This is a genomic window from Rhodococcus sp. NPDC127593 (assembly GCF_042671975.1).
Lineage (GTDB): Bacteria > Actinomycetota > Actinomycetes > Mycobacteriales > Mycobacteriaceae > Rhodococcus_F.
Map to the genome: position 1 here is coordinate 1 of NZ_JBHXWI010000062.1, position 55,213 is coordinate 55,213.

Annotated in this window: 40 protein-coding genes and 3 pseudogenes; 21 read left to right on the forward strand and 22 right to left on the reverse strand. The window is 63.8% G+C overall.

All coding sequences use genetic code 11. From position 1 onward, the window contains the following. Positions 1–93: 93 nt before the first annotated feature. The 5 genes from ACFVJ3_RS39730 to ACFVJ3_RS39750 all read right to left on the reverse strand — a co-directional run bounded on the left by ACFVJ3_RS39730 (position 94) and on the right by ACFVJ3_RS39750 (position 6,192). Complete coding sequence (locus tag ACFVJ3_RS39730; protein WP_378457282.1) at positions 94–858, reverse strand: SDR family NAD(P)-dependent oxidoreductase; 765 nt, start codon at positions 856–858, stop codon at positions 94–96. A 38-nt stretch (positions 859–896) separates the two neighbouring features. Continuing rightward, complete coding sequence (locus tag ACFVJ3_RS39735) at positions 897–2,054, reverse strand: saccharopine dehydrogenase family protein (RefSeq protein WP_378457283.1); 1,158 nt, start codon at positions 2,052–2,054, stop codon at positions 897–899. 267 nt (positions 2,055–2,321) lie between these two features. Then, entirely contained in the window at positions 2,322–3,770 is a 1,449-nt protein-coding gene (locus tag ACFVJ3_RS39740) for an MFS transporter (protein ID WP_378457284.1), read from the reverse strand. A gap of 560 nt (positions 3,771–4,330) precedes the next feature. Next, positions 4,331–5,557: an NAD(P)/FAD-dependent oxidoreductase gene (locus tag ACFVJ3_RS39745; RefSeq protein ID WP_378457285.1), complete on the reverse strand. Its 1,227-nt coding sequence runs from the start codon at positions 5,555–5,557 to the stop codon at positions 4,331–4,333. 278 nt (positions 5,558–5,835) lie between these two features. Next, on the reverse strand, positions 5,836–6,192 hold the full coding sequence (locus ACFVJ3_RS39750; protein WP_378457318.1) for an acyl-CoA-binding protein: 357 nt from the start codon (positions 6,190–6,192) through the stop codon (positions 5,836–5,838). 77 nt (positions 6,193–6,269) lie between these two features. On the opposite strand from ACFVJ3_RS39750, the gene ACFVJ3_RS39755 reads away from it, so the two are divergent. Together ACFVJ3_RS39755 and ACFVJ3_RS39760 are read left to right on the forward strand one after the other, a co-directional pair. Then, positions 6,270–6,740 carry a hypothetical protein gene (locus tag ACFVJ3_RS39755; RefSeq protein WP_378457286.1) on the forward strand — a complete coding sequence of 157 codons (471 nt, stop codon included), beginning with the start codon at positions 6,270–6,272 and terminating at the stop codon, positions 6,738–6,740. A gap of 236 nt (positions 6,741–6,976) precedes the next feature. After that, complete coding sequence (locus ACFVJ3_RS39760) at positions 6,977–8,299, forward strand: class I SAM-dependent methyltransferase (protein ID WP_378457287.1); 1,323 nt, start codon at positions 6,977–6,979, stop codon at positions 8,297–8,299. Between the two features lie 73 nt (positions 8,300–8,372). Here ACFVJ3_RS39760 and ACFVJ3_RS39765 read toward each other — a convergent pair whose 3' ends face one another. The 3 genes from ACFVJ3_RS39765 to ACFVJ3_RS39775 all read right to left on the reverse strand — a co-directional run bounded on the left by ACFVJ3_RS39765 (position 8,373) and on the right by ACFVJ3_RS39775 (position 11,916). Further along, positions 8,373–8,723 carry a hypothetical protein gene (locus tag ACFVJ3_RS39765; RefSeq protein ID WP_378457288.1) on the reverse strand — a complete coding sequence of 117 codons (351 nt, stop codon included), beginning with the start codon at positions 8,721–8,723 and terminating at the stop codon, positions 8,373–8,375. Between the two features lie 462 nt (positions 8,724–9,185). Beyond that, a complete protein-coding gene (locus ACFVJ3_RS39770) occupies positions 9,186–11,249 on the reverse strand; it encodes a transglycosylase domain-containing protein (RefSeq protein ID WP_378457289.1) in 2,064 nt (687 codons plus the stop codon). A 235-nt stretch (positions 11,250–11,484) separates the two neighbouring features. Next, positions 11,485–11,916 carry a VOC family protein gene (locus tag ACFVJ3_RS39775; RefSeq protein ID WP_378457290.1) on the reverse strand — a complete coding sequence of 144 codons (432 nt, stop codon included), beginning with the start codon at positions 11,914–11,916 and terminating at the stop codon, positions 11,485–11,487. 59 nt (positions 11,917–11,975) lie between these two features. On the opposite strand from ACFVJ3_RS39775, the gene ACFVJ3_RS39780 reads away from it, so the two are divergent. Then, positions 11,976–12,998, forward strand: a complete 1,023-nt coding sequence (locus tag ACFVJ3_RS39780; RefSeq protein WP_378457291.1) for a helix-turn-helix transcriptional regulator — start codon at positions 11,976–11,978, stop codon at positions 12,996–12,998. A 3,065-nt stretch (positions 12,999–16,063) separates the two neighbouring features. On the opposite strand, the gene ACFVJ3_RS39785 is transcribed toward ACFVJ3_RS39780, so the two are convergent. Continuing rightward, positions 16,064–16,999 (reverse strand): alcohol dehydrogenase catalytic domain-containing protein, encoded by a 936-nt coding sequence (locus ACFVJ3_RS39785; protein ID WP_378457292.1) that lies wholly within the window; start codon positions 16,997–16,999, stop codon positions 16,064–16,066. A gap of 268 nt (positions 17,000–17,267) precedes the next feature. On the opposite strand from ACFVJ3_RS39785, the gene ACFVJ3_RS39790 reads away from it, so the two are divergent. Continuing rightward, on the forward strand, positions 17,268–18,044 hold the full coding sequence (locus ACFVJ3_RS39790; RefSeq protein ID WP_378457293.1) for an SDR family NAD(P)-dependent oxidoreductase: 777 nt from the start codon (positions 17,268–17,270) through the stop codon (positions 18,042–18,044). Positions 18,045–18,092: 48 nt separating this feature from the next. On the opposite strand, the gene ACFVJ3_RS39795 is transcribed toward ACFVJ3_RS39790, so the two are convergent. After that, a complete protein-coding gene (locus ACFVJ3_RS39795) occupies positions 18,093–19,418 on the reverse strand; it encodes an MFS transporter (RefSeq protein WP_378457294.1) in 1,326 nt (441 codons plus the stop codon). Between the two features lie 285 nt (positions 19,419–19,703). Between ACFVJ3_RS39795 and ACFVJ3_RS39800 the strand changes: the two genes are divergently transcribed. After that, positions 19,704–21,662 (forward strand): flavin-containing monooxygenase, encoded by a 1,959-nt coding sequence (locus tag ACFVJ3_RS39800; RefSeq protein WP_378457295.1) that lies wholly within the window; start codon positions 19,704–19,706, stop codon positions 21,660–21,662. A 64-nt stretch (positions 21,663–21,726) separates the two neighbouring features. On the opposite strand, the gene ACFVJ3_RS39805 is transcribed toward ACFVJ3_RS39800, so the two are convergent. Both ACFVJ3_RS39805 and ACFVJ3_RS39810 read right to left on the reverse strand, forming a co-directional pair. Continuing rightward, positions 21,727–24,909 (reverse strand): carboxyl transferase domain-containing protein, encoded by a 3,183-nt coding sequence (locus ACFVJ3_RS39805; RefSeq protein WP_378457296.1) that lies wholly within the window; start codon positions 24,907–24,909, stop codon positions 21,727–21,729. Further along, the gene (locus tag ACFVJ3_RS39810) at positions 24,906–25,487 is read right to left on the reverse strand and encodes a flavin reductase family protein (protein WP_378457297.1); all 582 of its coding nucleotides are present in this window, start codon (positions 25,485–25,487) and stop codon (positions 24,906–24,908) included. Before ACFVJ3_RS39810 ends, ACFVJ3_RS39805 begins: the two co-directional genes overlap by 4 nt. Before the next feature lie 287 nt (positions 25,488–25,774). Here ACFVJ3_RS39810 and ACFVJ3_RS39815 point away from each other — a divergent pair, with 287 nt between their 5' ends. The 5 genes from ACFVJ3_RS39815 (at position 25,775) to ACFVJ3_RS39835 (ending at position 29,488) form a co-directional block, all read left to right on the forward strand. Further along, a complete protein-coding gene (locus tag ACFVJ3_RS39815; protein WP_378457298.1) occupies positions 25,775–26,284 on the forward strand; it encodes a nuclear transport factor 2 family protein in 510 nt (169 codons plus the stop codon). A gap of 128 nt (positions 26,285–26,412) precedes the next feature. After that, entirely contained in the window at positions 26,413–26,895 is a 483-nt protein-coding gene (locus ACFVJ3_RS39820) for a nuclear transport factor 2 family protein (protein WP_378457299.1), read from the forward strand. After that, on the forward strand, positions 26,892–27,755 hold the full coding sequence (locus ACFVJ3_RS39825) for an enoyl-CoA hydratase-related protein (RefSeq protein ID WP_378457300.1): 864 nt from the start codon (positions 26,892–26,894) through the stop codon (positions 27,753–27,755). The genes ACFVJ3_RS39820 and ACFVJ3_RS39825 overlap by 4 nt, the downstream gene beginning before the upstream one ends. 13 nt (positions 27,756–27,768) lie before the next feature. Further along, on the forward strand, positions 27,769–28,545 hold the full coding sequence (locus tag ACFVJ3_RS39830) for an enoyl-CoA hydratase-related protein (protein WP_378457301.1): 777 nt from the start codon (positions 27,769–27,771) through the stop codon (positions 28,543–28,545). 166 nt (positions 28,546–28,711) lie between these two features. Continuing rightward, positions 28,712–29,488 carry an SDR family NAD(P)-dependent oxidoreductase gene (locus ACFVJ3_RS39835; RefSeq protein ID WP_378457302.1) on the forward strand — a complete coding sequence of 259 codons (777 nt, stop codon included), beginning with the start codon at positions 28,712–28,714 and terminating at the stop codon, positions 29,486–29,488. A gap of 142 nt (positions 29,489–29,630) precedes the next feature. Here the strand turns inward: ACFVJ3_RS39835 and ACFVJ3_RS39840 are convergent, their stop codons facing one another. Both ACFVJ3_RS39840 and ACFVJ3_RS39845 read right to left on the reverse strand, forming a co-directional pair. Next, positions 29,631–30,308 carry a TetR/AcrR family transcriptional regulator gene (locus tag ACFVJ3_RS39840; RefSeq protein WP_378457303.1) on the reverse strand — a complete coding sequence of 226 codons (678 nt, stop codon included), beginning with the start codon at positions 30,306–30,308 and terminating at the stop codon, positions 29,631–29,633. Continuing rightward, the gene (locus ACFVJ3_RS39845) at positions 30,275–31,621 is read right to left on the reverse strand and encodes an LLM class flavin-dependent oxidoreductase (RefSeq protein ID WP_378457304.1); all 1,347 of its coding nucleotides are present in this window, start codon (positions 31,619–31,621) and stop codon (positions 30,275–30,277) included. The genes ACFVJ3_RS39840 and ACFVJ3_RS39845 overlap by 34 nt, the downstream gene beginning before the upstream one ends. Before the next feature lie 413 nt (positions 31,622–32,034). Here ACFVJ3_RS39845 and ACFVJ3_RS39850 point away from each other — a divergent pair, with 413 nt between their 5' ends. After that, positions 32,035–33,693: a class I adenylate-forming enzyme family protein gene (locus tag ACFVJ3_RS39850; protein ID WP_378457305.1), complete on the forward strand. Its 1,659-nt coding sequence runs from the start codon at positions 32,035–32,037 to the stop codon at positions 33,691–33,693. 65 nt (positions 33,694–33,758) lie between these two features. Beyond that, complete coding sequence (locus ACFVJ3_RS39855) at positions 33,759–34,358, forward strand: carboxymuconolactone decarboxylase family protein (protein WP_378457306.1); 600 nt, start codon at positions 33,759–33,761, stop codon at positions 34,356–34,358. 60 nt (positions 34,359–34,418) lie between these two features. Here ACFVJ3_RS39855 and ACFVJ3_RS39860 read toward each other — a convergent pair whose 3' ends face one another. Continuing rightward, complete coding sequence (locus tag ACFVJ3_RS39860; protein WP_378457307.1) at positions 34,419–35,864, reverse strand: 3,4-dihydroxy-2-butanone-4-phosphate synthase; 1,446 nt, start codon at positions 35,862–35,864, stop codon at positions 34,419–34,421. A gap of 111 nt (positions 35,865–35,975) precedes the next feature. Then, complete coding sequence (locus tag ACFVJ3_RS39865; RefSeq protein WP_378457308.1) at positions 35,976–38,621, reverse strand: ATP-binding protein; 2,646 nt, start codon at positions 38,619–38,621, stop codon at positions 35,976–35,978. A 258-nt stretch (positions 38,622–38,879) separates the two neighbouring features. On the opposite strand from ACFVJ3_RS39865, the gene ACFVJ3_RS39870 reads away from it, so the two are divergent. The 5 genes and pseudogenes from ACFVJ3_RS39870 to ACFVJ3_RS39890 all read left to right on the forward strand — a co-directional run. Beyond that, positions 38,880–39,281 carry a nuclear transport factor 2 family protein gene (locus tag ACFVJ3_RS39870; RefSeq protein ID WP_378457309.1) on the forward strand — a complete coding sequence of 134 codons (402 nt, stop codon included), beginning with the start codon at positions 38,880–38,882 and terminating at the stop codon, positions 39,279–39,281. Between the two features lie 60 nt (positions 39,282–39,341). Beyond that, positions 39,342–40,457, forward strand: coding sequence for an LLM class flavin-dependent oxidoreductase (locus ACFVJ3_RS39875; protein ID WP_378457310.1), 1,116 nt, complete (start codon positions 39,342–39,344; stop codon positions 40,455–40,457). 25 nt (positions 40,458–40,482) lie between these two features. Then, complete coding sequence (locus tag ACFVJ3_RS39880) at positions 40,483–41,232, forward strand: SDR family NAD(P)-dependent oxidoreductase (RefSeq protein WP_378457311.1); 750 nt, start codon at positions 40,483–40,485, stop codon at positions 41,230–41,232. A gap of 485 nt (positions 41,233–41,717) precedes the next feature. After that, positions 41,718–42,141 (forward strand): annotated as a pseudogene (locus tag ACFVJ3_RS39885) (MmcQ/YjbR family DNA-binding protein). A gap of 353 nt (positions 42,142–42,494) precedes the next feature. Next, a pseudogene (locus ACFVJ3_RS39890) lies at positions 42,495–42,726 on the forward strand (DnaJ C-terminal domain-containing protein); the annotation flags it as partial. Here the strand turns inward: ACFVJ3_RS39890 and ACFVJ3_RS39895 are convergent. Together ACFVJ3_RS39895 and ACFVJ3_RS39900 are read right to left on the reverse strand one after the other, a co-directional pair. Continuing rightward, on the reverse strand, positions 42,665–46,153 hold the full coding sequence (locus ACFVJ3_RS39895; RefSeq protein ID WP_378457312.1) for a protein kinase: 3,489 nt from the start codon (positions 46,151–46,153) through the stop codon (positions 42,665–42,667). The pseudogene ACFVJ3_RS39890 and the gene ACFVJ3_RS39895 sit on opposite strands and share 62 nt — an antisense overlap. A gap of 835 nt (positions 46,154–46,988) precedes the next feature. After that, entirely contained in the window at positions 46,989–47,165 is a 177-nt protein-coding gene (locus ACFVJ3_RS39900) for a hypothetical protein (protein WP_378457313.1), read from the reverse strand. 139 nt (positions 47,166–47,304) lie between these two features. On the opposite strand from ACFVJ3_RS39900, the gene ACFVJ3_RS39905 reads away from it, so the two are divergent. Beyond that, complete coding sequence (locus ACFVJ3_RS39905) at positions 47,305–47,973, forward strand: hypothetical protein (RefSeq protein WP_378457314.1); 669 nt, start codon at positions 47,305–47,307, stop codon at positions 47,971–47,973. A 673-nt stretch (positions 47,974–48,646) separates the two neighbouring features. Beyond that, positions 48,647–49,825 (forward strand): BTAD domain-containing putative transcriptional regulator, encoded by a 1,179-nt coding sequence (locus ACFVJ3_RS39910; protein ID WP_378457315.1) that lies wholly within the window; start codon positions 48,647–48,649, stop codon positions 49,823–49,825. Positions 49,826–50,015: 190 nt separating this feature from the next. Here ACFVJ3_RS39910 and ACFVJ3_RS39915 read toward each other — a convergent pair whose 3' ends face one another. Next, entirely contained in the window at positions 50,016–50,375 is a 360-nt protein-coding gene (locus tag ACFVJ3_RS39915; protein ID WP_378457316.1) for a DUF732 domain-containing protein, read from the reverse strand. 1,083 nt (positions 50,376–51,458) lie between these two features. On the opposite strand from ACFVJ3_RS39915, the pseudogene ACFVJ3_RS39920 reads away from it, so the two are divergent. Then, a pseudogene (locus ACFVJ3_RS39920) lies at positions 51,459–51,959 on the forward strand (DUF6777 domain-containing protein); the annotation flags it as partial. Positions 51,960–51,978: 19 nt separating this feature from the next. Here ACFVJ3_RS39920 and ACFVJ3_RS39925 read toward each other — a convergent pair. Continuing rightward, positions 51,979–52,230, reverse strand: a complete 252-nt coding sequence (locus ACFVJ3_RS39925) for a hypothetical protein (RefSeq protein WP_378457321.1) — start codon at positions 52,228–52,230, stop codon at positions 51,979–51,981. Between ACFVJ3_RS39925 and ACFVJ3_RS39930 the strand changes: the two genes are divergently transcribed. Then, complete coding sequence (locus tag ACFVJ3_RS39930; RefSeq protein ID WP_378457319.1) at positions 52,215–52,535, forward strand: LCCL domain-containing protein; 321 nt, start codon at positions 52,215–52,217, stop codon at positions 52,533–52,535. The genes ACFVJ3_RS39925 and ACFVJ3_RS39930 overlap by 16 nt on opposite strands. Before the next feature lie 25 nt (positions 52,536–52,560). Here the strand turns inward: ACFVJ3_RS39930 and ACFVJ3_RS39935 are convergent, their stop codons facing one another. Beyond that, positions 52,561–54,420 carry a serine/threonine-protein kinase PknD gene (locus ACFVJ3_RS39935; RefSeq protein WP_378457320.1) on the reverse strand — a complete coding sequence of 620 codons (1,860 nt, stop codon included), beginning with the start codon at positions 54,418–54,420 and terminating at the stop codon, positions 52,561–52,563. Positions 54,421–54,811: 391 nt separating this feature from the next. Further along, the coding region (locus tag ACFVJ3_RS39940) for a hypothetical protein (protein WP_378457317.1) at positions 54,812–55,213 on the reverse strand (402 nt) is incomplete at its 5' end.

Below are 55,213 nucleotides of genomic sequence, written 5' to 3' on the forward strand. Positions count from 1 at the left end.
CACGGGAGGTCGGACGATCACCCATGCCCGCACCCCACCTGCTGCCGCACAACCACACTCACGGCGACCCACCAGCTGATCGGTGCATTCGGGCTAAGCAGGTCGGTAGAAGCCTGCCGTTCCTCCGCCATCGATGGCGTACAGCATGCCATTCGTAAACGACGAGTCGGGGCCGAGCAGGTGCGCGACTGCTCTCGCGACCTCGTCGGGCAGTGCGAATCGGCCCATGGGAATGACGTCGCGGTAGAACTCTGCTTCCCCCGGCGCGGTGCTATCGAAAATTCTTGTTGCCATCGGGGTTTCGACGAATGATGGGCACACCACATTGGAGCGCACGCCCTGCACGCCGTGGTCGAGGGCCATGCTCTTGACCAATCCCACCACTGCATGCTTCGCGGCGCAGTACGCCGCGTAGCCCTGGGCGCCCTCGGTGCCGGCATCCGATGCGATCGCGACGAAGGATCCTCGGGAGGTGATGAGGTGCGGCAGGGCACCCTTGGCCAGGTTGAATACTCCAGACGCATTGACTGACAGGCTTCGTTGCCAATCCTCGAAATCGAGATCCAGAACGCCGCCGACGACTTCGATTCCGGCGCAGGCAACTGCGCCGGTGAGGTGACCCCAGTGGGAGACCGTCTCGTCGATGGCGGAAGCCACGGCAGCGGTGTCGGTGACGTCGCCTTCCCAGGCAAGTGCCCTGCCTCCGCGTGAGTTGATTTCGTTCGCGAATTCGGTAACGGCAGCGCCGTTGCGGTCGAACCCTGCTACCGCATAGCCGCGGTCGGCGAGCAGTGTCGCAGTGGCGCGTCCGATCCCGGATCCGGCGCCGGTTACGAAGACCGTTGTGGAGTTACTCATTCGTCTTCCTTCTCCGGTGATTCGTCCCCTCTGGCAAGCTACGCATTGGTTGATTCGACTGCGACAGTCGTGATTTCGATTAGCGGATTCTCGGTTCCGTGGGGTTCGGTGTACAGCGGGTCCAGTTCGGCGAAGAAGAGGTCTGCCGGGATCGCTTCTTCGGGTGTGACCACCCCGTGCACCTTGATCTCGCCCCAGGCCAGTAGGCGCAACGCGACCGCTGCCGGGGTGCCGGTCGATCCAGGCATCTTGCCGGTCGGCCAACGGTTCATACCGCCCACCGCGATGGTGTCGACGCCGTTCTTCTTCCCTGATGCCCATACCCACAACGTGGGTGTGTGGGGCGTAGAAGGGGCATTCGCAGGACGCACCGGCGGCTCGTCCTCCATCAGAATGGCGGCATCCAACGGAGAGAGTCGACCGGCATCAACTTCGGCCATGCGTGCGGCCATCTGGTCGAAGTACCACGCCGGTCCGGCCATCACATTGACACACCGCTGCAGACCGGTAAACGTGCGCGGCAGGGTGATGGCTTCGGGATGGCCGATGGTACGGACCGCAAGGTTTCCGATGCCCGGATAGAACAGGGTCAACTCCTGCATGGGAGGCACGTCGGCCCACCGACCGTCTTCGATGACTCGGATCGTTCCTGTGGTCTGGTGCACGAAGTGCACCATCGCTGCGTCGGGTCGCTTACCCGGGGCGTCCGATCGCGTCCCGGACAGGTTCCACGCGGTGATGAGTTCATGCACCTCGTCGAGTTCGTCGGCAACCTTCGCGGCGAGCACGTTGGTGACACCGGGGCTCTGGCCCACGCCGATCAGTGCCGTGACTCGAGCATCCTTGGCCAGCTGAGTCAATTCCAGCGCCTCGAGAGTCGGCTCCCAGTCGTCATTGATATCTACATAGTGACAGCCGGAGGCGATCGCGGCGCCCATGATCTTGGTACCGAATCGGGTGAACGGACCGAGAGTGCTCAGGACGCCCCACGCGCCGTAGAACAGGGCGCGAGGGTCATCGGTGTTCGCATCGAACTTGACGGCCGAAACTCGCGGTCCAAGTTCCGCTGCAAGCGATTGCGCCGCTTCCAGATTGAAATCGGCAATGACCAATTCGGTGAACTCGTCGAATCCCGCAGCGGTTCGGACTGCCCGGCTGCCCATTGCGCCTGCGCCACCGACAAATACAACGCGCATGATTTCTCCACCTCGCTCGAGTGACCATCTTTTCGCGGCCGTTCCCGGTACAGTAAGGCGAACTTGGGCAAACAGTCAAGACGTTTGGCCCACTTTCGTTTCATGTGAGTTCCTATTTCTGGCGGTGGGCAAGCTGCATTGCATCCGGGATTGCTCTCGCGGCGCATGTTGTGGAAGTGTCGGGGACGAGTTCGATCGAGCGAGTGATCGGTCGGTACTGATGTTATCTGCCGCGGGGAGTCCGTGTGAGCGGAGACGTTGTGACTGTTACGGTTTGACGGCGGCGACAGCACGCTCGTTGTCGGTGACGGCCGCGCGCGGATCGGTTGCGGCGGGGGTTGTGCCTCTGCTCAGTATCGTGGCAGCGGCGAGTGCGACAACGAGGGCTGCGATCCCGAACCAGGCGGCGGCCTCGTAGCCGGTGTCGGTGGGTGTGCCGTCCCCGGCGGGGATGGTCGAGATCAGCAGGGTGGCGCTGAGGGCGCTGCCGGCGGAGTAGCCGATGTAGCGGAGGACTTGGTAGAAGCTGGTGGCGCTGCCGGTTTCCTCGGCGGGCACACCCCGCACGATCTGTGCGGGGTGGACGGCGAAGATGCAGCCGACACCGAATCCGGCCAGTGCCATCGTCACGAGCAGCATGATCAGGTTCGCGCGTGTGGTGAGGAACAGCACCATGGCGGCGATGAGGACGAGGCAGTTGACGGCGACGACGGTTTCGAGCGACATCCGGCGCAGGAGGTGTCGGGTGACTTTGCTGGCGGCGAAGCTGGCGATCGAGTACGGCACGAGCATCAGCCCGGCGACGAGGGTGGAGGCGCCGAATCCGTATCCGGTGCCGGTGGGGGCCTGGACGTAGCGCACCACCAGTGACAGCAACGGGTAGATGCCGAGGCCGACGAGGACGACAGTGATGTCGGCGGCCAGCAGGGAGCGGTGCCGCAGCAGCCGCAGTTCTACGAGGGGGTGGGTTGTCCGTAGCTCCCAGAGGGTCCAGCCGACGAGGACGACCAGTGCCGCGGCGAGCGTGCCGAGCAGGCGGGGAGAGGTCCATCCCCACTCGGGTCCCTGGGAGCACACCAGCAGCAGGGCGGTGACCCATATGCCGAGCAGGACCGCGCCGGTGACGTCGACGCGGCGGCGGGGACGCGCGGAGCTCGAGGGTAGGAGCCATGCGGCCAGCAGGAACGCCACGGCGCTGACGGCTGCTCCGAACCAGAATGCTGCCGCCAGTCCGAGGTATTCGGTGACGAGTCCGGCTGCTGGGTAGCCGACGCCCAGTCCGGCGGCGGTGGTCACGCCGAGCAGGGCGATTCCGGGCCCGACCTTGGGTGCGGGGAGGGCGTCGCGTGCCGCGGTGATCGCCAGCGGAACCAGTCCGAGGCCGACGCCCTGCATCGCGCGTCCGATCATCAGCGACCCGAAGCCGAGGGGTAGAGCGGAGAGCACGCAGCCGATGCACACCACGGCGGTGGCGGACAGGATGACCGGTCGGCGGTGAGGTCCGTCGGCCAGTCGGCCCAACAGGGGTGAGGCGACCGCGCCGATAAGCAGTGAGATGGTCAACGTCCACTGCGACGCAGCCAGCGACACGTCGTCGACGTCGGCGATGGTCACCAGCAATGGGGCGCCGAGGCTGCCGACCGCGGTGGAGACCACACCGAGGAAGACCAGCATGGGCAGAATCAAACCCTCGCGGGTTTCTTTAGCTACGCTCACTAGTTGAGGGTAAGGCGCGTCGCCCGCCGATGTCCATGACAGATACGACACACAGTCTCTGCACCCGCACACATTTGGGTCAGATCCTCACTCGCGCAGGCTGTGTGGATGTTGACATCACAGAACCACAGCCAGAGGTGCCCAGCGGGCCAGCGCAAACCCGACCGCCCCAACATCATGGTCACCAAGAGTCCGGCACAATAGGCGCTTGAGCCTATGGCCACAGCAGGACGCGGATGTCGTCGCACAATCACCGACTGCGATCTATTGTTCATGTCGAACCTTCGGTCTCATGACGACGCATGAAACTCACTGGTCACAGAATGTTTGGGCCGGGGAATAGTTCAAAACCCAGGTGGATGGGGCACCGTCGCGGCGGCTGCGGGCGGGTGGGTGAACTTTGCCGTCGGGGGTGACCGGCCCCGGCCGGCGGGCGGCGTCCGTATTGTCGCGACGACCGAGCCAGCCTAGTGATCGACAAGCGAGACAGCGTGGTCAAACGACCTGGACCGCCGACCTGCGTGCCGCATAGGGCGACGAAGTCCTCGATTTCCTGAGCGTCATTGTCCGGGATCGGGCCGTGCCTGCAGCGCCGGTGCGGCGGCGGCCAGCAGTGCGTCGCGGTCTCGGTTCAACGGGGGATAGATGCGTTGGGTGTTGATGGTGACCTTGGTGGCTTTCGCCTGCGCGCCGCGCGAGACCACCTGGCGATCCCACCCCTCGGTGTACACCGCACCCGCCGGTCCCAGGTCGAGAATCGTGGCGTACCAGGGGATCCGGAGCGGTAGCATCGGCTCCCCGAGCAGATCGCCTATGACGTTGTAGCCCGCGTAGCGGCCCATCGGGCGCCCGTGCTGGCATGACATCACCGACAGGTGGTCGTCGTCCACCCGCGCCGCGGCGACGTCACCAGCGGCGAACACTCCGGGCGAGCCGATCACCCGCAGATAGTCGTCGACCGGCAGGCGACCGAGCCGGTCGCGGTCGGCACCGAGCTGTGCGGTCAGCGGATTCGCCCGCATCCCCGCACACCAGACGACGGTGCCTGCGGCCAGCACCTCTCCGGAGGAGAGCGTCACGCCGTGCTCGTCGACCGCTGCGACGCCGACACCGGTCATCGTTTCGACGCCGTTGTCGGACAGAGCCGCTTCGATCACCGGTCGCGCCGATGCGCCCATGTCGGAACCGACGTAGGGGTTGTGGTCGATCAGCACCACCCGCGGTTCGACGTTGCGTCCGGCGCACACCTTTGCCAGCATTCCGGGCAGCTCGGACGCGGTTTCGATGCCCGTGAGGCCGGCGCCGACCACTACAACGGTCGCCGCGCCCCGGTTCGCTCGGCCGTCGGACAGCGCGGCCAGGTGGCGCTGTAGTTTCGTTGCGCCGTCGTAGGTGTCGACGTCGAAGCCGAATTCCCGCAGACCGAGGATATCGGGTTTCGCGACTCGACTGCCCAGCGCCATGACCAAGCGGTCGTATCTCTGCGTGTCCTGTGTCTCGTGGTCCGAGACGGTGACGGTGCGCGCCGCGGTGTCGATGGCCGTCACCTCGGCGGCGATGTGCTCGACGTTGACCGGGTCGAGTACGTCGCTCAGCGGGATGCGGCAGGCGCTCAGGTCTGCCTCGTAGTTGCGGACCCGGATGTCGTGGTACGGCTGCGCACTGATCATCGTGACTTCGACGGTGCCGGCCGCGTCGAGTTCGTCGAGCCGCCGGGCCGCTCCCAGCGCAGCCCATAAGCCGGCGAATCCCGAGCCGAGGACGAGGACGCGGTTGGAATCGGTCACACCGCCATCGTGCCAGGTCTGCGCCGAGACGACCGCTGGATCACGCGCGATCGTTCATCCAGCCAAGCTGGTTCCTGGCCCTCCGATGGGCGGCCGCAGTCAGCTCGGCAATCAGCGCGTCCGGACGCTCGACCGTCGGCCTGCGGCACCGGGCCGCCGCCAAAGGATTCCGCGTCGCGGTGCGTTCGAAATGCCAGGAACGCATTGACCATCAGGGCCACGACCGACACCGAGGACCACCGCAGCGATTCGTGACTTCACTCGCGGAACCCCTGAACTCAGCCTTGTGTGAGCCGGGCTACCAGGTCGACGTAGCCCTGCTTGGCATCGGCGCTGCTCGTACCCGCCAACTTGGTCCAGGCGTCGTATTTGGCGCGGTTGACCATGTCGAGCCGACCGGGCCGCTTGCCCTCGACATCACCCTTCGACCCCTGCTTGAACAGCGCGTACAGCCGCAGCAGCTCATCGTTGGCCGGCCGCGAGGTGAGTTTCTTGACGTTCTCCTGCGCGTCGGCAAAACGCCTGATCCAGATCCGACATGGGCACCCCTGGCTCTCGGACGGACTCTTCGACGCAATCGTAACGCGGGAGCCGATGGCGCCTGATCCCTTCGCTCGGAGTCGGCGGTGCGCGATCGTGTTTGGGCGGAGCGAGCAGCTGCGGCGGTTTCTGTGGGCCCGAGCACCTCGTCACCCGACAGAGGAGAACGCCCATGCGCACCTTCGTCCATCTGGTCCTGTTCGCATGCGCCATCGCGGTTGCGGTCGGCGCCTTCCTTCCGATCGTCGGCGAAATACGACCGAGCGATGTCGCGCTGGTCGATCTGCGCGACGGCTTCCCTGCCGGGTTCACCTTCGACCAGGTCGAGAATCAGGCCGTGGTGTTCTACATGTCGATGACTGTACTGCTGCTGTCGGCCGCGGTTCTGCTGCTGGTCGCCGCCTTGGTGGGTTCGCGCGCGGCCGGGTGGCCGGGCGTGATCGTGGGGATCGGCACCACCGCGGTGTTCCTGTGGCGGCTCGATGATCGCGTCGGCGACTTCGTCCGCGACAACTACGACAACTTGCTCAGCGGCCACTGGGGGCTGTACCTCGTCGGCGGCGGCCTGATAGTCGCGCTGCTCGCCCTGCTGGTGCCGAAGTTGCAGGCGATCATGATCGACACGCCCGGCTCGTCCGAGTAGACACCCATGATCCGGTGCGGGCGGCCCATTCGAGGGCGAGTCGGCGTTCGAGAAGCGGGGTTACACCGAACTGGAATCGGTGTGATGGTCTGCGGCGAGGGGGGTTCCATCGATATGGTCGACGAGGTGGGATTGCGGGACGTTGGTACGGGTTGACAGACCCTTGCGTCACGGCGAGCGAGGTGAACCGAGCAGCCGCGGTGGGTGGTTGGACTCAGACTTTGACGGAGGTGTGTATGACGGTCTCGGACACGGTGGCGCCGTTGGTTCGCGCGGTGCTGGGTGCGCAGGTCCCGGTAGGGATCAGGTGTTGGGACGGTAGTCGGAGTGGGCCTTCGGACGCGCCGTGGCAGGTGCACATCGTCAATCGGCGTGGTCTGCGGCGGTTGCTGTGGGCGCCCAACGACCTCGGTTTCGCTCGGGCCTACGTGTCCGGCGACATCGACATCGAGGGAGACCTGCTCGCCGGACTGGACGTGTTGGAGCAGGTGTCGGACCCGAGCAGGGGCCCCGGTGTACGGATAGACAGGCAGACGAAGAAGGCGCTGGTGACAGCGGCGCTGCGTCTGGGGATCATCGGCCTGCCACCGAAGCCGCCGGCGGAGGAGATGAAACTGGCGCGCGGGGACCGGCACGACAAGGAGCGTGACGCTGCCGCGATCAGCCACCACTACGACGTCGGCAACGACTTCTATCGACTCGTGCTCGGTGAGTCGATGACCTACTCGTGCGCGTATTGGGCGCAGCCGAGCGGGGATCTGGACGCAGCTCAGTACGCCAAATGCGATCTGGTGGCCCGCAAGCTCGGCCTGGCCGCGGGGATGCGGGTCCTCGACGTCGGCTGTGGGTGGGGGACCTTCGCACTGCACGCGGCACGTCAGTACGGCGTGCACGTCGTCGGTGTCACCCTCTCCCACGAGCAGGCGGACTACGCCGGCAAACGGATGGTCGACGCGGGTGTGGGGGAATTGGTGCAGATCCGAGTCCAGGACTATCGCGACGTCACAGACGGCCCCTACGACGCGATCTCGAGCATCGGCATGGCCGAGCACGTCGGCGCAGCGATGCTGCCGACTTACGCCGCGGACCTGTTCGCGCTGCTACGCCCGCAGGGGCGGTTGCTCAACCACGCGATCTCGCGGCGACCACGCAAACCCGCTGCCAGGTTCTCCAAAACCTCCTTCATCGATCGCTATGTGTTCCCCGACGGAGAAATCGAACCGCTCACGACGATGATCGAGGCGCTCGAAGGGGCCGGTTTCGAGGTGCGTGACGTCGAGTCGCTGCGCGAGCACTACGCGCTGACCCTGCGGGCCTGGGTGGGGAACCTGGAGGCGAACTGGGACGAGGCGGTGGCCTGTAGCAGCGCCGGGCGGGCTCGGGTATGGCGGCTGTACATGGCCGGCGCGGCGTTGGCTTTTGCGGCCAATCGGCTCGGGATCAACCAGGTTCTGGCAGTCAAATCCTCCGAACGGGGTGACAGCGGCATGCCCGGTACCCGTGGCGAACTCTTGCAGTCATCAGTGCCTATACCAACTCCGCCGGCTCGCGAACACTGAAACCGTTGGGAAGCACATAATCCGACCGACGATGGGCGGGCGACGGCGAGTAAATCGTAGTAGTGGTACCCACTCATCGCCGATCCTGCCGGTCGGCATGGACGAAGGGGTCCGCCCGGAAGCCCGAGTCGTCGCCGAGATGGATGAATAGGTGCCCTTCGAGGGTTGCGTCATCCATCAGTACGGCCCAGCCGCGCCCGCTGACCTGGTTGCCTTCGTCGTCGCCTTCCCAGCTGAACTCCACAGTGGTGCGGCCGTCGCGTTCGGTGGTCCGGCAGTCCATCGAGCCGCGGACGGCGATGAAGCCGAACTGGCCGGTCCCGTCGCCGGCGAAGTCGATGAAGCCAGGCTCGACGAGGTCGATGGCGTCGCGGTCCCACAGGTCCATCTCCACGATCCGCCATCGACCGGTCAGGCGCCTCATGGGTCCTCCCATACATGTCGCCGTGTGCGGCGTCAGGCTAGCCACCGCGGGGACCGGTGCCATGCGTCGAGGCTAGGCAAACTCCGCTCGCGCGGCAGCATTTCGACTAAACCTACCAGCGCGAAACTAAGGGCGGGCCGCCGCTTGGCCTCGTGTACGACGTCAGTGGTGTCGGTGTCCAAGCGGGCCATGATGCCTCGCCGACGAGGTGTCCTTCGGTGAACTGGGCGTCGATTCGCGACCCAGCGGTGTTGATCGCTGCTGTTGGGAACCCCCAAGGTCGAGGCGCTGTCCGCACAGACGTCGAGGAGTGGGGCTTCGCTCTCGGGGCGGCAGGGCTGGCCCGCGCAGCATCGGATCCACACTTGCCCTCATCGATCGAACCGACCCGAACGCACTGCTCAGTACGTTCGCGGGAATCCCCGTCCGACAGACCTTTGCCGCCCGCCGCCCGTCGTCCGGTCAGCGGGCGTAGCGCGGGTCGATCGGAGGCAGGGTGGTGGGGCCGAAGTTGTTCGCGATCGGCATCATCGCCTTGAACCAGGTGCGGGCCGGCTCGGTGCCGCCGAACAGGTTGCCGTCCCCGCACGAGCGCAGTGGGCTGGTGCAGATCTGGCCGGGGGTCGGCGAGTCACCGAACACGTAGACGCTACCGGCCAGGTTGTTGGTGTACCCGACGAACGCCGACGACATGTGCGATTCGGTGGTCCCGGTCTTGCCGGACATCGGCAGCTTCCACCCGGCGGCCCCGGCCGCGGCCGACGCCGTGCCACCGGGCAGGTCGTCCTTGCTGAGCGCGTTGGACAGGGTGTCGGCCAGGCCGGGATCGATGACCTGTTCGCACGCCTGCTGGGCGAGCGGGACCGACCGGCCCTGCCGGTCGACGATCGACTCGATCGGCGTCGGCGGGCACCACTTGCCGTGCGAGGCAAGGGTCGCGGCGACATTCGACAGCTCGAGCGGATTGATCCACACCGGGCCGAGGGTGAACGACCCCAGATTCTGGTCTTTCTGCATGTCGGCAAGGCTCTGGTCCCCATATCCGGAGGTGCCCGGCTCGGTATAGGACCGCATGCCGAGGCGCACCGCCATGTCCACCGTCGCGTCCACCCCGGTTTCCTGGAGAAGTTTCACGAACGCGGTGTTCGGTGACTGGGCGAGGGCGTCGGTGACCGACAGTGCCCGGGGATACGGGGCGGCGTTCTGCACGCAGTAGGCCGCCGCCGGGCACCCGGGGGCACCACCGTCGCCCATCCCGCGGGCATCGAACCGGCCGGGCACGTCCAGGATCGCGTTCAGTCGCAGCCCCTTCTCCATGGCCGCTGCGGTGGTGAAGATCTTGAACACCGATCCGGCGCCGTGCCCGGCCAGTGAATAGGGCAACTCCTGAACCGTCTCGGCGGCGGCCGCGTCCAGGCCGTAATTGCGGCTGCCCGCCATGGCCAGGACCCTGTGTTGGTCCTGCCCCGGCTGCACGACGTTCATTACACTCGCGATGTCCGGGAGTCTCGGGTCGGCGTACGTGGATACCGCCGACTTCACCGACCCTTGCACGGCCGGATCGAGGGTGGTGCGGATCAGGTAGCCGCCTTTTTCGAGCTGCTCCCGGGACAGTCCGGCGCTCTGGAGGTACTGCAGCGCGTAGTCGCAGAAGAACCCGCGGTCGCCGGCGGCGATGCATCCGCGGGGTAGGTTGTTCGGTTTCGGGAGCACCCCGAGCGGCGTTTCCTTCAGGGCGCGGATCTCGGCGGCCCGGTCCGGAACATTCACGATCAGGGTGTCCAGGACGACATTGCGGCGCTCGAACACCCCCTCCGGGTTGGTGTAGGGGTTGAGCGCGGAGCTGGACTGCACCATGCCCGCGAGCATCGCCGACTGCGCCAGATTCAGGTCCTTGGCGTCGATGCCGAAGTACGTGCGGGCGGCGTCCTGCACCCCGAAGGAACCGTTGCCGAACGGCACCAGGTTCAGATACCGGGTGAGAATTTCCTCTTTGGAGAGTTCCTGATCGAGGGTCATTGCCATCCGGATCTCCCGGATCTTGCGGACCGGCGTGGTCTCGATCGCGGCACGACGTTCGGCGTCGGTCTTGGCGACCACGTGCAGAAGGTAGTTCTTCACGTACTGCTGATTGATGGTCGAGGCACCCTGTTCGATCTGACCGCTGGTGGTGTTGGTGAAGAACGCCCGCATCGTGCCCTGCCAGTCCACCCCCTGGTGTTCGCCGAACCGCCTGTCCTCGATGGAGAGAATCGCCAGTTTCATCTCGTTGGAGATCTGGTCGCTGGGAACCTCGAATCGGCGCTGATCGTACAGCCAGGCGATCGGGTTCCCGGTGATGTCGGTCATGGTCGTCACCGCCGGCACCACCCCGTCGGCCAGTTCGGCCGAGGAATTACCGACGCTGTCGGCGGCACGGTTGGATGCGTACCCGAGCCCCGCGGCGATCGGGAACATCATCCCGGCCAGCAATACCCCCGCGGCCAGGGTGGCGCCGGTCAGCTTGAGAACAGTCTTGGTATGCAATTCGGCACCTCATTCAACGGTCCACCGGCAACGAATCAACCGGTGCTGGAAAGACTATCGGGCCACGCGGCACGGCCGGGGCGGAAATGACACGCTTGTGGCGCTCCTGCAGGTGGGAGGACGACGTTCGGCTCGGCTACCGCCGGCCGCGCACCGTTGCCGTCGAATACCGGATCACCCCTCTCGACGAGACCCCTCGCCGGCAGGAGGCCGCCGGCCAGGGATCTCGCCGCGGTCACCGTCCAAATCTGGCCTTGGCCTCTGGCGTGACGGGGGTGAAGAAGTTGACGAGATTGCCGTCGGGGTCACGGAACAACAGCGATCGATTGCCCCACGGCATCGTAGTCGGCGTGTTGACGAACTCGGTCGTGACCTGCCTGATCCGCTCGTACTCGGTGTCGACGTCGTCGACGAGGAACTCGATGATCGCGGTGTGGTTGTCTCCTGCACGCGCAGAGTTGGCACCGAACAGCGCGACCGTGCGTGTGCTACCGATCGCCAAGGTGCCCGCGGGCGTCTGCAGTTCGGCGAAGTCGGGCGTTGACCAGCGGACGGGCATGCCGCTGACCTTCTCGTAGAAGTCGACCAAGCGAGCGACGTCGTCGGTGATGACGCGGATCGACACCAGGCTGTGCGGCGGGCTGGGGGCTGAGCTGTCAGTGTTCATGACGAGCACGCTACGGCGAATAGCGGACAGAATCCGCCCGGTATTGCGATACTTTTGTGGTGACCCGTCCCACCACCCGGATACTCGCCCTGCTCGAGATCCTGCAGTCCGGCGGCACCCGCACGGTTGACGACCTGGCGGACCGGCTCGGCGTCGACGAGCGCACCATTCGTCGCTATGCCGTCCACTTGGCCGAGCTGGGGATCCCGGTGCGATCAGTGCGCGGCCGGTACGGCGGTTACCGATTGGCGCCCGGGTTTCGCATGCCTCCCCTCATGCTCACCGATGATGAGGCCCTTGCCGTGCTGTTGGGGCTGGTCGCCGGACGTCGGGCGGGTCTGCTGACCACGTCCGTCGCCGCGGCCGAGAGCGCCGCGGCCAAGGTGCAGCGCGTGCTGCCCGAGGCGCTGGGACGTCGGCTGGATGCGCTGCTGCAGGCCACCGACTTCACCGTCCGCGGCCGCCCCGTGATCGAGTTGGAAACGACCGTCCTGCTCTGGCTCGCCGAGGCCGCGCGGGACCGCACGCCGGTCGCCGTCAGCTATACCTCCCCGAACGGACGGCGCAGCGAGCGGATCGTGCACCCGTACGGCATTGTCGCCCATTCCGGACGCTGGTACGTCACGGGCGCAGACTCTGCGAGCGAGGAGACCCGGACCTTCCGACTGGACCGGATCACGGCGGTCGAGCCGCAAGCGGGAACCTTCGACCTCCCCGACGGATTCGATCCCGCCGAGCGCGTGCTGTCCGGGCTTGCCGAGGCGCCTTGGCGGCACGCAGTCTCAGTACGCGTCCAGGGCACGGCCGAGCAGGTCCGGTCCCGGCTCCCGGCAAACATCGCCACCGTGCACGACATCCCCCATGTCGACGGCTGGGTCCGAGTGCGGCTGCGCGCCGAGCGGTTGGACTGGGTACCCACTCTGCTTGCCGGGTTAGGTCTTCCGTTCGCCGTCGAGCATCCCGACGCGCTTCGCGGTCTCATCCGATCACTGGCAGAACGACTCACCGCCGCTGCCGACGACATCGTTCACCCCGGTGAGTCGTCTCCTGACGGCGAGGCCCTCGATCGCGACCTCGGCTGATACCGGCGGTCGCGGTGTCGCAATCGCATTGGCACCAACACAGATCTGCGCAGATGCTTCGTCGACGAACTGGAGGACGGCGCGCCGCTGCCATTCATCGGGGCGCTCTCCGATGAGAGCCCGTGGCTTTCGAAGCTGCCTCATCGATAGCAGCTACCTCTGGAGAGCCGCCACCTCGTCCTCCACGGCGACCAGGGCGATCGAGTTCCAGTGCAGCACAGCAGAGACTTCGTGAGCGTTTCACGATCGGCGGGCGAAAGGTTGAGTACACCGAGATCGCAGGGGCCGATCACTTCGACGTCATCGACCCGCTCCACAGCGGTTGGGTGCAAGCAAAGAATTGGTTACGCCGAAACGCCCTCAATCGCCGCTGGCGGGTATGATTCTTGACCGGTGTTTCGGCCCCGACACGCTGAATGAATGCCGGAGCACCGCAACGGCACTTCTTCGACAAGTCGATTCCTGTCGTGCGACCCTACATACCATTGCCGATCCCATCGATGTGGTGCGGGCCGCATACCCCGCCGCCGTCGGTATCCCGATGTGGCCGGCGCGCGCTGCAGCCGTACCACATCGGTGATGAGCCGGTCGGACACGTCGTATCATGGCGGTTCACCGGGGGAATTACTACCTCGTACGTTGTGGAACCGCTGTCGAGGATGACGGAGTCGCCATCGGCAACGCGATTGGCCGTGAATTGCGCAAATGGTCAAACTTTTCGGCTGTGCGTCTGGCTACCCCGCGTCGGCGCGGTGCGTGGTGCCGAAGCGGCGTTGGTAGGCAGCCGGGACATCGATAGCTCCCGCACGAAGACTCGTCGTAGCTTCTCGTAGCCGGGGAATCCGGCGAGTGATGCTGCTTGCGTTACGTTGTGTTGTGTCCCTGGCCAGGTAGGGCCCTTGCCATGTCGAATCGGACCAGCTCGACGTACCGGGCCGGTGTGGTGGACAGCTCGGTTCGACAGAGTCGGGTGAGGTGTCGAGGGCTCACGTTGAGGTGTCTGACGAGTTCGGTGAGTGAGTGGTTCGCGGCGGGGTCCGCCGTCACCAGATCCACAATTCGGCGGAGGACTGGAGTTCGCGGCGGTGGGCCTTGGAGTGGGGCAGAGAACTGCGATTGCCCGCCCGCGCGCTGCAAACAGACCACCAGGCGTCGGGCGACGGCGCGCGTCAGGTCGGGGCCGTGGTCGTCTTCGACCAGCGGCCAGCGCTAGGTCGATGCGGGCGCTCACTCCCGCGGACGTGTACGTGGTGCCGTCGCGAATATAGAAGGAGTCAGGTTCGACGAGGGTCGTCGGGTGTCGGTCGGCAAGTTCGTGTGCGATTTCCAGTGCGTGATAGCGCATTTGCCCTCCAAGAGGCCGGCCGCCGCGAGGATGAATGCCCCTGTGCGGATGGAGCCGACCGAGCAGCTCGCGTCGCCAGGGCGCCGATGGCCTCGACGACGTCACGGGTATGGCGGTTCGCGGGTAGGTGTCGCCGCCGGCCACGAGGAAGGTCGGCGGCTGGCTCCGATCCTGCGTTGCCGTCAAAGGATATTTGTATGCCGATAGAGGACGCTGTCGATCGGTGTCACCGCGGATGAGGTGCAACCGACCGACATACGCTCGGAACTGCCCGCTCACAGAGTGCAGGAAGGCCTCACCGTGGAGGTATCAGGCTGAACGAGAAACTGGACCCGGCGATGTTGTGCGCCGGCCGCGATCGAAGCTCATCCATCAGCTTGAAGATCGGCCCGACGGCGTCGCCGGGTGTTCGACGAAAACGGGATCGCGTCGACGGCCCGATACGCTGCGCCGACGCCTTCTCATGCCGAATGCCGGTCATTTCCGGTGCTGATGCGGTGTGGGGGAGTGCCAAAACCACGGCGCAGCCGCGAACGGACGAACAGTGGGCCGCCGTTCTCCTCCGGGCCCAGGCGGAAGGCGAGCGTCATCGACGACAACACCTCACTGGCCGAGCGTGCCGTGCCGGATTGGCAGGCAGCCACACCGGCATGACGTCGGCTTGCGATCGGGCTGCCGTTGAGGGCGATCGAACCCCGGACCACCGCCGCGATCTTCGGGGGGCTGGGTGTACCAATCCCTCACCGAGACGGACGCCCGGATCACCATTCCGCCCGAGACCGGTCGCGGAGGCTCGCGTGTCCATGTGATGGATCAACTATCCGTTGTTAGCCAATTCGTTAATGCGGCTCACTATTTCGCCTTCAGGGGCTGTCACCGCGGTGGCCGCCGCGAGTATTGCACTACGAAGGTTACCTCTCCGGTGGGTAGGCATTCAGGAGTTGTTGCACTATCTGAGGGTCGCAGTCAACACTCTCCGGAATGCACTTCCAGAGGGTGTTGACGAACTTCGCACGCGACATTCCATACTTGACGAAAACGTCTTCATCGGAGGCGCCTCCGAATGGTGCCCACGTCCGCGCGAAGGCAATGAAGTCCTCCACATCCTTACGCGGTCGAGGAAACTGCCTCTCGCCCCGCCGCTGGGCCTTCCTTCGACGGTAGCGTCGTACATCGTCTTCAGTAGCAGCTGAATTTTTCATTGACATTGGTACCTTGTGATGAGGTTCGTGCGTTTGCTGGACTTCCGGTAGGGAGATCGACTGCGAGCGTGTCGCCTTCGAGCAAAGAACAGAGACGTTCGCAGCTGAAGGCCCGCATGCCTGCGCCCTGGATGGGGACGTATGACATGACCACACCTTGCGGATTGAACTGATATCAGTTTGAACTTAGCGAAAGGCAGCATGTGATGTCAATCACTGAACATGGGTCAACCCACTCAACCGACCGCGCAGGATGCGAGAGGCACGTCTTCACGCAGCCCAAGCGCGGCGCTGAGCGGAACCGGTGAATCGAACGACGCGAGGCAGGATCTTGCCCACGATCAGCGTTCCGATTCCGATTCCGATTCCGATTCCGCACAGCTGAAGTGCCGGATTCGACGATCGCCAGCTCGATGTCACTGCGGCCTCGGCGCTCCAACGACTCGAGTGCCGCAACTCGGCCGCCAGATGGATGGGAATCGACTCGCCCCACTGTCGGCAGCAGCGGAGGGGCGGGTCTAGAGAACCGCGATGAGCCGTCCATCGGGTGCGCCCTGCTCGAGGCGGTGCAGGCCTTCGGGAATCTCGCCGAACGAGATCTGCTGGGTCTTCGGCTGTACTGCCCCTTCGGCTATCAGCGCAAGTATCGCGCTCGCTTCGGCTTTGGTGCCGTTCGATGCGCCGACGATATGTACTTCTTTCATCGTGATGCTGGGTATGGAAACGGAGGTGGCCTCGACGCCCAACCCGACCTCGACGATGCGGCCGCCGTGCCGGATGGCGCCGATTGCCGAATCGAGAGTCCCATCCGCGCCTGCGAAGTCGATGATCACATCAAGTTCCTCGGATTCGAAGACACGGATGTCCTTCGAGCACGACTCGACACCTAGATGTCGCGCGAGTGGCCACCGCGCCTCATTGACCTCAGCGACGAACACGGAAGCTCCTGCTGCTTTCGCGATCTGGACGCCGAAGTAGCCGAGACCGCCGAATCCGATGATGCCGACCTTCATTCCGGATTCAATCTTCCCTGCTGTGTGCACTGCCCGGTAAGCAGTGCGACCCGAACACGTTGCCGACGCTGCGTCGCGAAACGACAATCCGTCGGGTAGCGCGACGGGTAGGTGGGACGGAACCCTGACCTTCTCGGCGTAGCCGCCGTCTATCGCGGTCCCCGGGCCATCCGTGGTAGCAGGTATCCCGACGCGGTCTCCGAGGACGAATTCGGAGACCTTCGATCCGACTGCAGAGACGGTGCCGACTATCTCATGGCCGAGTGTGATCGGGACGTGTCCGAGTAGGTGTGTGATGGTTCCGTTCATGAACCCGATGTCGGAGTGGCACAGTCCGACTGCTCCGGTGTCGATGACGATGTCGTCGGGCCCGGGAACCGGCTCGCCGATTTCCACGTGTCGCAATTGTTCGTCGACTGCAGTGAATCGCCATGCCTTCATTGATTCGATCCTTTCGATTTTCCGTCGATGGTGTCGATGAAATCTTCGACACCATCGGCCGGGGTGGAAGTGGTACGGCATGTACTCGCCGTGCAATTCGGTCGTTCGTCAGGTCGTCGGATAGTTGGCATTCGAAAGATGTTGTTGCAGTTAAGCACAGATGCGCCGTTATCATGGACGAAGTGGGCGGCTCGGTCCACGGTCCGCCTCGGGCAGCTTTCGTCACGAAGCTCGCCGAGAAGCCGAATTCAATCCGAAAGAAGTCATCATGCAACTCGAGGGAAAACGCATCCTGGTCACCGGTGGTGCGCAGGGTATCGGTGCTGCCATCGTAAAGGCGTACGCCGTGGAGGGTGCGACCGTGCGTTCGTACGACCTGAACGAGGAAGGCGGTCGAGCGGTCGCGAAAGAAGCGGGCGACGTCGGGCCCGGAACAGTCGAGTTCGCGCGTCTCGATATCACCGACGGTGATGCCACGGAGTCGTTGTTCCGCACTGCTGCAGAAGAACTGGGTGGTATCGATGTGCTTGTGAACATCGCCGGCCTGCAGCGCTCCGCGATGGCCGAGGAGATCACCGATGACTTGTTCGAGAGCATCTATCGTGTGAACGTGCTGGGAACGATTCATACCAATCAATCCGCGTACCGGATCATGAAGTCGGCGGGTACGGGGGCGATCGTCAACTTCGGGTCGATGTCCGGATTCACCGGAGAATTGGCCAACGCAACCTACGGCTCGTCCAAGGGGGCCGTACACACGTGGACCAGGACTGTCGCTCGTGAGTGGGGCCCATCAGGTATCCGCGTCAATGCTGTTCTGCCCTATGTGAACACGCCGATGTTCGACAAGTACACCAGCTCGCTGGGGCCGGAGGAGCTCGCCGCCTACCGGGAACAGCTCCGCAAAGACATCCCGCTCGGTGGAACGTTCGGCAGCGCCGAACGCGATCTGGCTCCGGTGCTCGTATTCCTGGCGAGCGACGCGTCGCACTTCATCACCGGCCAACTGCTTCCGGTCGACGGAGGATTCGCAGCCGTACGGTAGGAAAAGCCCCATGCCCCCGGATCCATCGGATCCGGGGGCACGACGTTCTCAGAGCTCGAGCTCCTCGCGGTGTTGCGACCGTTGTGCGCCACGAATCGTCAATAGCGCAACAACACTGATTCCTGCGCATCCGAGCGTGTAGTACGCCGCTGACAGCGGATCACCTGTGGTGGATGCAAGCCAAGTGATGATGTACGGCGCCGTGCCGCCGAAGATCGCGACCGACAACGCGTAGGTTACCGATACGCCGGTAGCACGGTTGCGGGTACGGAAACGTTCGGAAAGGAACGCCGGCATCGGGCCTCCGACGACGCCGATGAGCAGACCGGCGATTACGAGTGCCACCAGTCCACCGCCGAAGCCGAGATTCAGCATAAAATAGAGGGGATAGGAAAGGACCACCACCGCAATCGATCCGAACATCAGCACCGGGCGTCGTCCCACGCGGTCGGACAGTGCACCGAACGCCGGCATCGACAGACCGGCGATGAGTCCGGTGACGAGTGCAAGAAAGTACGACCGCTCGAAGGACATGTCGTAGCTGGTCGACAGGAATGTCGGCATTCCGACCATGAAGGTGTTGCCGACAGCGTTGTACACGACCACGACGCCCATGGTTGCCGCAAGATACGCCAGTGGTCGTCGATCGATGGGTTCCCCGACGGCAGGCTCGCCTGCGTCGACGGCGACCTTGATCTGTTTGAAATGGGGCGTCTCGTCGACCTTGAGTCGCAGGTAGAGGACGATGAGGCCCATTGGCGCCGCGATCAGGAATCCGATCCGCCAGCCATAGGAGGCCATGGCGTCATTGGACAAGATGACCGCCAGCAGTGTTGCCACACCGCCGCCGAGGACGAATCCGAGCGTGGTTCCCACGAATGACCAGGAGCCGTACAGGCCACGCTTGCCGCTGGGTGCGGACTCGACCATGAGCGACACCGCTCCGCCCATCTCGCCGCCGGCGGACAATCCTTGAGCGACCCGACACAGCGTCAACAGCAGCGGCGCGACGATCCCGATCGAGGAGTGCGTCGGTAGAAAGCCGATGCACGTCGTCGCAACGGTCATCAGCGCGATAATCAGCGCGAGAACCGGCTTGCGGCCGAGGCGGTCGGTCATCCGCCCGAAAATCACTGCCCCGACAGGGCGGAGGAAGAACGCAAGGGCGAAGAGAAGGAACGTCGACAGAATCGACGCGGTCGGGTTGTCCGAGGGAAAGAACAACGGCGCGATGATCGGGGCCATGTAGGCGTAGATCGCGAACTCGTACCACTCGATGAGATTGCCGAGCGAACCTGCGACGAGCGCCTTTCGGGACTTCTGGACGTCAAGCACCACCTCGGTGCCAGGCGCGGAGCTGACTGTGTTCGACATGGTCATGTCCATTCGGGTGAGCGTCGCCAGAGGCCCGTGCCTCGGGTTCGACGAATGCGTGTGACGACTGACACATAGAATCAACACAAATGTTGCCTACATGGGTGCATTTTGTCAACGTCTGCGTGGATAGCCACGGTCTTTGCAACGCGGACGTTGACAACTCGGCGCGCGTGCTGCCACCATGAGTCGAAGACGTTTTCAACGCTGATGTTGAAAGCTCGTGATCTCGGCGAGGAGCGATTCACAGCTCCGGTCCCCGTACTCGATGCGAGAGGTGCTCAGATGAAGGCAGCCCAGCAAGTCCAGGTGGCAGGCGCAGCCACCGAAGATTCAATCAATCCCGATCGGCTCACTGAATCCGAGATCCGAACCGCCGTTGCGCGGGCAAATGTACCCTCGCTGCTCATGGTCGTGTTCCAGACGACGGGTGACGAGAAGTGGCTGGCAGCACCGTATACGCCGACGAGAGGCAAAGGCCTCGGCGACCATGACTCGGGCGGCCTCGACGAAGCGATTCAGGATGAGATCCGGGAGGCCGCGGTGAAGGCCATCCTGGATTTGCAGGACGGCGCTCGTCCTGCGGTGGAGACTCCCTCCCCCGAACTCACGGTGCGGATGATGAGTGTGTGCATGGGCGAGGAGGTCGGGGAGGAATACGGACCTATGCTGTCCCTCGAACTCGCTCGTCGCGCCGCGCCCGATGCCTCGAGCCTCGCACTGGAGCCTGTCGATGCACCGGAGGGCTATTCGGTGATCGTCATCGGCACGGGCGTAGCGGGAATAGCTGCAGCGCAACAGCTCGAGGATATGGGCATCGACTACGTCATTCTGGAGAAGCAGCCAGAGGCCGGCGGAAACTGGTGGCAGAATACGTATCCCGGAGCGGGTGTCGATACCCCCAGTCACCTCTACTCGTTCTCGTTCGCAAAGAACGACTGGACGACACACTTTGAACTCCGCAACGAACTGCAAGGCTACTTCGCGGCCGTGTTGAAAAGTCTCGGTGCCAGTGAACGTGTTCGATACGGAACCGAAGTGCGGTCGACGCGGTACGACGAAGCAGCCGCACAGTGGTCAGTCGACGTGATCAATCCGGACGGCTCCTCGTCGACGCTGCGATCCGATGTGGTGATCAGTGCGGTGGGGGTGTTGAACCGCCCCAAATCGCCGAACGTCCCCGGGATTGACAGCTTCACCGGAGCAAGCTTCCATTCGGCCAATTGGCCGGACGACCTCGATCTGGACGGCAAACGTGTCGCGATCGTGGGCACCGGTGCCAGCTCGATGCAGATCGCGCCGGCCATCGCGGACCGCGTAGCCCATCTCAGTATCTATCAGCGCTCTCCCCAGTGGGTTGCGCCGTTCGAGAAGTTCCGCGCCCCGATACCCGTGGAACTGCGTCGCCTCATGCAAACCTGCCCGATCTACCACAGCTGGTACTGGATTCGACTGTTCTGGCAGTTCGGTGACAAGGTGATCGAGTCGCTACGCGTCGACCCGGAATGGGACCACCCCGAGCGCTCCGTAAACGCCCGTAACGATGCCCATCGCGAGTACTTCACGCGGTACATCACGGCACAGGTCGGAGATCGAACAGATCTGCTCGACAAAGTGATGCCCGACTACCCGCCGTTCGGTAAGCGGATTCTGCTCGACAACGGCTGGTACTCGACCCTACGCAAGGACAACGTCGACCTGATCGACAGATCCGTCACCGCCGTCCGGCCCGAGGGCCTGGTTGACGATCAGGGCACTGAGAACGACGTGGACGTGATCGTGTGGGCCACCGGATTCGAAGCCGCACGCTTCGTGAGTTCCATGGACGTCGTGGGAATGGACGGCCGGACGCTACGCGAAGTGTGGGACGACGACGACCCCAAGGCCTATCTCGGTGTGTCGGTTCCCGGGTTCCCCAACTTCTTCATGCTGGGTGGCCCCAACTCGTTCCCGGGTAGCGGCAGCTTCATGTTCTTCATGGAGGTCCAGATGCGGTACATACGTGGACTACTGACCGAAATGTTCAAGAGTGGAATCAAGGCGATCGATGCGCGCCCTGAGGCGAACGTCGAGTACAACGAGCTGGTGGACTCGACCCATTCGCGCACGGTCTGGACCCACCGCGGGATGTCGACGTACTACCGCAACTCGCGTGGACGGGTGGTGTTCGTGATGCCGTTCCTGAACGTCGAGTACTGGCAGATGACGCGGCGCCCCGATCTGGAGAACTACACTGCGCGATAGCTGCTCCGCGAATTCTGCCCCGGTACCGAATCGGTTCCGGGGCAGAGTCGTTCGAGAATCACTTTTACCAGGTGTCGATGCGCCTGTGAACGTGGGTCGGGCGTTCGGGGCGCGGAGCGGCGAGGATATCGACGATCCGTGAGCGAGTGTCTGCGGGATCGATGACGTCGTCGATCTCGAAGACGGACGCCGCGTTGAGGGCCTTGCCCTGCGCCACGTAGTCATCCAGGTGCCGTCGGTAGACGTGCTCCCGTTCCTCGGCGTCCTCGATCGCAGCCAGTTCGCGACGATAGCCGAGCGTGACGGCTCCCTCCGGACCCATGGCACCGAGTTCGGCCGAGGGCCACGCCACGATGGTGTCCGGGACGCGGAAGCTTCCACCGGCCATGGCCTGGCCGCCCAGTCCGAAGGCCTTGCGGACGATCACCGTACAGAACGGAACGGTGAGGGCAGGCGCGGTGACGAACAGCCTGCTCACATGACGCACCGACGCAGTGCGTTCAGCGTCGGGTCCGACCAGGAAACCGGCTGTGTCGCAGAGCGTGAGGACCGGAAGGCCATACGCCTCACACAGTTGCAGGAATCGGGTCATCTTGTCGGCTTCGGCGCTGCCGATCGTGCCGCCCGCACGGCTGCCGTCGTTGGCGACGAGCCCTATGGCGTTGCCTTCGATCCGAACCAGCGCCGTGACCAATCCGCCGGCGAATCCGCGTCGGAGTTCGAGAACGGATCCTTCGTCTGCGACGGTGTCGATCAACGTGCGGATGTCGAACGGCCGATTGCGTCGTTCGGGGACGATGTGACGCAACAAGCGCTGGTCGGAGGCGGCCCATTCGGGTGTGGGGCCGGCGAAGTAGCCCAAGTATCGCTGGGCGACGTCGACTGCCTCCGACTCGTCGGCCACGACGATGTCGATGACCCCGTTGGTCTCCTGGACGGACACCGGACCGATGTCGTCCGCGGCGAATACGCCGAGGCCGCCGCCTTCGATCATGGCGGGTCCGCCGAGGCCGATCGTCGAATCACGAGTCGCGACGATGACATCGCACGATCCCAGTAGCGCAGCATTCCCCGCGAAACAACGGCCGGAAGCGATCCCCACGGTCGGGACCGAACCGTTGAGCCGCCCGAGTGCGACGAACGTGCCGAGATCCATCCTCGTCGCCCGGGACATGTCGTCCGTATCGCCGGGGCGACCCCCGCCGCCTTCGGCGAACAGCACTACCGGTGTGCCTCTGCGGCCGGCCAGCTCGAACATCCGCTCGGCCTTCTTGTGGCTCTGAAGGCCCTGGGTTCCGGCGAGCACCGTGTAGTCGTACGCGAGCACTGCCACCGGTCGTCCGGCAACCCTTCCGAATCCTGTAACGAGGCCGTCTGCCGGCGTTTCGGATTCGAGTTCGCCCAGAGGCCTTCGGCGTCGCTGCGCAGCCACGACGAGAGATCCGTACTCGTGAAAAGTTCCTTCGTCGACGAGATGATCGACGTTCTCGCGCGCGGTGCGTTTGCCGCGCTTGTGCCGTCGTTCGATCGCCGCCGGACGCGACTCGTCCAGTGTTCGACGCTGCCGTGTTTCGATTTCGGACAGATCCATGCGCTCGGCCGTGACGTCCACGTCGATGGGGGCTGCCGATGCGTCGTCCTGACGTACATCGAGCACTAGGGTCACGAGTAGCTGTCCGGCTTTCACGGTATCGCCTGCCGTCACCCACACGCCGGCGACGCGGCCTGATGCTGTCGCGGTGACATCGGATTCCATCTTCATGGCTTCGAGCGTGATCAGAGCGTCGCCGCTTCGCACGACCTGTCCCGGCACCGCGGCCGTCTCGACGACCGTGCCCGACGACGGCGCCCGCAGTTCGAGTTGTGTCGCCGACGCCGCGGGCGCATCCGATATCGAGATTGTTGCCAGATGATCGTCGATCGTTCGTGTCGTCACCGTGCCGAACCGGAACTCGTCACTGCCCAGCAGCCACGACGACGTCGTGACGTCGGTATCCATGTCGTTCAGGGTCAGATCGGAGAGGGCGTGGTCTAGTTCTGCTGCGGCCGAATCGAAGTCGCCGTCCTCTCGGTGCACGATGACCTTTGCGAGCAGAGGGTCGTATCCGGTTCCCACTCGCATTCCTACGTGCGCGTGAGAGTCGACGCGGATCGACGGACCGGACGGAAACCGAACGTCGGTGAGTCGGTCGGAGCCATCTGGTTTCGGGCTACCGGTGACCCGCACCTCGATCGCGACACCGCTCGGTTCGCCGAGCGTTGCCGGTGAGAGTTGGACGTCCTCGAGCGTGCGTCCCTGTGCGACGTCGAGTTGCAGACCGACCAGGTCGAGACCGGTGATCGCTTCGGTAATGCCGTGCTCCACCTGGAGGCGCGGATTGGCCTCGATGAAGTACCACCGATCGAGGTGATCGGACTCCACGAGGAACTCGAATGTGGCCAGTCCTCTCAGCGCGACGGATGACGCCAACGTCAGCGCTGCGGAGTGAAGTTCCTTGCGAGTGGACTCGGGGAGGTTCTGCGCGGGCGCGATCTCCACGACTTTCTGGTGACGGCGCTGCGCCGTGCAGTCGCGGTCGAAGAGATGCATCGGTGTGATCACCCCGTCGCCGACGACCTGGACCTCGATGTGTCGGGCCCGCGGTAGGTAGGCCTCGACATAGACATCGGACAGGCCGAAACTGCGTTCCGCCTCGGAACGGCATCTGTCGATGGCACGTTCGAGTTCGGTGAGATCCTCTACGATTCGCATACCACGACCCCCACCGCCTGCCGTGGCTTTGACGATCACCGCGCCGGCAGGAAGCGACTGCGCGAACTCGCGTGCGTCGGTCTTGGATGTGGGACCCGCGGTGGCGGCGAGGACGGGTACCCCGCAGCCGGTCGCGAGTTCACGTGTGGAGGACTTGTCACCGAGAAGCCTCAACGTACGAGCATCGGGTCCGACGAATGTCAGTCCCGCCTCGGCGCAGGCCTCGGCCAACTCGGCGCTCTCGCTGAGGAATCCCCATCCAGGGTGAACCGTTGACGCCCCGGCCTCCAGGGCCGCGTCGCGAACGGCCGCCACATCCAGATATGCGCTGGGACCCGTTCCGCGCAGCGGACGGGCGTGGTCGGCAGCAGCGACGTGTGGGGCATCATGCTCGTCTTCGCTGTACACCGCGACCGTCCTGATTCCGCGGGCCGCGGCTGTCCGGATGATTCGAAGCGCTACTTCACCGCGATTGGCGATAAAAAGGGACGTCATACGGGTGGCCGGTCGGCTGCGAAGCCGCCGTAACCGCCCTGGAAGAAGATCAGCGGTGATTCGGGGGTATCGAGTTCGAGCTGCCGCACGCGGCCGACAACGATGTGATGGTCGCCGGCGTCGTGCACGGCATCGATCTCACAATCGACCCACGCCAGCGAACCCTCGATGCGCGGCATGCCGGAGGGAGTCCGGGTCCACGTGACGTCCGCGAACTTGTCGGTTCCTTTTCGAGCGAGACTGCGGCAGACCTGCTGTTGCTCGGAGCTGAGCACGTTGGCGCAGAAGCGTCCGGCCGAGCGGATCTTGGGGAACGTGGACGAGGACTTGTCCGGCAGGAACGCGACCAGTGGCGGATCGAGTGACACAGAGGTGAAGGACCCGACCGCCATGCCGGTCGGGTTGTTCTCGGCGTCCATGGTGGTCACAGCTACGACGCCGGTGGGGAAGTGGCCGAGAACGTTTCGGAAGCGCAAGGGGTCTATCGCGTGAAATTTGTCGACGATCACGCCGTCGGGGACAGCGGTGCGCGAGTCGGATTCGTGTGTCTCGACCTTGCCCTCCATCGTGGAGCCCATGGTGATTCCTTTCGTCCGTGAAGCCGAGCCGGGTATCGAGGACATATGACTCCCGACGCGGAGACTGATTGCAGCCTCCTCCGGAGCCGGAATTCTGTCAACTATGCCGTTGATACAATCTACGATCGCGTAGATTCGGTAGTTGTGGCCGCGGGGTCGAAGGTTGACATCTGTGGCGCAGGGCACAATGATCGTGACAGCGATCTACGCTGACGTTGATCGCGAGATGCGGGGTTCGACCCTTCGGTCGAGTCGCTGGATTTCCTTCACCGCGCAAAGGAGTGCACATGTCCGACATCGAGAGCAGGGTGCGTCGGCTGGAGGACAGGGCGGCGTTGAGCGACCTCGCGGTCCGCTACTTCCTCGCTTCGGATTTCGACGATTTCGACGCCATTGCCGATGCCTTCGCAGAGAACGGGACGTTCTCGGCTGGAGGATTCCCCGGCGCCACCACCGGCAGTGGGATCGCGAACATGATTCGGCAAGCTCGTACCGCGTTCGGAACCACCATTCACACGCCGCACTACGTCCTGATCGAGTTCGTCGACGACGATCATGCGACAGGGCTGGTAGGCGCGCACCTCGAGATCGCAACGGGTGGAACGACGGTGTTCGGCGCTGTGCGTTACGAAGACGAGTACGTCCGCGAAGGTGGGCGCTGGAAGTTCGCGTCTCGCAACATGCGCACCGTGCATCTAGGCCCCTGGGACGAAGTGGCCACGTCGCTCACTTCTGACTTACCTGTTCGGTGGCCCGGGGCCGAACCTGCGCCCTCCGACTACGCGGTTCGCGTCTGACCGTTTCGCACCCGTTGCCTGCGGGTGCGAACGGTCGTCATAATCTACATCAATGTTGATTTTCCGTCGCGTATTCGAGGCGGGCAAATCGAACGTACGTCAACAATTCACGCCCCAAGGAGATCGATATGACTGCAACCCATGAGGTGTCCACCAGGGAGCTCGCCGAGCTCGTGGAGACCGGCAAGATCGAGCGCGTCCTGTTCGAGTACGCCTACAACCTCGACATGAACCGTCCCGACGATCTCGTCGCGTTGTTCACCGAGGACTGCTACGTCGCCTACGGGCCTGATTTCGGCGCCGAAGGCCGCGCCGCCTATCGCGAGACACTCGACGGCATCGGTACGTTCTTCACGGCAACCAGTCACCATGTGTCCAACATCGTCGTCGACTTCTCCGACGATCTGACGTCGGCCAAGGTTCGCTCCGTCCTGTATGCATGGCATCGCTACACCAAGGAAGGCAAGGCCGACGGCTATTTCTTCGGCCAGTACCACGACGACTTCGTGCGGGACGATGAGCACGGCTGGCTCTTCTCTCGACGCGAACTGCGTGCGTCCGGTGTCGTGGACTTCCACGTGAAGAAGCAGATCCCGATCGGGCGGTCATGACGGCGATCGCGGACACGGCTGCAGGAACCCGCTACGAGAACCTGCGCATCGAGCACCGGGGACCGATCAGCTGGATCGTGCTGGACCGGCCGGACAAGGCCAATTCGCTCTCGACGGAGATGCTCGACGAGTTCAGTGCGGCTTTGGCCGCTCTGGCGACGGCCGGCGGGCCGATCATCGGAATTCGTGGAGCAGGCAAAGGCTTCTCGGCAGGCTACGACCTCGGCCAGGTCGGAAAGGTCGTCGCCGAGCCGGACCCGGTGGCGGACCGAGAGCGGCTTGCTCGCAACGTCAATCGCTTTCTCGCGATCTGGGATCACCCGAAACCGGTGATTGCTGCAGTGCACGGATATTGCATCGCGGGAGCCACGCAGATGTGTGTGTTCACCGACGTGACCCTGGTGGCGCGCAACGCGAAGATCGGTGAGCCGGCGATCCCACTCGGTGGTGGGTACATCGCGCCGTTGTGGGCGCCCCTGGTCGGCCCGAAACGTGCCAAGGAACTGGCGTTCGTTCCTGGCAACTCGATCGACGGCACGACCGCGGTCGAGTGGGGCTGGGCCAATCACGCGGTGGCCGCGGAAGATCTGATCGCCGAGACCGAGGCGCTTGCCGCTCGTATGGCACGCACGCCGTCCGACATCCTGCGGATCAAGAAGTTGTCCATCAACAAGACGATGGAAGCAATGGGCGTGCGTACCGCAGCCCAAGGTGGTGCAGAAATGGATGCCCTGCTCCATCTGTCGCCGTCGGTGGCCGAGGTGCGCAAGTTCGTTGCCGAGGTGGGACTGAAGGCGGCGATCGCTGCCTACCGCGAACCCGTGGCGTTACCCGATCATGCGGTCGCAGAACAACTATGAGAAAGGATCTACCGTGAGCAGCGGAGTTTTGTTCGAGTTCGACAACCACATCGCACGGGTGACGCTCGACCGCCCCAAGGCGTTGAATTCCATCGATCCCGAGATGGACGCGGCGCTGTTCGAGGCATGGACCGAGATCAACTCGAATCCGGACATCTGGGTCGCAGTGCTCGGTGCTACGGGGGACAAGGCGTTCTGCGCCGGCGCCAACGTGAGCGGTGGGACCGAAAGCGACGGCCGCAGGATGGCGCTCGGCGGCGGTCTCACCGGTGTCGGCGGGCCCATGCTGACACTTCGTAAACCATTGATCGCGGCAGTGCAGGGATACGCGATCGGCGGTGGATTCGAACTGGCGATGTGCGCCGACATCATCGTCGCAGCCGACAACGCTCAGTTCGGCATTCCGGAGACGAAGGTCGGCATCATCGGCGAGGCCGGCATCATGCATCGCGCGATACGGCAGCTGCCTCATCACATCGCGATGGCCTTGATTCTCACCGGTGATCGCATCGACGCACAGCAGGCGGAGCGATACGGGCTGGTCAACGAGGTCGTGCCGTTCGAGAAGCTGCTCGAGACCGCCTCGTTGTGGGCGGAGCGAATCGCGTCGGCGTCACCGCTTGCGGTCCAAGCCGCGAAGGATGCGGTGCTGTCGCGGGCAGGATGGCCGCTGGACGTCGCGTTGGCAACTCGCTATGAGCCCATCGAGGCGTACGCGAACAGCGCGGACCGCATCGAGGGACGTGCAGCGTTCGCAGACAAGCGTGCTGCGCAATGGAGCGGTCGCTGACACTGCTTTTTGTCTGGGCGCTGGGCCCGGCGTCCGCGTCGCGGTTCCAGCGCGCAGCACTTGCACCCGGCGCCGTGAACGGATGGCCGCGTGATGCCGGGGCGAGCACCGAGAGCGGCATCCGACCTGGTCGCCGACAACCTGAGATTGTAAGGAGCACTTGGCTATGCAGCTGGACGGAAAGAAGATCATTGTCACGGGCGGTTCCATGGGCATCGGTGAGTCGGTCGTCCGGGCCTACACATCGGAGGGTGCTGACGTCGCCTCTCTGGATCTCGCTGACGAGCTGGGTGCGGCCGTAGCACAAGAAGCGAGCCGATGCGGACCTGGCAAAGCAACCTTTCACTCGTGCGACGTGCGTGACCGCGACCAGGTGGAGAAAGTCTTCGAGACCGCTGCTGACCAACTGGGAGGCCTCGACGTAGTCGTGAACGTGGCTGGTGTACACAAGCACTGCGATCCCGCCGGAATCTCCACTGAACTCTACAGATTCATTTTCGATGTCAATGTGTTAGGGACAATCAACACCAACGGTGCCGCACATCGCCTGATGAAATCGAATCGTGTTGGGAACATCATCAACTTCGGTTCCGAGTCGGGACTGACGGGTGAGATCAACAATGCTCTGTACGCTGCGTCGAAGGGTGCGGTACATACATGGAGCCGGAACGTCGCTCGTCAATGGGGGCCAGACGGGATTCGAGTAAATTACGTACTTCCGTACATGTGGACAAAGATGTACGACGAGTTTCGCGCTGCCTTGTCTCCCGACGAGCTGAAATCGCACGACGACCAAACCGCTGCAGACATACCTCTCGGTGGGGCTTTCGGTCTCGCCGACCGGGACTTGGCTCCGGTCATGGTTTTCCTCGCCAGCGATGCGTCACACTTCATCACTGGACAAATGTTCCCTGTCGACGGAGGGCTGATTTCCGGACGGTAAGCGTGTGGTGACAGCCGTACTCAGGACTGGTCGGCGAAATCGTGCCATACGAGAAGCGCGCTGCTCGTAAGGAGCGGCCGCCCACAACCGTGTCCTACGCGGTGCGCTGGGTCCGACGTACGCGTCGCGGCCCAGCGCACAGTCAGTTCTTCGTCCTCGCGCCCTCGAAGAACAGAGTGCAGAACGCTTCGGTGGTCTGCTTGGCGTCCACGTTGCGCATTCCTGGCTTGAGCCACCGATGCGTCCAGTTGACCATGCCGAACAGTGCTTTCGACATCAGCTGCACCGACACGTCACTGCGTAGGGTGCCGTCGTCGACTCCCTGCTGCAGCACCTCGAGAACAATGGTTTCGAAGCGTTTCGTCTTACGGGCCATGTCCTTGCCCCACGACGTGGTGTCGAGCTGTAGCTGCGCCATGTCTTCCTGGATGTACAGGTAAACGAAGGGGTAGTTCTTCTCGTACGAGTTCATCTGTTGCTCGACGAGGCGGCGAAGTTTCTCGGGCGCGTCGTCGTCGCCGGCGAGGATCTCCTCTGCGACGGCGATGTTCTGATCCAGGACGTCGACGAGAATGTCATGGAAAAGCGCCTGAAACAGCTCCTTCTTGCTCGCGAAGTAGTAATAGATCGACGCTCTGTCGGTCCCGAACCGCTCGGCAATGTCGTTGAGCGTCGCTCCTTCGAAGCCCTTCTCCTTGAAGACATCGGCTGCGGTCCGCAACAGTTCCTGGCGCTTGGCCTGATAGTTGGGGCTGCTGTCGTTCTGAGCGCTGCGTCGGCGTCGGCTCATGCCGCTGTTGGCTGCGGTCGAAGTTGGCATTGTCGGATGATACCTCCGGATCGAGGACATTGATCAACGTTGACGTCGATCGACCTCGGCGTCGACCGAGGTCGCCGTGGGGGACGGGTAAGGCCCCGGGAAGTCGTTGTTTGTCGACTACTTCCCGGGGCCCTGTTATCGGTGGGTTCAGGCCACTGCGACAGTCTCGTGTGTTCCTTCGACGGAACGTTCGGTACGACCTCTGTGGCGAACAGGCGGAGGGATTCGATCCATGGCTCGGGATCGTCCATCGCGTCGTGAGTGTTGACGGCAAGCTGTCCGTACCTGAAGCCGGCCAGGTCGAAGGTCTTCTCGATCTTCTCGATGACGGTTTCCGGGCTTCCGCAGAGCCACACATTGTCGGCGAGGTAGTCGAGATCGACGTCGTCGATGTCGACCTTGTGGTCGGCATCGTCGATGAAGCCCTGAAGGATCCGGTACTTCTGGTAGACCGGCATCAAGTACTTCTGCCAGGCGAGTCCCAGTGCGCCGTTCTTTGCCTTTTCCTTGGCCTCTTCGTCCGTTTTCGCCACGAACACGTCTCGTGCGATCTTGAATCGAGATCCCTGCGGGGTTCCGCCGATGGACCTGACCGCCTCCGAGTATGTGTCCCACTGCGATCTCAGCAAGGCCGAACCGCCGTAGAACGAGATCGGGGTCCAGCCTCGTTCGCCTGCGAGGCGATGTGAGGGTGAGTTCTTGCTGAGTCCTGTGACAGCGATTTCGAGGCCGTCCGCGCCACCATGGGGAGAGTGGTCTGCGGTCAGGTGGTACTCCTCGCCTTCCTTGACCTTGAACTCACCGTGGGAGGCGACGCTACCGGGATCGATCTGCCCGTCGAGGCGGGCGGCCTTGTAGTACTTGCCTTCGAAGTCGAAGGGCTCCTGGCGCCACACCTTGTCCATCACCTCCAGTCCCTCCATCAGCCGGGGGTGGGCTTCGGACAGGTCGCCGGGCTGGCCACGAAGCACTGCTTCGTTCTCCCACGAACCGGCTCCGACGCCGAGGAAGTATCTGTCCTCGAGCAGCTGCGAGGTGTAGCCGATCTGAATCGCGAGTGTCGACGGATTGTGCAGGGGCACGATGTGCGCCATGGGCGCGAAACGCATGCGCTCGGTGATCTGCGCTGCCGCGACGATCAGCAACTCGGGGTTAGGAATGTTCTCCCATGCCTGCATGCCGTGCTCGCCGACCATGAAGTCGCGGTAGCCGAACTTGTCGCATGCGGCTGCCAGCATCAGCGAGTACTCGAAGGTGTCCTTGTCCCTGCGCCCGGGGCGCATGTACGGGGTGTGGAAAACGCCGCATTCCATTGGTGAGTCTCCAGCTTCTGGTCGTCGTGAATGCAGTCTGCTGCTGTGTCCGGCACGAGGCTGACAGTGGTTGTGGATGGGCCCTGAGAACCGAGAGCGGCTTCGCGGAACTTGCATGCAGAACGCTGTTTCTGTCCGATCGATCCGACACGTGTTGTGGCGGTCCGCCAGGCGAAATGCTCGCATCGGCGTATCCCCAACATAGGGTGACGCCGATCACGTGTCAACTACAACGTTGACGTTGAAAGTGTAGATTATCAACGCTGATATTAATCAACTTCAACGTTGACAGTGTGACATGAGTCGCTTAGCGTCTACGTGACACGATCCCTTGGTGCGCGAGGCTTCTGCGCCGCTGATCAAGACAATTCCGGTAGCGCAACCGCTCCCGACGATCGATGATTGAGGACGACATGACTGACATCGACGACTGGTGCAACGTAACCCCGCTCGGCGACCTGCTGGTGCGAGGTGCGCACCTGCACCCAGACCGCGATCTGATCGTGTTTCCCGACGCGCGGTTCACGTATGCCCAGGTGCTCGACGGTGCGATCGCGGTCGCGCGAGGCCTACTCGCCCTGGGTGTCGGGTCCGGCGATCACGTCGCGCTCCTCGCGCCGAACGGTATCGAGTTCGTCGAGGGGCTCTTCGGTTCGACGTTGATCGGCGCCGTCGTCGTACCACTCAATGCGCGGCACAAAGCGAAGGAGCTCGGCTACATCATCGAGAACGCCGACATCACCGCGCTGCTGACGGTCTCCGGCCCCGACGACTACGTGGACTTCGTACAGGTCCTGCACGAAGCGCTGCCCTCCTTGGCTACGGCAGGTTCAGGTGAGCTCGACATTCCCGAAGCGCCGCGGCTACGTCGAGCCGTACTGGTGAAAGGAACCGACAGGCCCGGTTTCACGTCCAGGACGGCCTTGGATGCTGCCGCGGAGACCGTCGACGCGACACTCGTGCATCGTCATCGCCGCCGGGTGCGGACGCGAGACATCGCCGCCATCCTGTACACATCGGGGACGACGGCCAACCCGCGTGGCTGCTTGCTCACCCACGAATCGATGACGCGTGGCCCGGTGGAGCGGGCGACCGGGCGCCTGTCCGCAGGTGAGCGTCACATCAGCTGGGCCGGCGGGCCGCTGTTCCACATCGCTGCGCTGGCCCCGCTGATCGGGGCGATCGGTGCCGGGGGAACGTTCCTGACCGACACGTTCTTCGAACCCGGCCGCGCCATCGAGCTGATCAGGGCCGAGCGGCCGACCTGCATCTGGCCCTGGTTTCCCGCACCGATGCAGATGATGATGTCGCACCCCAGCTTCGACGCCGGCGAGTTCGACTCGATCCGGTACGTGTTCCTGATCGGTCCCCGGGTCCTCATCGAAGAGGTTCAGAATCTTTTCCCGGCGGCCGAGCTCATGGCCGCGTGCGGAATGACGGAAACGACAGGAATCTATGCTCTCAGCGAGCCGGACGAGTCGTTCGAGGAGCGAAGCGGTGCGCAAGGTAAGCCCGTGCCGGGCATTGAGATTCGTATCGTCGATCCATTCAGTTGCGCCGAGCAGCCGGTGGGAGTTCCCGGTGAGATCTTGATTCGCGGTTACTGCGTGACCGAGGGTTACTACAAGGATCCCGAGAAGACCGCCGAGGCGATCGATTCCGACGGCTGGTTGCGGACCGGTGACCTCTACAGTCGTACCGAGTCGGGGTGCCTGGAGTTCCACGGACGGCTCAAGGACATGCTCAAGGTCGGTGGCGAGAACGTCGCGGCCATCGAAGTCGAGTCGTTCCTCTGCGAGCATCCTGCTGTGTTGACTGCCGCTGTCATCGGCCGCCCGGATGACCGGCTCGACGAAGTGCCGGTCGCATTCGTCGAGGTCCGAGAAGGACACCAGCTCACAGAAGCGGAGTTGATCGAATTCTGTGACGGCAGGATCGGCCGGTACAAGGTTCCGCGCGCCGTGTATTTCGTCGAGGCGGGGGCGTGGCCCATGTCGGCGACGAAGATCAACAAGCGCGGGCTCAAAGCGCAGCTGTCGACCCTTGCCACGTCGCTGAGTGTGGCGGGTTGACGTCTGTGGCAGTCGGATGCGGTACGAGCGATCTTCGTGCGCTAGCCGAACGCATGTTGGAAGACGTGGACGAGGGACCCGCCCTCGGTGAGCAGACGCGCGTGCTCACACACATCGCCGTGTGTTCGGTGGCGACGACCATGGACGTGGCAGGTACAGGCCGCTACATCGAGGAAGCGCTCGATTTGGGCCTCGACGCCGAGCAGATCCAGGAAGCGTTGACGGTGGTATCGGGACTTGGTGTGCACACGCTCTTCGAGTCGTCCAGACAGTTGTCGGATACTGTTCGCCGCAGAAGTGGCGGCAGGGTCGAACCGCTCGATGCAGATCAGCAGGATCTGTGGGACCGCTACGTCGGTACCGATCCGTACTGGCGGCGCATGGAGGACGAGCTTCCCGGCTTCTTCGACGCGCTGTTGAGGATGTCACCGGACACGTTCGTGGCGTTCTTCGACTACTGTGCGGTGCCGTGGAAGAGTCGGGCACTGCGGGCGGTGACGAAGGAATTGATCTCTCTCGCCGCCGATTCCACTCCCACTCATCGATACAAGCCTGGCTTCTTGTTACATCTGAAGAACGCGCTCGACCTCGGTGCAGGAGCTCGTAGCATCCGTGAGGTTCTCGATATCTCGGCGGCCGCTCCCGAGCATCGCGGAGTCGGCTGACAGTTCCGCCGTACGCTGATCGGCCCGGCACGAACTTCGTGCCGGGCCGATCCGCGTTCCTCAGTCTGCGATCAGCGATCGTGTCCGCACCACGTCGGCGGCGAGCGCTGCGACCAGCTCTTCCTTCGACGCGAACGTCACCTGTCCGCGCATCCAGTGGTGTAGGTGCACCTCGAGTGTTGCGCCGTACAGGTCGCCATCGAAGTCGAGTAGATGTGCCTCCAGTAGTCGAATTCCGGACCGGCCGTAGAACGTGGGGCGTCGGCCAATAGATATCGCAGCGATCGCCGTCGAGCCGTCGAAGAGTGTGCAGCAGCCGGCCCAGACGCCGTCGGCGACCGAATTCGAATCCTCCAATTCCAGATTCGCAGTTCGGAAGCCCAGCTCTCGCCCGCGTTGATCGCCGTGAACCACCGTGCCGACGATGGCAGGCTGCTCGAAGCCGAACGGCGCAGGGGCGATTCCGCGAACAAAGGACAGGGAGTCTCCGGCGCTGATGCTCAACCCGATGTGCCACATCATCGTTCGCGACTCGGGTGGAAAGTTGTGCAGCGAGGGGGAGTGGTATCCGCATTCGCGCACCACCTCGGCGAGATCGCCGTGCGTGTCGGCCGAGATCTGGCTGTTCGACTGGCGCCTCGCCACCACGACTGCTCCGTGACCGTGTTCGGCTACCTGTGCCAGCGCCATCTCGATCGCGCCTTTCTGGGACAGGTGCGGTGCCGGATCGCTCTCTTGCTCGTAGGAGACGAGAGGGGTGGTACCGGCTGTCGGCGATCCAATGGAGTAGGCGACATACTCGGCCCCCGTGACATCGCTGCGGTAGCCGACGCAACGAACCGGGCCGTGGACGGTCTCACGTTCGAAGGTGAACTGCGTGAGCATGTGCAATTCGGCCATTCGGCGATACGTCGCCACGTCATCGATGGACAAGGCTCCGAGTCCGTGTGCACGTGCGAATGTTTCGGCTTCAGCGGAGTCGGCGATCGCTGTCGGATCGAGATCGGACACGAGAGCGCTGTAGGCGCAGGTCCGGTGCGAACCTGCGATAGTCATGAGATCCACGGCAGCTTCCGCGGGCCCTCGGAACTCCAACACTCCGCCGGGTACGGATCGTGCCGGGAGTACATGCCCGGGCCGGGTGAACTCGTCGGGGGTGCTCGCCGAATCGGCGAGCAGGCGCAGCGTGCCCGCCCTGTCGAATGCCGAGATGCCGGTCCCCGGTCCTACTGCGTCGACGCTGACCGTGAACTCCGTTCCGGGATGATCTCTGTCCGCGCCGACCATGCTCGGGAGTTGTAGCCGGTCGCAGTCCGAGCCGGCCATTGCCGCGCAGACCAGCCCCGAACCGTACCGAACGAGAAATGCGATCGACTCGACCGACGCTTTCTCGGCGGAAGTCAGAATGTGAGCATCACTGGCCGCGGTATTGCCGGTCAGCACGACGGGCCGTCCGGCGCTCAGATCCGAGAGTGCTCGCTGCACCCGGGTTGTTGGACCATCCATCGTGGGACCTCGCTTCGATATGGACGACTGCCGTCTGCACTGTGACGAGCGTCGCAAATTCTTCTTGCCCTGTCAACATCAACGTAGACATTGAAACGCGTCCTCGACGCTCTACACCCGGCAGGATGGAGAAGTCGCGAGCGCGGCAGCCACCTGGTGGCGGCGCGCGACACCCAACTTTCGGAGCACATGTGCGACGTGCCCCTCGACGGTTCTGACCGACAAGACCAGCCGGTCCGCGATCTCCTTGTTGGTGAGCCCCTCCGCAACGCACTGTGCAATGTCCATCTCACGAGGGGAGAGCCCGGCAACCAGGTACGACGACGGCACGGGGCCGTCGGAGTGCTCCTCGTCCAGGGCGTAGGCGATGAGTTCGGCCATCGACAACGTAGAACCGTGACGATGGGATGCGGAGTAGACCGTGTCGCCGAGCGAAGTTCGCGCGCGCGATTCGTACACCTCTCGTCGCCGGACCCAGTGCTGGGATCCGTATAGTTGCATGCCGAACGAATCCCACATAGACGATGCTGCGCCGAGAAGTACGGCTGCCCGTTCGCCGGAACCTGCCGCTGCTTCTGCCCACGCGAGAAGGTCTGTCACCAGTGTGGCTCCGACCGTGTCGTCGAAGGCGCGTTTGAGGGCGAGGGCTTCGATGGCAAGGGTGATCGCCTCGTCGTGACGGCCGCGAACCAGCGCTACCAAGCCCAGTCCGTATACGGCGTAGGACAGCATCCATTGCTCTCCTGTGGCCGATGCCTGCGCGTGAACGAATTCGAAGTGTGCGGCAGCGCGGTCGTTCTCTCCGTTCGAACTGCACAGCATTCCCATCTCGACGTGGGCGGTCCACATGAGATCGGTGATACCGGGGAGGCGCTCGTACAGTGCCAACGCGTCCGACAGATTGCGTTCGCCGGCCTCGAAATCACCGCCGAGGTAGGTGTTGAGGCCTTGTGTCTGAAGGGCGAATGCGAGTGTCGCATCGTCACCGAGTTCGCGTGCGCGTCGCGCGGCAGTGTCGAGTGTTCGTACTGCCTCGACCCTGTCACCCTGCATCGTCTGCAGCACCCCCAGAGTGGCGTAGAGCTTGGGTACGACGTCTTCGGCAAGATCGTCGCGCGCAAGGAACTCTGTCACCCACATCCGGTGTTCTCGCACCGAAAATGCCGACGACCACAGGAACCAGGTCGCGACGAGGCTCGACGCGAGGTGCAGCGTCTCGTGATTCCGGTCGGTAAGCGCAGTCTGTAGTGCCGACCGCAAGTTGGCGCGGTTCTCCCGAAGCCGGGTGCTCGCACGCTCCTGGTCGGCCCCTGTCCATGACCGGCGGGCGGTCTGTACCAGCTCGGCGCACCAACGGAGGTGTGCCACCCGCAGCTCTACCTTCTCGTCGTCGGACAGTTTGCTCGCACCGAAGTGTCGGATCGTTTCGAGCATCTTGAACCGGACACGTCCTTCGCTGGTGGTGCGTTGCAAGACCGACTTGCCGATCAGACCGGCGAGGGTATCCAGAATGCTCGCGGCATCGACAGGCGTTCCAGCGCAGATGCTCTCGGCCATGGCGAGATCGAATCCTTCGGAGAATACGGATAATCTGGCCCAGAGCACCTGTTCCTGAGTAGTGCAGAGGTCGTAGCTCCACTCGACCGTTGCATGCAGGCTTCGATGTCTGCTCGGCCCGCCGCGGTTCCCCGTGGTCAACAACGACAGCCGGTCGTCGAGACGTTCTGCGAGGTCGTCGACGGACAACGCGGTCAAGCGCGCACAAGCCAATTCGATGGCGAGCGGCATACCGTCCAGTTGCGTGCACACTCGGCGTACAGCGTCCCGGCTCGAATCCGTAATGGCGAATCCGGACAGTGCGGCCGATGCGCGGTTCTCGAACAACTCGATGGCGGCCCCGGCCCTGCCCGGGTCGCGGTGGTCCGTCGTGGACAGCGGCTCGAGGACGTGCACGTGCTCGTCCGGAATCGACAGCACTTCACGACTCGTGACCAGGATCTTCACATGTTCGGTGTTCCGCAATATGAGCGAGATCAACTCTGCGCACGCGCTGACGAGATGCTCGCAATTGTCGAGCACCAGCAACAGGTGCTTGTTGCGGACCGATTCGAGGAGCGATTCTGTTGCACTTCGGTCCCCTGCATCTCGCTCGTCGAACCTCAGCGCGTCCAGTATCGTCTGGGGGAGCAGAGATTCGCTTCGCAAGGACGCTAGCTCCACGAAGCGGATTCCATCGGAAAATGCCCGCCGGTACGCGGTTGCGGCCTCTGCGGCGAGTCGGGTCTTTCCGATGCCACCCGGGCCGGCGACGGTGACGAGGCGACTGTCGCCGAGGAGTACCCGGATTGTGTGGAGTTCTTCGCTTCGGCCGACGAAACTCGTCGAGAAGAGCGGAATATCGGTTGCGCTGAACAAACGGGTGCTCGACGAGGTGCGCGTGCCAGACGTTCGTGGCGAACGCTCCTCCTTGATGCGGCGGACCGCGCTCGCCAGAGTATTTCGCGAGCCGCTCCATTCGAGTTCCCGATGCAGTTGTGCCACCGTGACGTCGGGGTCTGCATCGAGCGCCGCGGCGATCCGGGGTCGGAGGGCATCGGCGGACGACCCTGACCGTGGCCGGTGGTCCCGGGGTGGTGCCTCGAATTCCAGGGCTCGGCGCACCGTGTTGCGAGAGACCTTCAACCGCGTCGCGATGCCCGAGATCGATTCACCGGATTGTCGAAGCTCGACTATCTCGCGCCACTCGTCAGCGTTCACGGTGCCCTCTCTGTTGCATGCGGCCCTCTGTGATGGGTGTCACTGGTTGATCATGTCGTCAAACAACCGCGTGGTCAAGATCTGACAACACGCATATTGACACAGCGGCTCTGGGGATTTCCGCACGCATATCTGCTCTGAACTGGCCGGATGCCGTCAGATTCGGGAGCGGTAGGGAACCGAGTATTACTACGGTTTCGCCCCGAGCGCCGTCGGTGGACAGTGATCCAGGTCATAGCGGAACGAAACGGAGCATCCATGACTACGCCGGAACAGAACATCGACTTGGCCAACAACTTCGCAAAGGTCTTCTCCACAGGCGACGTGGAGCAGATTCTCAACACTCTCCATCCCGAGGCGACCTACTGGGTCTCGGGAGGGATCGACGGGATGTCGGGGAGCTATGACAAGGAAGGCCTCGGCACGCTGCTCAGCGGGGTCACTTCTGTGTACGAGAACGGCGCTCTCGAGGTCACCCCCAGTTCGGCGATCGCGCAAGGCAACAAGGTCGCCGCGGAGGCCACCTCGTATGCGAAGTTGAAGAACGGCAAGGTCTATCAGAACCAGTACCACTTCCTGTTCGAGTTTCGCGACGGAAAGATCCTGTCCATCAAGGAGTACATGGATACCAAGCACGCATACGACACCTTCTATGCCTGACAAAAGGTTTCGTACCAGCACTAGGTAATCGACCGCAAGTTCGTAGAAAGGCAGTTCACGATGGCAATGGAAACCGGACTCATCGTCCACCCGTACATGCGCCCCGAGCGGACCGCGCGCCAGACGTTCGATTGGTGCGTACAGCAGGCCATCGAGGCCGACAAGATCGGATTCGACTCGATCATGCTGTCCGAACACGCTTCGCAGCGTTGGGAGAATATCCCCAACCCGGAGCTGATTATCGCAGCAGCCGCACGCCAAACCGAGCGGATCAAGTTCGCGCCGATGGCTCACATCCTTCCCCATCACAATCCGGCGAAGCTCGCGATCATGGTCGGCTGGCTCTCGCAAATCCTCGAGGGTCGGTATTTCCTCGGCATCGGCGCGGGTGCGTACCCGCAGTCCACGTACATCCATGGCATCAAGAACGGTGAAGACACGCAGTTCACCAACGAGATGGTCCGCGAATCCCTCGAGATCATGGAGAAGATCTGGAAGCGTGAACCGTTCTTCTTCGAGGGACGTTTTTGGAATGCAGGCTACCCCGAAGAATTACACGGCGACGAGGGCGACGACCAGCACATGCTCGCGGACTTCAGCCCGTGGGGTGGTGCACCGGAGATCGCCGTGACCGGATTCAGTGCCAAGTCGCCGTCGATGAAGTTTGCGGGCGAACGCGGATTCCGACCGATGTCGATCTTCTCCGGTCTGGACGCTCTGAAGACGCACTGGGAGACCTACTCCACGGCTGCAGAGGCCAACGGGCACATCGCTGATCGCGCGCGCTATCACGTGTCCCAGACGGTGTTCGTCGCCGACACGGACAAAGAGGCGAAGCGGCTGGTGATGGAGGGCCCTATCGGACACTGCTTCGAGCGCTACCTCATTCCCATCTGGTGGCGGTTCGGCATGATGGACGGCTTCATCAAGGATGCTGGAGCAGACAAGGCCGACGTCGATCTCGAGTGGGTTGTCGACAACGTGTTCTGTGTGGGCTCACCGGACACCGTGGTGGAGAAGATCAATACTTTGTTCGAGGCCAGCGGAGGTTGGGGCACGCTCCAGGTCGAGTCGCACGACTACTACGACGATCCCGCGCCCTGGTTCAATTCGTTGGCAATGATCCAGAAGGAAGTGGCTCCCAGGATCTCACTTCCTGTATCGGTGACAACGTAGTGCTCAAATCGAACGAAGGACAGAAATGACAAAGCGGTTGGAGGGCAAAGTGGCCCTCATCACTGGCGCGTCCCGCGGCATGGGTGAGTCGCACGCGAAGACATTCGTCCAGCACGGGGCGAAGGTCGTACTGGCGGACATCACGGACGACGCAGGGGAGCTACTCGCCAAGGAGCTGGGCGAGAATGCAGTCTTCGTGCATCACGATGTCACGCAGCTCGATTCGTGGACGAATGTCGTCGAACAGAGTGTGAAGGCGTTCGGTGAGATCAACGTCCTGGTGAACAATGCAGGTGTTCTCGGCCCGCTGGCCACAACGGCAGAGCTTACCGAGGACGACTACCGGAAGGTCTGCAGTATCAACCAGGACGGTGTGTTCTTCGGGATGAAAGCTGTTCTGCCCTCGATGGAGCGAGCGGGCATCGGCTCCATCGTCAACATCTCGTCAATCGCCGGCATGGCGGCGAACTACGGTTTCCCGAGCTTGGCGTACGTCGCCAGCAAGTTCGCTGTCCGGGGCATGACGAAAGCGACAGCAATCGAGTACGGACCCAGGAACATTCGCGTCAATTCCGTGCACCCTGGGTTCATCCAGACTCCGATGATGGTGGAGGCGACCAACGAAGAGGGTGGTGACGCCCTGGCTCAGATTCCTCTCGGCCGCATCGCAGATCCGCAGGAGGTGTCCAACCTCGTGCTGTTCCTCGCGTCGGACGAATCCTCCTACATCACCGGATCGGAGCATCTGGTCGACGCAGGCATGCTCGCTCAGTAGGCAACGACCGCCAGGTTGTGGGTGGGTCTCACGAGATCCTTCCACAACCTGGCGGTTGTCGGTTCGGCGCCTGATTCGGTGCTGCAGGCTGGTTCCAGCAGTGATCTGCTCCAGTGCCCGGAAGTGGCAACGATTGCGCAGGGCCGTGGCCCGGCGTCGCGCTACATTTCGGCGAGAGAGTGTGCCTCGAGGGTTTCGTCTGTCGACATCACCACCAGGGCAACGTGCCATGGTGCTGTGGCCAGACTGCCCCATCGACCAGGCCGCACTCAGGTGCCTGTGTAGCTTGTCGACCGCGGATGCTCCATCGAACACGTCTGGCTCCGCGCAGATACAGTGCGCATCCCGGCCTCAGCTTTGTATGTGTTCAGTTATCTACGTTCGTTCCGTCAGAGGGTTTCAATCGGCGGATGGATGTCCGTGTGCCATCCATGCGTCGAGGTGAGTTTGACGAGTAAGGACTCGGCTTTCGATACACTGCTGTCATGTCGGCAAAACTGCGCCATGCGCGGGTCGAAGATGTCCATGAACTGGCCCTGGGTATGCCCTACGTCAAGGTCGAATACGGGCCGCGGGGGTAACCCCATCTACCAGATCGGCGGTAAGTCGTTTGTATTCTTCCGAACGCCTCGACCAGATGCCGTTGACCCTCATACCGGTGAGCGATACACGGACGTGATCGTCTTCTGGGTGCCCTCCGAGTCGGACAAGCGAGCAATGGTGCAACACTCCGCCTCGCCGTTCTTCACGACCCCACATTTCGATGGCCACCCTTCGGTACTGCTGCGGGCGAGCATGATTGGTGATCTCACGCTGGAGGAACTGACCGAGGTAGTCCAGGACGGGTGGCTCTCTCGCGCCTCGCGCACCCGGGCCGCCGCTTGGCTCGATGGACAGAGCCGCACGTAGCGCGTGCTCGGTCGGTTCGATCGCCGAGACCGGTGAGCCGTCGCAACGCGTGGCAGTCTGCGGACCTGCCTCTATCGCCTCGGTCAAAGCTGCTGTATCGCAAACTATACGAACCAGCTCGGTGGACACCGCCGGCAGGCGCAGGATCTCCTCGGGACGGTCCTGCGGTTCCGATACGCCGTGGTCGAGGACCAGCGTGTCGAGGGGGCCGAGCCCCTCCGGGGCGTTCGCCGATACGGGTTTCCTCCTGGCTCCGGCACGGCCGGAGCGCGCGCCGGTCCGGCGGCTTCGGCTTCGACTTCGGGGACCTGTTCGGGAGTGATTTACCCTTCACCATGGGCGATCCACTGAGCGAGGTTGGTCTCGGCGGGGCACCATCGGGGAACCTGTATGTCTCCGTGCGCGTGGAACCGGACCCGGTGTTCACCCGAAGCGCCGATGATCGCACCGTCACCGTTCCCGTGTCCTTTGCCGAACTGGCCTTGGGGACAGTGCTGTCCGCGCCCATCCGGTGATGGCAGGGTCAGTGTGAAGATCCCGCCGGGCGCGTGGTCGCTGACAGCGCTTCGAGAAAGGCGCTCGGGACCGGCGTCCACTCCGGTCGCCACAGCGCGTGCAGTTGGTCGTCGCGGAGGCCGCGCACGGTCGTCATGACATGCGGTCCTCCGTCGACGAGGTACCGGATCATGTCGCGATCCGCGCACTGCGCCGCGATCGACGCCAGCACCTGTTTCGCTTCGTCCTTTCGGCCTGCAGCCGCGAGGCAGCTGACGAGCAGTCGATTGGCATTCAGTAGCGCTCGGTGCCGTCCTCGACCTTCAATCCTGTGTACCCATTCCCCGCCCCAGGTGCAGGCGGTCGCTGTCGTCTCCGCCGATCGTTGACCGAGGAGAAGGGTGATGGCGGTGGCGTCCTCGAGTTGCGCGGTGATCTCGTCCAATCCGTCGACCGGGTGACGTCGCCGGGAGAACTCGACGGCGCGACCCGGTTCGAGAGGGAGGCCCAGCATTACCCGTTCATTGTCGATCCTGGCCCGAAATCGTGGCAGCGACCGTGATTCGGCGGCCTCGGCGCCTTCGTTCAGCCGCTTTTCCGCGCCGGCGCGGTCTCCTCGCAGCGCCATGATGTGGGCTCCGACGACGCATGGGGCGAGCATGAAATCCACGCAGACGTCGAATCCGAGTTCGCGGCTCTCGGTCAACAGCCGTTCGGCCGTGCTGATGTCACCGCGTTCGTAGAGAAGTTCGCCGAGCAGCGCGCTGGCGAGACGTGCAGCGTGTGAGTGCCGTCCGCCGGACTTCACCGCGAGCCGAATCGCCTTCCGGTAGTGGTATTCGGCCGCAACGACATCGAGCTGTTCATTGGCGGCGATGCCGTAGTAGCAGTATCCCCACGCCCCGCTGTACGGGCCGCTCGTTCGCTCGTGGTACATCGATGCCCAGTCCTGCATGCGGCGTGCCGCGTCGAAGTCGAACCGGTAGACCTCGGCGAAGGTTGCGATGTCGGCCGCGGCGGAGACGACCCACGGGGGCAGGGTCTCCGGTCGCGACAGGCATTCCGCCATCAGCTCGGCGACGCCGTTGACCCGGTCCGAGAATATTGTGATGTCACCCTGAACGACGTCGGCCTCGACCCGCAGATCGGCAATCTCCGCCCCGTTCGTCGCGTCACGTTCGAGGAGGGAATAGGCGCGGTCCAGTGCCGCCTGTGCGGGCCTGACACGTTGGAGTTCACAGTGCGCCCACGCCAGCGTGAGCTGGAGACGGGCGCTCGAGGCGACGAGCCTCGGCGGAAGTTTCGCCACCAGACCGAGCAGAGTTGACATTTTCGCGTGTTCGAGCAGAACCGTTCCGTCATGCTCGACCATGTCGACTGCCCGCTTCTCGTCTCCCGCAGCCAGAGCATGATTGACGGCCTCGCTGAGCAATTGGCGATCGGCGAACCATCGCGATGCCGCGGCGTGGAGCTCGCCGACCCGCTCGGGATGATCACGCGCGAGTCTTCTGCGCAGGTATTCGGCGAAGAGGTGGTGGTACCGGAACCAGTCGCCGTCGTCGTCGATGCGGCGCAGGAACAGATCTCGGCTCTCGACGTCTTCGAGCATCGCCTGCCCACGCTCGACGCGTGCGAGTGCCGACGCGAGGCTGCCGCAGATTCGTCCGGTAATCGAGGTGGCCATGAGGAATTCGAGCAGCCTCGGTTCGAGGGTCCCGAGCACGTTTTCGGCCAGGAATTCACCGATGGCGTGATGGCGCCCCGACAGATGACTGATCAGCTGCGTTGGGTCATCGCTTCCGCGCAGCGACAAGGAAGCGAGTTGCAGGGCGGCAACCCATCCGTCTGTCGACTGCGTCAATGCGTCGACATCGACTCGGTTGAGCGGGAGTCCTCCGAGATCGACGAGAAATGACTTCGACTCCGCGACATCGAAACGCAACGCAGCCGAATCGATTTCGACGAGCTCGTCACACACTCTCATCCGGCTCAGGGGCAGGCCGGTACGGGTGCGGCTGGTGACGATGATCGGCAGGTGGTGGCAGCCGTGGTCGAGAAGGAACTCCATCGCTGCGATCGTCTCGGCACTTGTGACCCGGTGCCAGTCATCGATGACCACGGCCACACGCTGCCCGCCGTCGTGGACCTCGTTGATCATGCTGATCATGACGTATTGTGCGGCCGCATCGCCGCGTTGTTCGAGTGCTTCACCGAGACCATCCCCCAAGGCCGGACTGATCTTCCGGATCGCCTCGACCAGGTGAGTGAGAAACCACACGACGTTGTCGTCATCATGATCGACACCGAGCCATGCCACCGCCACACCTTCCTCGGTGAGGACGTCTCGCCACTGGGCGGCGAGCGTGCTCTTCCCGAATCCCGCCGGCGCATGAATCACGGTCAGTCGTCGCGACCGGCCCGCGCGTAGGACGGCGATGAGCCGAGCCCGGGCAACCAGCTGACGGGTGGGAGTCGGTGGACGGAACTTGGTTGCGGGAGTGGGCGGCGGGATCGTCGTCGGTGTGCGCCGACGGGCGGGACTGCTCAGCGGGCGGGAGCTCCCCGACACGACGCCGAGCGTCCCGCCGAGTGGATTCTGTCCGTCCTCGCGCAGTTCGACCGGAAGCGCCATGTGATCGACGGACAGGCCAATTCGACGCTGGCACTCCCGCAGCTCGTACCCGAACTCGGCGGCGGTCGTCGGGCGCATCCGCGGGTCTCCCGACATGGCGCGTTCGACGATGTCGCACACGTACTGCGGAATACCTTCCGCACCGAAATCAGGGATGGGTTCGGTGGTGATCCGCAGGAATTGGGCGACAACCCTCTCATCGCTGCGCCGCTCGAACGCGGCGTGGCCGGTGATCGCGCAGAACAGAGTCGCGGCGAGACCGTAGACGTCCGAGCTCGGAGTTGGCGGCCCACCCGAGAGGACCTCGGGTGCGGTGAAGGCCGGCGACCCGAGGACGGACCTGGTGGCGGTCTCGAAGCCGCCAGCGATGCGGGCAATGCCGAAGTCGGTGAGCTGGGGTTCCCCGTACTCGGTGAGCAGGATGTTCGCGGGCTTGACGTCGCGATGGACGATGCCGAGACGGTGTGCGGTTTCGAGGGCGCCTGCCAGTTTGATCCCGAGTCGAAACGCCTCGGGCCACCCGATCGGTCCCATTCTGCGAATGCGGGCGTCGAGCGAATCGCACGCGTGATACTGCATCACGATGTAGGGGCGACCCGACGAAGTGGCGCCGACCTGGTGGATGTTGACGATGTGCGGGTGCCCGGACAGCTGACCCATCGCGCGTTGCTCACGCAGAAACCGTTCGAGGTTATCGGTGTCGAGGTCCTCGGTGAGGAGTTTCACCGCGACTGTGCGGTCCAGGGATGGTTGACGGCAGCGGTAGACGACGCCGAATCCGCCGCGCCCGATTTCCCGGGCGTCGTCAAATCCGGCCGCGGCCAGCTCCGTGCTGATCGCGGAACGGGGGGCACGCTGAGTGGTCAGTGGATCGAACTCGGCCATCGGCGGCCGCCTCACTCCCGGACATCGGCATCACCAGACGTCGGTTCCTCGCAGGTACTGCTCGACGTGGGTGCTTCTCAAGGATAGCCCCCGAGTTCGCGGGTGACCCGTACCTGACCGGGCTGCGTTCCACCGTCCGCTGCGTCTGCTCGACGTGTCCAGGCGGCGGCGGCACCTGGGCCGGGAATCCCCACCGAGGGGTGGGCCGGGACCTCAATCGGGTGGCGCGTCCGGGAAGACCGGCGTCTCGGCGTCGACGAGTGCGTGGAGCCGGACCAACGCCTCGACCAGCGTGGTGGCACGCACCGCACGGGTCCGGCTCGCGTTCGACGGCCGCGAGTTGTGCCTGGGCGATGTCCCGCTCGCCGGCGAGCAGCGGCAGCACCGATCGCCCCACTCGGCCTTGCTGCGGTGGCAGCTCACCGGCACCGACGGTGCGGCCGGCGGTGGTGAACCTCGAGCACGAACGCCTCACCGTCCTCCGCGGGACCGAGGCGGGCGATGACCACGTCCGCGAGCGCGGTGACTAACCAGGTCATCCCTGAAAGTGCGGGGTTTGTCAATCCTGCAGCTTTACCGACGCCAGGCTCTGGTCCGGCAGCCAGAGCAGCGTTGGGCGTGCATTCGGTTGTGGCTCGGTGGGGCCGTCTCCAATGTGATGCGAATGGTTTGGGACAGGCCGGGGTTCCTCGGCTGTCGGTCATCCCTTCACCAGGGGGTTACGGGCATGGAGTGGTGCGCTGGCAATACGCGGGGTCGAATCAGAACGACGACCATGCCGTTGGCACGGGGGTCGGATCTGATAGCGGTCGCGCGCGTGTTGCGTCCGGGGTGCTTACGCCGTCGCCCGCTGCCGAGCCAACCCGCGCGCGACGGGGACGGCGCAGATACGCGCCACCACCGTTGTTCTCTCGCACGCCTGTTCGTAGGCGGTCGGGTGGGCGAGTTTGTCGGCGGCGCTGAAGGCGCGTCGGCGCTGCGGGCGGTCGGCGCGTGGATGCGAGGGGTCCATCAAGACAGCTGATGAACGTCGCTGTGTGGCGAGCCGCCCGCGCTCTCGCTGAAACCATCACAAGATTCTCTTCAGAATCCGATAAGCGGCGTCCCAGATCCTTTTCTTACCTGTCACGCACTCACAAGAAGGACCCGCCATGTTCACCAAGTTCGTCAAGACCATCGCTCGCGTCGCTGCCGCCACACCGGCGCCCCGAATCAAAGGTTCGAACATCACACGCGGTCGCCTCCGTGCCGCGGTGTGTGTCGGAGCCACGGTATTTCCTGTGGTGCTTGTCGGCCACGGAATCGCCGCCGCTGCAGCAACAGTAGAATTCTACGACAGTGGCGGAGCGGTAGATGTTTTCATCACCGACGCTGTGCCGGGAGAGAACTGCATGGTCATCGACAACGGGTACTCCTTCGGGGGTGTTGTGGATGATGCGGGGTTTCTCGATTTCTCCATTCCAGCTGAACCGGGCGAGCACCAGGTGACTGTGGCGTGCGATATCAGCGGAGGGTACGGCCAAGGGCTCACAGTCGGATCTGCCGGGCCTGGGCCGGGCCCAGGCCCGGCACCAGGACCCGCCCAGGGCTACACGGTCAACATATGGGGCAACACGGGCGGGGTCGACATCAACATCACCGGCGCCGTGCCAGGGGAGTGGTGTCGAGCGGAGGCAGATAACGGACCGTTCTACGAGGAGGACGAAGTCGATGACTTCGGCACCCTTGTGACGTTTCTCCACACTCCTCCCGGTCAGCAAACAGTGACGGTGGTGTGCGAGACCAGCGGCGCCGTCGCCCAAGCGGTCACGGTCACCTGACGAGGGTCGTCACCTCCCTCTGGGTGGGCAGTCGGTCATCAATACATTGCTGCGACGCCGTCTTCGCCACACGCGATGTCCATAGTTGACCGACTGTCGGCCGGTCGGAACTGCCACCGGCAATGCGCACGGTCCGAGCTCCAGACCCGTCTGAGGGCGCGCCCCGCCGCGGCTCTACAAGATTGCGGTGTCGGGATCGACCTCGTGGTGATTCGGTGCCGCCGGGGGGTTATTCTGCTCGGCGCATCGAAGCGCCGCCGCCCAGAACGCGTCGAGGAGCACTCGACACCTCCGAGGTCCGTGAGATGAACCCTTCAAGACCGCATCCGGCAGACCGCGATCGGCGACGACGAGTCGCATTCCACAGAATGGAGATGAAGAGCGCCGCACTGCAAACCAGTTTGCCGGATCTTCAGCAGCAGAATCAGAGCTATTCGAGTTGGTTGCTCGCTACCTGTCGGCGGGGTGCGCAGTGTGGAGGAGGAGAGGAGGGTTGTCAGTTTCGCCTCGATGCCGCCGAGCGACTGGCTTCTCGTTGGCAACCTCGGTGGTACCCCCAGGTTCTGTGACCGATGATGCCTGTGCACCAGACACCGATTGTCGCGCGAGCGTCCGCGTTGAGGGCTGAGACGCTCGTGTCATCGGCGCAAATGTCTCGCCGGGTTCTCGGCGAATGGACGGCGTCGGTGGAGGTCACAGGTGTAATGTCACCGGTCTAGTGGACGATAAGCGGCGTGGGCCGAGACTGGAATTCGATGTACTCGGTCCGGTGCAAGTACGGATTGACGGGATCGCTCCTCCGTTGGGTGGGCCCAAGCAGCGTGCCGTGCTCGCCGCCCTGATCGTCAACCGCAATCGCTCGCTGTCCGCCGATGCGCTCGCCGACGGGGTGTGGGACCATCGGCCGCCAACTGAAGCCAGGGCAAGTCTGCAGGTGTTCATTTCGAATCTGCGTCGAATGATGCGCAATGCCGGCATCGACGCCCGCGCAGTGTTGGTCAGTGCACCGCCGGGGTATCGGCTCGTTGTGCCGGACGAGGACTGTGATCTGGGACGATTCCTCGCCGAGAAGCGGGCCGGAATCCAGGCCGCCGCCACGCGGCGTTTCGAGGACGCGAGTCGGCACTTCGCTGCTGCACTCGGGGAGTGGAAGGGCTCGGCTCTCGAGGATTTACTCGATCTGGATTTCGCGAAGACGTTCGCCGCCGCGATCGAGGAGGAGAAACTGTTGGCCCTCGCCGCCCGGGCGGAGGCTGAAATCGCCTGCGGACGAGCGGAGTCGGTGATTGCCGAGTTGATGTCCCTCGCATCGGTCTATCCGCTTCGCGAGCCGTTGTGGGGTCAGCTGATCACCGCGCTGTACGTGTGTGGCCGGCAGTCCGACGCTCTCGGTGCGTGTCGACGACTGCGATCGAACCTGGCCGAGGAGCTGGGCATCGATCCTGGCCGTGAACTGCTGGAACTGGAGGGCCGCATCCTGCGGCAGGAACCGTTGGCGGTGGTGGAGACGGCGCGGGCGACCGCCGCCCATACGGTCACGGTTCTCGAGACGTTGGAACGTGCCGTCGCCGCGCAGCTTCGTGACGGTCAGGGCCGTACCTTTCGAATCGGTTCGGCGGAGATCAGAATCGGCCGGATGCCCGACAACGACATCGTGCTCGTGCAGAGCAATGTCAGTCGTCACCACGCGATCATCGTGAATACCGGTATGAACTTCGTGTTGCGGGACCTGCGCTCATCGAACGGTGTGTACGTGCGCGGAAACCGCGTCGTGGATAGCGTGTGGCTCGTCGATGGTGACATCATTCGGATCGGGGACAACGAGTACGTATTCGAGATCGTCGTCGAATAGCGCTTCACTGATTCGACGCGTTCGTGGTCTGATTCCACTCGAACAGTGGCCTCGCGTCGTTGACATCGTGGGCGAAGACGCTCCGGCACTCGCAGAGAAATCGTTGGACGCACACAGACGAGCCCACCCCGCCGACCGATTCTCGCATCGTGTGCGGCAACCAATCGGGCGGGGTTGTGCGGCTGATGAATCAGGCCGGGATCTCGTAGGAGTATTGCGGGCAGTACACCGACACGGCGTCGCCGATGATGTAGCCGACCTCGTACGCCGAGTAGTAGGAGGACTCACTCAGGATGTCCAGTCCGATGTCGTAGAAGTCGTAGCCGCTCTCGAAGTCCCCGCAGACCGCGTAGGCGGCCGCCACCGCGTAGTAGGCCGAGCTGTACGGGATGCCTTCTTCATCGAGGACGGTGAGATATGCCTCCTCTGGCGCGAGATAGCTCGTGGCGTTGGCGATACCGACCCCACTCATGGTGGCGAAGCCGAGCGCCGCGGTGACGGCGGTGACGGCGGTGACGCGAGCGGCAGACTTGACGAACTTGGTGAACATGGTGGGTCCTTTTCTGTGAGTACCGTGTGCGGTAAGAAAAGGGTCCGGCATGCCACTTATCGGATTCTGAATGAAAACTTGTGCCTCGACTTCGGCGGCCGAGAGCTGAGCGGAGGCGATCGGCGCGACCTTGGTGAGACGCATTGTGCTCGAGTTTAATTAAGTGCATGCGTCGCTGGCCGACGTAAATGCATTTCCGCTGGTGGCGAAGTTGCGAGGCCCCGGTCCGGTACCGGTGCGCAGGTGGTCGATCGGTGGTATTCCCTTCTTTCACAGCGTGTTTGGGCTGGTGTGGTGGAAGCCGAGCTGTGGTCGCCCAACCGCGCATAGTCGTGCGGGATGAGCACCGTCGGTCAGGGGATGTAGGTAGACGAGTCCCGAGCCGACACCGTGGGCGCCGGCGTTGGTCCGCGCCGGTGGGTGCGGGCATACCCGGGCTCCAACCGCTGCAACTCGGGGAGGCGGAGACGATACACAAGGAGGTGCGGTGCCCGCAGCGCAGATCTGTCTCGGTCGTGACGTATGGGGGGAACCCGGTCACACTCCTGCCTTGGGGTTGGAGGACGGCGATGCCGCGGCTCATGCGGCCTGGCGTGCAGCGCGCCGCGGCCGCGGCCGCGAGCACCGTCTGCGTGGGCCTTCTGGGTCGTGAGGACATTCCTCGCAGGGCCGGCTTTAGGAGTAACGTTGGCGAAAATCCGGCTTCACGGTCGACGGCGGTCCACCATGAGCGACTATCCGGGTTCGCTAGGCAATCCGCACTGGCAACCCCGAGGGCCTGAGTGGCAACCTCAGGGCCAACAGCAGCAACCGCACGGCCAGCAGTGGCCGCCCCCAGGCGGGCAGCCTCCGGGGCCGCCTGTTCCACCGCCCCCTCGTTCGAGTGGCGGTGGCCGGTGGCCTCTGCTGTTCGGGTTGATCGCCGTCGTTGTGATCGGGCTGCTAGTTGGTGGCTACCTGCTGTTCGTCAGGAGCGACGCAGACAAAGGCGAGGTATTGCTCGAGGCTGCGGAATCCGAAGGGCAATTTCCATGGACGCCGCCGGTGGTGCCCCCCGACGCGCCGACCACCTTGCCGGACTCGATGCCGACAGTGGCTCCCAGTGCGCCGGATCCGGGGCGGCCCGGATTGATCGCCGTGCCTGGCGACCGAACCGGGATCTACGGTGGCTCGCTCGAGTTGTCAGTCTGTGACAAGGCGAAGCTGATCGGATTTCTCGAGCAGAATCCAGGGCAGCGGGGTGCGTTCGAGGAGGTGTTGGGTATTTCCGCCAGCCGCGCGTATATCGAGTCGCTGACGTCGGTGATTCTCGGCTCGGACACACGGGTGACGAATCACGGTTACGAGAATGGCCGCCCGACACCGTTGCAGTCCGTGCTGCAGGCCGGGACGGCAGTTCTAGTCGACGACCGCGGTGTGCCGAGGGTTCGGTGCCAGTGCGGGAACCCGCTGCTGCCACCGCAGCCCACCGCATCGGCGCCGACCTACACCGGGCAGCGGTGGCCGGGTTTCGAGCCGGACAAGATCATCGTCGTGCAGCCGGCGCCGGCACCCATTACCGAGTTCACGGTCATCAACGTTGTCACCGGGGCGCCTGTGGTGATCAACGCCGGCAGCGGGACACCGCAGCGGCAGGAGCCGACACCGTCGCGGACAAGAGCCGCGCCACCGCTACCGCGGACAACAGCTGCGCCACCGCTACCGCGGACGTCGGTCGCGCCGCCGCCCCAGCGGACGCAGCCGCCACCACCCCCACCACGGACGACTGTCCCTCCGCCATCTCAGCGGACGCAGCCGCCGCCAATCCCACCACCACCACAGACGACGGTCGAGCCGCCGATCGCGCAGTCGCCACCACCAGCTACTTGGAGTACGACCGCCGAGGCTTTCCGGGGCCAGGACGGAGGACAAGCGTCGTTCGAGTGCCCGGCAGGCGGAACTATCAACACGGTGTGGGGCTCCGGCCCTTACAGTGATGACTCCAGCGTGTGTACAGCTGGTGTACATGCGGGAGTCATCTCCCAGCAGGCAGGCGGCGTTGTGGTCATCGAGATCTCTCCTGGCCTCAGCTCGTACCAAGGTTCGACGTCAAACGGCGTCACGTCCCTGGACTATCTGAAGAGCTGGTATGGGTCGTTCCAAGTCGTCGGTGGCGGCTGACCGTGACCGGTCGGGATGGACGAGATCAACGGTCGTCCGGCAGACGTAACACTGTGTTGCCATCGGTGACGAAGAGGTCTCCAGTGGCCTCGACCGCTACCCAGACCGGGCGATCGAGACCGGTGAACGGCACTCCAGTGGCGGCATCGGCACCTGCCCGTAGTTCGACAATGCGACCGTTCTGGTAGTCGGCGACGAACACATCACCCGTGGAATCCACCGCCACTCCGGTAGGGGATGCCAGCGCTGTGAACGGCAGTACGGTCTGGTCGGTTGCGCCGGCGGGAAGGAAGACCACGCGATTGTTGTCGGTGTCGGTGACGAATACGTCTCCACTGGTGTTGACCGCGACGCCGACCGGTCCGTGAAGGTCTGTGAACGGCAGCACTTGCTGGCTCGCGCCGCCGGCGGGTAGCGCGACAATCCTGTTGTTGTTGTTGTCGGCGACGTAAAGGTGTCCGGCGTCGCTTACTGCTACGCCGGCGGGTCCAGCCAGGTCGGTGAACGGGAGCACCGTTTGGATTTCGGCTCCGGCATCGAGTTTGAGCACTCGATTGTTCTTTGTGTCGGCGACGAAGACGTCGCCGGCGTCATTGGTCGCAACCCCTGAGGGGTGGTCGAGATCGGTGAACGGGAGTACGTCCTGAGCGTCGGAGTCCGCCGCCAGTTTGAGGACTCGATTATTATTGGTGTCGGCGACGAAGAGATCTCCGGCAGTGTTGACGGCGACGCCGACGGGGGAGTTGAGACCGTTGAACGGCAGCGTGGTCTGCGTCGGTGACCGGTTGCCCCAGTAGACGAATGCCACTGCGGCGCCGACGGCCAACAGTGTGAGGAGTGCTAGCGCCAGTAGAACGCGCGCCCGATTTCGCCGACGTGGAGCGCTGACCGCCTGCGATGGGGGTGGTTGCTGTGCCTGCCGGGGCGGCGGTTGCCCATGCTGTGGTGAGATCGGCCACCGAGTCGTCTGGGCATTGGGTGTGCCGTGCATGTTCGTCGTCTGCAACCAGAAACCGGTGGACTGGGCCGTGTGTGAGGACTGCACGTTGGACAGGGCAAGCTGAACGCCTGCGGAGAGTGCGCGGCAGGTCGGCAGCCGGTCTTCGCGCCGCTTCGTCAAGGCTGCGGAGACGATGTCGTCGATGGCCGGCGGAAGATCATCGCGTACGGTACTGATTCGCGGCGCGAGTGTATTGAGATGGCCGCGCATGACTGCCTGCGTGCTTCCGGTGAAGGGCGGATGGCCTGTGAGCAGGCAAAATAGTGTGCATCCCAACGAATACACGTCTGCGCGACCGTCGAGTGGAATGCCTGCGAAAACTTCCGGCGCCGAGTACTGCAGGGTGGCCACCAGCGAGCCGGTTTTGGTCAGGTGCTGCGTCTCGTCGAGGGCTTTGGCGATACCGAAATCGGTGAGCAGTACCCGCTCCGGTTGCCCGGCGCCAGACTTGCCCAACAGGATATTCGCCGGTTTGACATCGCGGTGGAGCACGGCGTTCTCGTGCGCATAGTCCAGAGCCTTGGCGGTTTCAGCGATAATGTGGACGGCGCGCGTCAGGTTCATCGGACCCTCATGCAACGCTCCCGCGGCGTCGGTTCCGGCGACGTATTGCATCGCAATCCAGTGTTGATTTCCTTCCTGGCCGCGGTCGAAGACGGACACGATGTTCGGGTGTTCCAGGCGTGCCACATGGTCGGCTTCGAGTTCGAAGCGGGAGCGGAAGTAGTCGTCGGCAGTGAGGCTCCGGTCGAGCAGTTTGAGTGCAGCGTTTCGGGGCAGATGAGGATCGCGAGCGAGGTACACAGCACCCATCCCGCCGACACCCAACACACGTTGGATGGTGTAGCCGGCAAACACGTCACCCGGCTCGAGTTCCGCGCCCATCGGAACACCGCCTTCGTTCAGACCGCTGTGCACACTGTGAGCCACTCGGAGTGTATGACTCCGAGTGGCTCGAGGGGCAGTATCGCCCGCGCCATCGGTTCGGCAGGTGTTGCACCAATCGAATGGTGATGGCCCGGCCTGCGATGCTTCGTGTGGAAGGGACATCGTCGAGGATCTCTAGAGGCTGTTCGGTTTGCTCGACTGTGACGGTCGTCGGTGGTGTCACACGAAGGACGTTGCCGGACAATCCGTCCGTGCCGATCAGCGGCCCGCCCTCACGTCGTGGTCCCGACGCGGACGTCGCCGCCTGCCGTCGCTTCTCCGGACCTTTCCGGTTAGGGTGGCGCCGTCGAGCACCCCGGTTGCGGTGCTCGACGGCCCGGCCCTGGGTCTAGGTGTTCTCTGCCGTCCTTGCGGTGCGGGCGCGGGCTTCGATGGCCTGCACGGTCTTGTCGAGTGCCTTTTGCAGCACGCGTGTGCCGACGGTGCCGAGCACCACCCCGAGCGCTCGTCCTTTGAAATTCTTGCCATCGCGAACCACGACGGCGTCGATGTCGGTGGTCCCGTCGGGCATCGGGGTGAGGGTGTAGGTGTGGCCGGACTTCCCGCCCCACAGGTTGGAGTCGGTTGTCGTCATGACAATGCGACGGGGGTCGGTCCAGTCGTAGCGCAGGCGTTTCCAGGCCCCGCCCGAGCCTTCGGTGACGTCGGCGTGGTCGGTGCCGAGTTCGTGCACTTGGAGGTAGTCGTCGGCGCTGTTGCCGAACAGCGCCTCGCGGCCGGGCCCGAAGTC

What these genes read in the sequence shown, in the direction of transcription:
- ACFVJ3_RS39805 (WP_378457296.1), bottom strand. Translation starts at nt 24,909, where the DNA reads ATGACGTCCCTTTTTATCGCCAATCGCGGTGAAGTAGCGCTTCGAATC.
- ACFVJ3_RS39775 (WP_378457290.1), bottom strand. Translation starts at nt 11,916, where the DNA reads ATGAACACTGACAGCTCAGCCCCCAGCCCGCCGCACAGCCTGGTGTCG.
- ACFVJ3_RS39730 (WP_378457282.1), bottom strand. Translation starts at nt 858, where the DNA reads ATGAGTAACTCCACAACGGTCTTCGTAACCGGCGCCGGATCCGGGATC.
- ACFVJ3_RS39820 (WP_378457299.1), top strand. Translation starts at nt 26,413, where the DNA reads ATGACTGCAACCCATGAGGTGTCCACCAGGGAGCTCGCCGAGCTCGTG.
- ACFVJ3_RS39795 (WP_378457294.1), bottom strand. Translation starts at nt 19,418, where the DNA reads ATGTCGAACACAGTCAGCTCCGCGCCTGGCACCGAGGTGGTGCTTGAC.
- ACFVJ3_RS39895 (WP_378457312.1), bottom strand. Translation starts at nt 46,153, where the DNA reads ATGGCCGAGTTCGATCCACTGACCACTCAGCGTGCCCCCCGTTCCGCG.
- ACFVJ3_RS39835 (WP_378457302.1), top strand. Translation starts at nt 28,712, where the DNA reads ATGCAGCTGGACGGAAAGAAGATCATTGTCACGGGCGGTTCCATGGGC.
- ACFVJ3_RS39870 (WP_378457309.1), top strand. Translation starts at nt 38,880, where the DNA reads ATGACTACGCCGGAACAGAACATCGACTTGGCCAACAACTTCGCAAAG.
- ACFVJ3_RS39905 (WP_378457314.1), top strand. Translation starts at nt 47,305, where the DNA reads ATGTTCACCAAGTTCGTCAAGACCATCGCTCGCGTCGCTGCCGCCACA.
- ACFVJ3_RS39910 (WP_378457315.1), top strand. Translation starts at nt 48,647, where the DNA reads ATGGACGGCGTCGGTGGAGGTCACAGGTGTAATGTCACCGGTCTAGTG.
- ACFVJ3_RS39935 (WP_378457320.1), bottom strand. Translation starts at nt 54,420, where the DNA reads ATGGGCGCGGAACTCGAGCCGGGTGACGTGTTTGCCGGCTACACCATC.
- ACFVJ3_RS39850 (WP_378457305.1), top strand. Translation starts at nt 32,035, where the DNA reads ATGACTGACATCGACGACTGGTGCAACGTAACCCCGCTCGGCGACCTG.
- ACFVJ3_RS39760 (WP_378457287.1), top strand. Translation starts at nt 6,977, where the DNA reads ATGACGGTCTCGGACACGGTGGCGCCGTTGGTTCGCGCGGTGCTGGGT.
- ACFVJ3_RS39815 (WP_378457298.1), top strand. Translation starts at nt 25,775, where the DNA reads ATGTCCGACATCGAGAGCAGGGTGCGTCGGCTGGAGGACAGGGCGGCG.
- ACFVJ3_RS39860 (WP_378457307.1), bottom strand. Translation starts at nt 35,864, where the DNA reads ATGGATGGTCCAACAACCCGGGTGCAGCGAGCACTCTCGGATCTGAGC.
- ACFVJ3_RS39900 (WP_378457313.1), bottom strand. Translation starts at nt 47,165, where the DNA reads ATGGACCCCTCGCATCCACGCGCCGACCGCCCGCAGCGCCGACGCGCC.
- ACFVJ3_RS39880 (WP_378457311.1), top strand. Translation starts at nt 40,483, where the DNA reads ATGACAAAGCGGTTGGAGGGCAAAGTGGCCCTCATCACTGGCGCGTCC.
- ACFVJ3_RS39810 (WP_378457297.1), bottom strand. Translation starts at nt 25,487, where the DNA reads ATGGGCTCCACGATGGAGGGCAAGGTCGAGACACACGAATCCGACTCG.
- ACFVJ3_RS39785 (WP_378457292.1), bottom strand. Translation starts at nt 16,999, where the DNA reads ATGAAGGCATGGCGATTCACTGCAGTCGACGAACAATTGCGACACGTG.
- ACFVJ3_RS39735 (WP_378457283.1), bottom strand. Translation starts at nt 2,054, where the DNA reads ATGCGCGTTGTATTTGTCGGTGGCGCAGGCGCAATGGGCAGCCGGGCA.
- ACFVJ3_RS39755 (WP_378457286.1), top strand. Translation starts at nt 6,270, where the DNA reads ATGCGCACCTTCGTCCATCTGGTCCTGTTCGCATGCGCCATCGCGGTT.
- ACFVJ3_RS39915 (WP_378457316.1), bottom strand. Translation starts at nt 50,375, where the DNA reads ATGTTCACCAAGTTCGTCAAGTCTGCCGCTCGCGTCACCGCCGTCACC.
- ACFVJ3_RS39840 (WP_378457303.1), bottom strand. Translation starts at nt 30,308, where the DNA reads ATGCCAACTTCGACCGCAGCCAACAGCGGCATGAGCCGACGCCGACGC.
- ACFVJ3_RS39875 (WP_378457310.1), top strand. Translation starts at nt 39,342, where the DNA reads ATGGCAATGGAAACCGGACTCATCGTCCACCCGTACATGCGCCCCGAG.
- ACFVJ3_RS39845 (WP_378457304.1), bottom strand. Translation starts at nt 31,621, where the DNA reads ATGGAATGCGGCGTTTTCCACACCCCGTACATGCGCCCCGGGCGCAGG.
- ACFVJ3_RS39790 (WP_378457293.1), top strand. Translation starts at nt 17,268, where the DNA reads ATGCAACTCGAGGGAAAACGCATCCTGGTCACCGGTGGTGCGCAGGGT.
- ACFVJ3_RS39825 (WP_378457300.1), top strand. Translation starts at nt 26,892, where the DNA reads ATGACGGCGATCGCGGACACGGCTGCAGGAACCCGCTACGAGAACCTG.
- ACFVJ3_RS39765 (WP_378457288.1), bottom strand. Translation starts at nt 8,723, where the DNA reads ATGAGGCGCCTGACCGGTCGATGGCGGATCGTGGAGATGGACCTGTGG.
- ACFVJ3_RS39800 (WP_378457295.1), top strand. Translation starts at nt 19,704, where the DNA reads ATGAAGGCAGCCCAGCAAGTCCAGGTGGCAGGCGCAGCCACCGAAGAT.